The following is a 57671-nucleotide window of genomic DNA, read 5'->3' on the forward strand; positions in this document are numbered from 1 at the left end:
ACATCCAGCGTTGGGCGCGCGGGTCGGGCGGCGCACTGTTCGACACGCTGGTCGTGTTCGAGAACTATCCGGTGGACGAGTCGGTGCGTGACGCCGATCCGCGCGCGCTGGCGTTGAGCGGCATACGCAGCATCGAAGCGACCGATTTCGCGCTGACGCTCGTAATCGAAAGCGGCGCCGAACTGACGATCGACTACGGCTACGACACCGCACGCGTCGACGCGCGTCAGGTCGAGACCTGGCATCGCGCGTTTGCCTGCGCGCTCGATGCGCTGGCCCGTACGCCGGACGCGCTGCTGGGCACGCTGTCGATCGCCGACGATGCGACCCGCGATACGCTCGTGCATGCGCAGCACACCGCACATGTCTGGCCGTCCGAACAGCGGCAGCCGCTGCACCTGCAATTCGCCGACGCGGCAAGGGCGACACCCGACGCGACCGCGCTCGAATACGCGGACGCTCACGGCCGCGTGCAGCGCGCGACCTATCGCGAACTCGACGCCGCGACGTCGCGCATCGCCGCCGCACTGCGCCGGCGCGGCGTGCAGCCCGACACACCCGTCGCGCTGTGCGTCGAGCGCTCGTTCGACATGGTGATGGCGCTCGTCGGCGTGCTGAAGGCCGGCGCCGCGTACCTGCCGGTCGATCCCGACTATCCGGCCGAGCGCATTGCGTACCTGCTGCGCGACGCGCGGCCGGCCGTCGCGATCACGCAGGCGCATCTGCGCGAGCAGGTCGAGGCCGCGCTGGGCGAGGGCGCCGATACGCAATTGCTGACGGTCGCGGACTTGCTGGCCGACGAAGCGCGCGAAATCGACCACGAAGCCGCCGCGATCGACGACGCGCAGCTCGCGTACTTGATCTACACGTCCGGCTCGACCGGCAAGCCGAAGGGCGCCGGCAACACGCACGGCGCGCTCGCGAACCGAATCGCGTGGATGCAGCACGCGTACCGGCTGACGCGCGACGACGTCGTGCTGCACAAGACCCCGTTCGGCTTCGACGTGTCGGTGTGGGAATTCGTGTGGCCGCTCGCGATCGGCGCGAAGCTCGCGATCGCCGCGCCGGGCGATCACCGCGACCCGGCGCGCCTGGCCGCCGCGATCCACGCGCACGGCGTGACGGTGCTGCATTTCGTGCCGTCGATGCTGGCCGCGTTCGCCGCGCATCTCGACGATTTCTCGGCCGCCGCGCAATGCGACAGCGTGCGCCTGATCGTCGCGAGCGGGGAGGCGCTGGCGCCCGAGCTCGTCGCGAAGATGGCGCGCCTGTTGCCGAACGCGACGCTCGTGAACCTGTACGGGCCGACCGAGGCCGCGATCGACGTATCGCACTGGACCTGCGGCCCCGACGACGCGCAGGCGGTCGCGGTGCCGATCGGCCATCCGATCGCGAACCTGCAACTGCACGTGCTCGATGCCGCGTGGCAGCCGGTGCCGGCCGGCGCGACCGGCGAACTGTATCTCGCGGGCGCGGGCCTTGCACGCGGCTATCTCGGCCGTCCGGCGCTGACTGCCGAGCGGTTCGTGCCCGATCCGTTCGTGCCAGGCGCCCGCATGTACCGCACCGGCGACCTCGCACGCCGGCGCGCGGACGGCGCGCTCGACTACCTCGGCCGCGTCGACACGCAGGTGAAGCTGCGCGGCCAGCGGATCGAGCCGGGCGAGATCGAGGCGCTGCTGCGCGCGGCGCCGGGCGTCAACGATGCGGTCGTGGTCGTGCGCGACGCGCAACTGATCGGCTATGTCGCGCGCGGCGACGCGGGCCCGCTCGACCGTGCGGCGCTGCTCGGTGCGTTGCGCGCGCAACTGCCGGCGTACATGGTGCCGTCGCAGTTGATCGAGCTCGATGCATTGCCGGTCACGCCGAACGGCAAATGCGACCGCCATGCGCTGCCCGCGCCGGTGCGCGAAGCGACCGAAGCCGTCGAACTCGCGACCGATACCGAGCGCGCGCTCGCCGACATCTGGCAGCGCGTGCTGCATGTGGACGCGATCGGCCGCGACGGCGATTTCTTCCTGCTCGGCGGCCACTCGCTGCTCGCGACGCAGGCCCACGCGCAGGCGAACCTGCACTGGGGGCTCGCGCTGCCGCTGCGCACGCTGTTCGACACGCGCACGCTGGCGCGCTGCGCGGAAGCGATCGACGTGGCCTGCGCGGCACGCGGCGCGACCGATGCGGCGAGCGCGATCGACGCGCTGCTCGGCGAACTGGAAACCCAATAAGGACGACGGATGACGAAGGTTCAACCCGACTGGCTCGCGCTCGCGACGCGTTTCGCGCAACTGCCCGACGCGCAGCGTGCGGTCTTCATCGACAAGCTCGGCGCGGCCGGCATCGACTTCCGCGTGCTGCCGATCCCGCCGCGCACGCCGCGCAGCGATCGCGTGCCGGCATCGTTCGCGCAGACGCGGCTGTGGCTGCACGCGCGGCTGATCGATGCGCCGGACGCGTATCACATCACCGAGCGCCTCGCGCTGACGGGGCCGCTCGACGTGCACGCGCTGCGTCTTGCATGCGACGCGTTGATTGCGCGCCATGAGGCGCTGCGCACGACCTTCGACGAAGCGCAGGACGGCGTCGCGCAGACGATCCACGCACCGCTGCGCTGCCCGTGGCGCGAAACCGATCTCGAAGCGTTGCCGGACGCGCAGCGCGCGGCACGCGCGGAAGCCGTCGCGACGGCCGACGAAGCCGAGCCGTTCGATCTCGGCACGGCGCCGCTCGTGCGCGCGCATCTGGTGCGCTTCGACGCGACGCATCACTGGCTCGCGCTGACCGTCCATCACATCGTGTCGGACGGCTGGTCGTCGGGCGTGATGCTGTTCGAGCTTGCGGCGTTCTATCGCGCGTATGCGTCGGGCGAACCGGTGACGCTCGCGCCGCTGCCGATTCAGTACGCCGACTACGCGCTGTGGCAGCGCCGCTGGCTCGATGCCGGCGAGCGCGACCGTCAGCTCGCGTTCTGGCGCGAACGGCTCGATCCGCAGCGCGGCGTGCTGACGCTGCCCGGCGCGACCGCACGGCCGGCCCGTCGCAGTGCGCGCGGCGCGCGCCATGTGTTTTCGCTCGACGCGCGCGTCGCTGCGCGGTTGCGCGCGTTCGCGGCCGCGTCCGGCGCGACGCCGTTCGCGGTGCTGCTCGCCGCGCTCGATGCGTTGCTGGCGCGCGCGACCGGCGACGCGCGGATCTGCGTCGGCGTGCCGGCCGCGAACCGCGAGCGCGCGGAAGTCGCCGGCTTGATCGGCTTCTTCGTCAATACGCTCGCGATCGACGTCGACGTGCCCGCGCACGGCGATTTCTCGTCGCTGATCGCGCGTACGCAGCGTGCGCTCGTCGATGCGCAGATGCACCAGGACGTGCCGTTCGAGCAGGTGGTCGACGCGCTCGGCGTGCCGCGCAGCGCGAGCCACCATCCGCTGTTCCAGGTGATGGCCGCGTATGGCGAACGCCGCGCGCTGCCGCCGCTCGGCGCGGCGTCGGCCGCGCTGCTGCCGTCGGGCACGCCGTCCGCGAAATTCGACCTGACGCTGTCCGTCGAAGCGACGCCGGACGGCACGTTCGACGCCGCCTTCATCTACGCGCTCGACCTGTTCGACGCGGATGCGATCGCACGGCTGGCCGCGCGCTTCGTCACGCTGCTGACCGATGCGCTCGCGCGCCCCGATCTGCCGATCGGCGATCTCGACTGGCTGCCCGCCGACGAACGCGCGCAGCTCTTCGCGTGGAACGCGCCGGCCGGCGCGACCGCCGCCGAGCCGTTCGTACCGGTGCATGCACGCATCGCCGCCCATGCGCACGCGCGGCCCGACGCACGCGGTGTCGCCGATATCGATCGCGCGTTGACGCGCGGCGAGGTCGATGCCCGTGCCGCACGTTTGGCGCGCCATCTGGTGGCGGCCGGCGTGCGGCCCGAGATGCGCGTCGGCGTCGCGCTGCAGCGCTCGGTCGACCTGCTCGTCGCGCTGATCGCGGTGCTGAAGTCGGGCGCCGCGTTCGTGCCGCTCGATCCGGCTCATCCGCGCGAACGGCTCGCGCAGATCGTCGGCGATGCGGCCATTGCGCACGTGCTGACCGACGCCGCGAGCGCCGCGTCGCTGCCCGACTTGCCTGAATTGCGCATCTGGCGCGCGGACGAAATCGCCGCGCTCGACGAAGCCGCGCACGTCGCGCTGCCGGACGTGCTGCCCGGTCATGCGGCGTATGCGATCTACACGTCGGGCTCGACCGGCAAGCCGAAGGGCGTGATCGTCGACCACGCGTCGTTCGCGCTGCATTGCGCGGCGATCGCCGAGCGCTACGGTGCGGGCGAGCACGACGTGTTCCTGCTGTTCCAGTCGGTCAATTTCGACGGCGCGCACGAAGGCTGGTTTTCGCAATACATGTCGGGCGCCGCCGTGTCGGTGACGGCCGACGTGCTGTGGCCGCCCGCGCAGACCTGCGCGATGATGATCCGCGACGGCGTGACGATGACCTACGTGCCGCCCGGCTGCGCGGCCCAGCTCGCCGAATGGGCGCTCGTGCACGGCGCGCCGCCGACGCTGCGTTCGCTGACCGTCGGCGGCGAGGCGACGTCGCGCGAGGCGTTCGCGATGCTGCGCCGCGCGCTGCCGAACGTGCGCGTGGTCAACGGCTACGGCCCGACCGAAACGGTCATCACGCCGACGCTGTGGATGTTCCGTCCCGGCGACGATCTCGCGAAGCTCGGCGACGCCGCGTATCTGCCGATCGGTACGCTGGTCGGCGCGCGCACCGCGCACGTGCTCGATGCGCGGCTGCATCCGCTGCCGGTCGGCGTGATCGGCGAACTGTATCTGGGCGGCGAGGGCATCGGCGTCGCACGCGGCTACCTCGACCGGCCGGCGCTGACGGCCGAGCGTTTCGTGCCCGATCCGTATGGTGCGCCGGGCGCGCGGCTGTACCGGACCGGCGACCTCGTGCGGCGCCGCGCGGACGGCGTGTTCGATTTCATCGGCCGCGTCGATCATCAGGTGAAGCTGCGCGGCCTGCGCATCGAACTCGGCGAAATCGAAGCGCAGCTCGCCGCGCACGACGCGGTGCGCGAAGCCTGCGCGGTCGTGCACGGACAGGGCGCGCTCGCGCAACTCGTCGCGTATGTCGAGTTGACCGCCGAAGCGCAGGCGGCCGCGCAGCCGGTCGAAGCCGCGACGCTCGATGCGCACCTGCGCCGCACGCTGCCCGACTACATGGTGCCCGCGCAACTGATCGTGCTCGACGCGCTGCCGCGCAACGCGAACAGCAAGGTCGACCGCGCGCGGTTGCCGGCGCCGGTGCGGGTCGAACGTGCGTACGAGGCACCGCACGACGGCGACGAAGCCGCGCTCGCGGCGATCTGGTGCGACGTGCTGAACCTCGAACGCGTGGGCCGCGGCGATCACTTCTTCGACCTCGGCGGCCATTCGCTTGCAGCCGTGCGCGTCGCGACGCGCGTGGCCGAGCGGCTCGGCCGCGACGTGCCGGTGCGTGCGTTGTTCGAGGCGCCCGTGCTCGCGCCATACGCGCGGCAGGTGGCCGATGCGCCGCGCGCCGCGCATACCGGCGCCACGGCGCCGGGCGTCGCCATGGCCAAACCGGACGCGCACGGCGTGTGGCCGCTGTCGCCCGCGCAGCTCGGCCTGTGGTTCCTGTGGCGCGCGCAGCCGGACAGCGCCGCATACAACATTCCGGTCGCGCTGCGCGTGCGCGGCCCGCTCGATGTCGATGCGCTGCGCGCCGCGTTCGCGGATGCCGCCGCCGGGCATCCGGCGCTGCGCGCGCGGCTCGTCGTCCGCGACGGCGCGCTGCCGGGCCAGCGGATCGACGCAGACGTTGCCGTCGATCTGCCGGTGATCGACCTGTCGGCGCAAGCCGATGCGCTGGCTCGCGCGACCGCGCTGACCGACGCGGATGCGCTCGCCCCGTTCGACCTCGCGACCGACGCGCCGCTGTGGCGCGCCCGCGTGTTGCGGCTCGGTGCGGACGATCACGTGCTGTCGGTGACGATCCACCACATCGTGTCGGATGGCGAATCGATCGAGCTGTGGCTCGACGCGGTGCGCGCCCGCTATGTCGCCCGCGTGCAGCGCAGCGCCGTGCCGGCCGGTGAAGCCGTCGAACCGGCCGCGCCACCGCTCGTGCTGCCCGCGCCGTGCCATCCGGCGCGCGTCGCGTACTGGTGCGATGCGCTCGCCGATCTGCCGTCGCGCATATTGCCGCAGCGCACCGATGCGCCGGCCGTGCCGCAATGGCGCGCGGCCCGCATCGCATTCGAATTCGATGCGCCACTGATTCGCGCCGCGCGCGACGCCGCGTCGGCCTCGCACGCGACGCTGCCGATGCTGCTGCACGCGGCGCTCAACACCGCGCTGTTCCGCGCGACGGGCGCGGCCGACCAGCCGGTCGGCGTGCTCGCGTCGACGCGCGAACTCACGGGCGACGCGGCCCGCGCCGCGCTGGGCCTGTTCATCAACTCGGTCGTCGTGCGCACGCGGATCGCCCCGTCCGCGCGCCGTGCGGACGTGCTCGCGCAAGTGCGCGACACGGCGCTTGCCGCCTATGCGCATGCCGACGTGCCGTTCGCCGACGTCGTGGCCGCGCTGCGTGCGCCGCGCGCCGCGCAGGCCAATCCGCTGTTCCAGGTGATGTTCAACTACCTGCGCCCGACCGGCGCCGCCGCACGCGACTGGGCCGGTCTGTCGCTGGCCGGATTCGACGACGTGCGCCATCGCGTCGTGTTCACGCTGGAGCTGGACGTCGTCGAGCATCCGGATGGCCGCGTGAGCGCCGCGTTCTCGTATGCGGACGAACTGCTCGCGCGCGATTTCGTCGAGACGCTCGTCGATCTGTATCACGACGAAGTCGCGCGGTTCGCCGGCGCGTCGGAGGCGGCGCTCGGCGCACCTGATAAGCACGCAGCCGCACACGCTGCGTCCGGCGCACGCGCCGGCGCCGCGACCCAGCCCCATGCAATGTCGTCCCATGCGGCCGCCGCGCTCGCCGCGCTGTGGTCGGACACGTTCGCGACGGCCGCACCCGAGGCCGATGCAGACCTGTTCGAAGCCGGCGCGACGTCGTTCGACGTCGTGCGCTTCGTCGACGTGGCCGGTCGTGCCGGTCATGCGCTGACGGTCGCCGACGTGTTCGCGGCGCCGACGCTCGCGGCGCTCGGCGCGCGGCTCGATGCGCAAGCGGAAACGGGACAGGAGGCGCGCCATGCTGGCTGAAGTGCGCCCGGACGGATTCACGATGCTCGATACCTACCGCCTCGCGTTCGCGGACGGCCTGTTCGCCGCGCGCGACGGCGCGGAGATCCGCGTCGCGCAGGGCGACGGTATCGGCGCGCAGTTGCTGCGCGCGCAGCTCGGCGACGACGGCGCGCTGCGCCTCGTCGCCTATAACCATCGCGCGGCGCCGGCCGATCAGCGGCGGGCGCTGCTGGCCGCACTCGCCGCGGCGTTCTCGGACAGCGCGCGCCACGCGGCGATTCGGCTCGACCCGGCCGCATGGCCGGCGGTCGCGCTCGACGCGCTGCGCGCGAGCGGCGTGCTGGCCGACGGCGGCCGCTGCCTGCGCGACGGCTGGGCGCAGCAGGCCGACCTGGCGCGTCGGCGCGGCGCTGCCGTGCGCGACGCTGCCGACGATCACCGACGGCCGGCGTCATCCGCGCCGTCCGCCCGCACCGCGCGGCGACGTCTATGCGCGCGACCTGCCGGCGCTCGGCGTGCGCTTCACGCTGCGCGGCTGGCAGCCGGCGGAAGACACCGAGCGGCTCGCGCGCTGGTTCGACGAGCCGCGTGTGCGCGACGGCTGGCCCGGCGCACAGCCCGCGCCACGCGGCGCGGAAGGCGCGCAGGAAACCGATCCGCACGTGACGCGGCTGGTCGGCTGTTTCGACGACGAGCCGTTCGCGTATTTCGAAGCGTTCTGGCTGAAGGAGGACGCGCTCGCGCCGCACGTCGCGGCGCGCGACTACGACCGCGGGCTGCGGATGCTGGTCGGCGAGCCGCGCTGGCGCGGTGCGCACCGCGTGGCCGGCTGGCTGCCGTCCGTCGTGCATTACCTGTTTCTCGACGACCTGCGTACCGAAGCGGTCGGCTGTGCCGTTCCGGCCGGCCACACGCGGGTTGCCGACCATCTCGCGCGGCATGGCTTCGCGCGGCAGCGCCGTCTCGCGCTGGCCGACGCGCAGCCGCTGTGGATGCGCACGCTGCGCGAGACGTTCTTCTCCGGCCGTCACGTCTGACGGGCCGGATTCACCGATAAAGGGAGCTGAGACATGCAGAGAGAAACCGTATTCGACCTGATCGGCGTCGGCTTCGGGCCGTCGAATCTGGCGCTGGCCGTGCGCCTCGCGGAGCGCGGCGGCGCGCACACGCTCGCCCATTGCTTCATCGAGCGCCAGCCGGAGTTCGGCTGGCATCGCGGGATGCTGCTCGACGACTGCCGGATGCAGATCTCGTTTCTGAAGGATCTCGTGACGATGCGCGATCCGAAAAGCCGCTACACGTTCATCAACTACCTGTTCGAACGCGGCCGGCTGAACGAATTCATCAACCTGAAGAACTTCTATCCGACCCGTGTCGAATTCCACGACTACCTGAGCTGGGTGGCCGACGCGTTCGACGATCGCGTCCATTACAGCGAGACCGTGCTCGGGATCGAACCCGTGCGCGGCGACGGCGCGAAGATCGACGCGCTGCGCGTGCTGTCGCGCGACGCGGCCGGCCACGAGCGCCAGCGCGTCACGCGCGCGCTGTCGGTGGGCGTCGGCGGCACGCCGGCGATTCCCGATGCGTTCGCCGCGCTCGGCCGCGACCGCGTGATCCATTCGTCGACGTATCTGGCCGACATCGACCGGCTCGTCGCGTCGCCCGACGGCGAGCGCCGCCGCGTCGCGGTGATCGGCGCGGGGCAAAGCGCGGCCGAGGTGTTCATCGACCTCGCGCGCCGCTTCCCGCACGTCGACGCGAGCCTCGTGATGCGCGCGGGCGCGCTGAAGCCGGCCGACGACAGCCCGTTCGTCAACGAAATCTTCAGCCCCGAATTCACCGACGTCGTCTATGCGCAGCCGCACGACGCGCGCCGCGCGCTGCTCGAGCGCTATCGCGACACGAACTACGCGGTGGTCGACCGGCCGCTGATCGAGCAGATCTACGAAATGCTCTATCTGCAGCGCATCGACGGCACGCCGCGTCATGCGCTGCTCGCGAACAGCGCGATCGAGGCCGCGGTGCGCACCGCCGACGGCCGCATCGAGCTGACGCTGCGCGACCGGATGAGCGGCGCCACGCGCGTCGAGCGTTTCGACGCACTCGTGCTCGCGACCGGCTACCGCCGCGACACGCATTCGGCGCTGCTCGAAGGGCTCGCACCGCACCTGGGCGATGCGCTCACGCGCGGCGACGTCACGCGCGACTACCTGCTCGCGACGCCCGAGCACTTCGCGCCGCGCATCTACCTGCAAGGCTGCTGCGAAGACAGCCACGGCCTGTCCGACACGCTGCTGTCGGTACTGGCGCGCCGCGCCGACGAGATCTGCGCGTCGCTCGAGGACGGGATCGCACCCGCGCACGACGAAGGCGCGGCGCGGGCCACGCACGAAAAACGACCGAACAACGGGGTGAGCGCGGGCCGGATGGCTTTCGCTCTTTGACAAAGGCGCGGTCGGAGACCGCATGAAAAAAGTGGAGCAGAAGAAGATGGAGTGGGCAACAGGCACGCGTTTGCGTGCGATCGCAGCCGCGGCAAGCGTCGCGTTCGGTACGGCGGCGGCAGGGCACGCGTACGCGCAGACGGCGCCGGCCGTGAACGCGGGCGCCGCGGCGTCGGCCAGCAGTGCGCAAAGCGGCGCGACGACGTCAACGTCGAGCACCGCGCAGAACGGCACGCTGCCGGCGATCACCGTCAACGCGGCCTCGGCCGGCGACGGCACGGTCGGACTCGTCGCGAAGCGCAGCACGACCGGCACCAAGACCGACACGCCGCTCAACGAGATCCCGCAGACGATCAACGTCGTCACCGCGCAGCAGATCGAGATGACCGGCGCCACCGACGTGAACGCGGCGCTGCGCTACGTGCCGGGCTTCTCGTCGTACGGGTCGGACAACCGCTCCGACTGGTACGCTGCGCTGCGCGGCTTCACGCCGACCGCCTACGTGAACGGACTGCAGGTGCCGAACACGATCAACCTCGCGAGCTGGCGCGTCGACCCGTACATGATCGACAGCATCAGCGTGCTGCGCGGGCCGACCTCGGTGCTGTACGGCGCGGGCGATCCGGGCGCGATCATCGACGTGCACACCAAGCTCGCCGACGGCGAGCGCGTGCGCGAAGCCGGCGTGCAGATCGGCAACTACGCGCGCAAGCAGTTCATGATCGACGTCGGCGACAAGCTCGATCCGGACGGCAAGTATGCGTACCGGTTCGTCGGCGTCGCGCGCGACGGCAACGCCATGACGGGCCCGAACAACGACCAGCGCGTCGCGCTCGCGCCGTCGTTCCGCTGGCGCCCGGACGCGGATACGTCGCTGACGCTGTCCGCGACCTACCTGCAGGACTGGGGCGACATCTCGTCGAACTTCCTGCCCGCGCAGGGCACGGTGCTGCCGAACCCGAACGGCCAGATCAACAAGGACATCTACGAAGGCGACGGCAGCTTCAACTACTACCGCAAGAAGCAGTGGTCGGTCGGCTACCAGTTCGAGCGCAACCTGACGCCGGCCTGGACGTTCCGCCAGAATACGCGGCTGATGCACCTGTCGCTCGACAACGGCTCGGTGTTCGGCAACGGCTTCGTCGACGGCAGCACGACCGACGTGTCGCGCTGGGCCGGCGTGTTCCAGATGAACTACAGCCGCTTCGACATCGACAACAACCTCGAGGGCCGCTTCGCGACGGGCCCGCTGCAGCACACGCTGCTGCTCGGCTTCCAGTACAACCGGCAGACCGCGACCGACAGCGAGTGGCTCGCCGCCGCACCGCCGCTGAACATCTACAACCCGGTGTACCAGCCGGTCACGACGGCGGTGTTCACGCCCGACGCGACGTTCCGCACCAACACGTACACGACGCTGAACACGTTCGGCCTGTACGCGCAGGACCAGATCAAGTGGAACCGCTGGACGCTGACGCTCGGCGGCCGCGAGGACTGGGTCAACATGCGGCAGGACGACCGCGCGGCCGGCACGTCGACGAAGGCCGACGTGACGGCGTTCACGGGCCGCGTCGGCCTCACGTACCAGGGCGACTACGGGCTGTCGCCGTACGTCAGCTACGCGACGTCGTTCAATCCGCTGATCGGCGTGAACCTGGTCGGCGGCGGACTGCCGCAGCCCACGCGCGGCAAGCAGATCGAAGCCGGCCTGCGCTGGCAGCCGCCCGGCAAGAACCTGATGCTGAACGCGGCGATCTACCAGATCAACCAGACCAACGTGCTCACGTCGGCGCTGCCGAGCCAGGACCCGACCGGCACGAAGTCGGTGCAGACGGGCGAAGTGCGTTCGCGCGGGATCGAGTTGAGCGCGACCGGCAAGGTCACGCGCAACCTGTCGGTGATCGCGTCGTACGTCTATCAGGACGTGAAGAACGTGCAGGCCAACGACGTTTCGCTGAACAACTGGCCGGTCGACATTCCGCGTCCGCGCCAGATGGCGTCGCTGTGGACCGACTGGACCTGGTACACGGGGCCGCTCGCCGGCTTCGGCCTCGGCGGCGGCATTCGCTACCAGAGCGCGTCGGCCGGTGCGGCCGACAACTCGCTGACGGTATCGAGCGTCACGCTGTTCGACGCGGGCCTGCATTACGACATGCGCAACTGGCGCTTCGCGGTGAACGGGACGAACCTGTTCAACCGCCATTACATCAGCGGTTGCCAGTCGAACAACGTCTGCATCTTCGGGACCGACCGCACGGTGATCGCCACCGCGAAATACAACTGGTGACGTCGCGCGCCGCGGCTCGCCGGCCGGCCTTCGTAGCCGGGGCAGGCCGGCCGCGGCGCCTTCGTCCGCTTTTTTCCACGACGCCTCCATGCCGAAGAAAAATCTCGTCTACATCCAGTCGCTGCGCAACGGCGCGGCCGATCGCGCCGGCCAGCCGGTCGCTTATCGCGGCGGCACGCGCTACATGAAGGCGCCGCTCGAATTCCTCGTCGAGCGCCTGAACGATTCGCCGCTCGGCGAACGCTACACGCTCCAGGGCGTGATCGTCGACGACGACGAAAGCTCGCCGGCCGACCGCGCGAAAGTGGCCGATTACGGCTTCGCGCGCACGCCGGGCCGCCCGTGGATCCTGCCGGAAGGGCTGACGGTGCAGGGCCGGCCGGTCGACGAGCTGTTCTGTTCGATCCCGTCGACGTACCGGCGGCTGCCGCGCGACGCGCGCGAGCGCGTGGCCGGCAAACAGGCGTTCGAGCGCCGCCTGCTCGAGCGCCTGCTCGAACTCGACGCCGACGTCGTCGTGCTCGACGGGCTGCTCGTGATCCTCGACGAACTCGTGCGGCCGGGCGCGCGCTTTCACCGGCGCATCGCGAACATCCACCCGGGCATCACCGCCGACGATTCGCCGTACCAGCGGCGCGGCGCGTGGGCGACGCTCGACGCGCTGCACGGCGCGCGCGGCGAACGGGTCGACTGGGCCACCGGCGCGACGTCGTCCATCGAACCCGTGACGATGACGGGCGCGTCGTTCCACTACGTCGACAACGGTATCGATTCCGGCGAGGTGATCTGCGACGTGCTCGACACGCCGATCGCGCCGGACGACACGATTCTCGAACTGCGCTGGAACAACTTCCAGCGCAGCCTGTTTCCGGCGCTCGAGCGCGGGCTGCATGTGCTCGCCGATCGCCACGACGCGGGAGCATTGTGATGCAAGACACGCTGACGAAACCGGCCGGCGCCGCCGACGCCGTCGAAGGTGAAGTGGCCGCCGCACTCGACGGCGCCGCGCACGGGCAGGCGGCGGCGGTCGTCGAGCATGCGCTCGACGCATGGCGGCCCGACGACGCGCCCGACGCGCTGCTCCCGACGTTAGTGGCGCTGTTCAACACCGACACGCGGCACGACGCGGCGACGATCACGGTGCCGCTCGGCGGCGCCGATGCGGCGGCCGTGGCCTCGTACGTCGCGCGGGCGGTGCGCGAAGGCGTGATCGACGGCGCGCAGGTCGCGGGCGACGCGCTGCGGCTCACCGTGTCGCGCACGACGTTCTGGCAGAACCCGCGGCCGTGGCTGAAGGCGCCTGCGTCGGGCGGGATGCCGCTGCGCTACGCGATCACGAACGGCCACCGGCATCCGGTGCGGCCGCCGTCGCCGGCCGGCGAGATCTATGCGCGCGCGATGCCGCAGGTCGGGATGACGTTCAGCCTGCGCACCGTCGACATCGACGCGCACGCGGACCTGTTCAGCGGCTGGATGAACCTCGACCGCGTCGCGCATTTCTGGGACCAGCGCGGCACGCGCGACGAGCATGCGGCGTATCTCGCCGAACGGCTGGCCGATCCGCACATGCACCCGATGATCGGCTATTTCGACGACACGCCGTTCGGCTATTTCGAGTTCTACTGGGCGAAGGAGGACCGCCTCGCGCCGTTCTACGACGCGCACGACTACGATCGCGGGCTGCACCTGCTGATCGGCGACTCGCGGTTCCAGAGCGCCGGCAAGCTGCATGCGTGGTGGAGCGGGGTGCTGCACTACATGTTCGTCGACGAACCGCGTACGCAGCGGCTCGTCGGCGAGCCGCGCGTCGATCACGTGCGGCATATCGCGTACATGCATCGGCTCGGGTTCTACACGCTGAAGGAATTCGATTTCCCGCACAAGCGCGCGGCGCTCACGGTGATCGAGCGCGATACGTTCTTTGACACTTTCCGGTTGCCGTGACGAGGCGGGCGCGCGGCGTCGGTGCGACGGCCTGCGTAGCCTGGCGATGCGCATGCATCGGCCGTCCGGTATATGGACCGCGCGGCCTGCGTCGTGAAGAATGGATCGCTCCTCTCATCGACGACAGGCCGGCAGCATGAATCAGACATCCGCGACAACGTGGGACGCAACCGCGAATGCGCGTCCCGACAAATTGACATATGCCAGCATATGTTTAGAATGGGCGCATCGTACTCCCATGGAGTGGCTCATGCGCACTGTTTCCATTTTCAAGAACGCCCGTAACCAGGCAATCCGCATCCCGAAGGACATGGAGTTCGAGGGTGTCACGGAACTCGAGATCCGCCGCGAGGGCGACACGCTGCTGTTGCGGCCGGTACGTCCCACGTGGCTGTCGTTCGCGAACGAACCGCTGGCCGATGCCGATTTCCTGGCCGAACGCCCGGCCGTCATCGAGTCCGGTCGCTTCGACCTGTCCGGCGATGCCGACGCGCCGTCGGAGTCCAACCGGTGACCACGCTCTACATGCTCGATACGAATATCTGTTCGTTCATCATGCGCGAGCGGCCGCCCGTGGTGCTGTCGCGGTTGCAGTCGTGCGTCAACGCACAGCACCGGATCGTCGTGTCGGCCGTGACCTACGCCGAGATGCGCTTTGGCGCGGTGGGCAAGAAAGCGTCGCCGAAGCATGCGGAACTCGTGACGGCCTTCGTTTCGCGGTTGGATGGTGTGCTGTCGTGGGATTCGGCGGCAGTCGACGCTACCGCCGCGATTCGGGCGGATCTCGCCCTACGCGGCACGCCGATCGGCGCGAACGATGCGTCGATCGCCGGACATGCGATCGCGGCCGGCGCGGTGCTGGTCACGAACAACGGCCGCGAATTCAGTCGTGTCGCGGGGTTGCCCGTCGAAGACTGGGTGGCTTGACCCCGACGCGCGGCAGCGTCGTCCGCTTGCCGGGCTGCGTCACGTCACACGCGGCGGGCGGGTGGGCCGGCAAGAAAGGCGTCACGGAACGCGTCGAGATACCGGTCCGCGTCGTCGTCGAACTCACCCGGCAACAGCGCGAACGCACGTGCCAGCAGGTCCTGCCCGAGCATCGCGTACATCGTTTCGTCGGCTAGCAGCGCGTGAATGGCGTCGCGCGTATGCGGCAACGCAATCCGTTTCGCATCGCGCGCCAGCAACGCCGCCGCCGCCAGCTCCGGCTGGAAACCATGTCGTTCCACCAGATCGGGCGCGACGTCCCAGATGCGCTCGCGATTACCCGCGTCGTGAAAATGCGTGAGCAGGAACAGCAGGTCGTACGCGTCGCTGTTCTGGCGCGCGCGCCGGTCCTTCCACGCAAGCAGCTTCAGCAGCACGAGCGCCGGCAGGCTGGCCACCGGCACCACGACGCCCGCGCCGACCGACACGGGCAGTGCCGTATCGACCGCCTCCTGGAAACCCAGCACGTTCAGCACGAACTCGCCGCCGGGCGGCCACGCGATTTCCCCGGGCGGCGTTTCGAGCGGCCCGAACGGCACGAGATCGAGTTCGGTGCGAAAACCCGGCGTGCCGCTGTCGAACAGCAGCTTCTGCTGATGCTTCGGCGCGTGCGCGAATTGTCCGGTCGCGACGAGCGCATCGACGAGCTGCGCGTGAAACGGCCAGCTCACCGCGCATACGGCAACGTCGACATCCCGCGTCGCACGCACCGGACGGATGCCGTGCACGTGCCACATCAGAATGTCGCGCGCGGTCGCACCGGCCACGACGAAGGCCGCGTCGAGATGCGCGCAGGCCGCGCCGACCGCTTGCAGCAGCGCGACCGCCGCCGGCTCGAGCGGCCGGCTCGCATCGATTTCAAGCGGGCGGGTGGGCGAGGTATCGGTCATGGAGCTGCGCGGCGGCGGCAAGGTTGCGGCTGTCTCCGGACGAGACGAGATCCGCATAGATCAGAAGCGGCGGCACGAGCGGCACATCCTGCTCGCGCCAGTCGAGCGCCGGCGAGCGCGGCCAGAACGCTTCGAGGATTTCGACGTCGCCACGTTCGTCCGGACGCATGCGGCCTTGCAGCAGCAGGCGGTTCGGCACGGCGCCGTGCGTATAGACGGTGATCGTGGCGGGCTTCAGATCGTGAGTCAGCAGATCGGCCGCGGGTTCGCCGCCGAGTTGCGCATCGAAGGACGCGAAATCGAAGTCGCGCCACCAGTCTGGCGAGATCGCGGCAAACCGCCGGGCCGGCAACTTCGCGCGCAGGCGGCTCGGGTAGAGCGCGACCCACTCCTGTACGAAGCGCGGCCAGTCGGGAATCAGGCGCTCGCCGTTGCGCCGTTGCGCGACGAGGCCGCGCGCGATCAGATCGTCCATCGCAAGGTTGACCGTGCCGAGCGCGACGCCCGACGCGGCGGCAATCCCCCGATACGGCTGCGCGACGAGGCCCGACTGCGTCGCGAGTGCGAACATCACGGCGAGCCCCTTCGGCGTGGTCGCGCGTGACGCCTGACGGCGCGGCGTGCGGGCAGGTTTCGGCCGACCGGCGATCATCACGGTGGCCTCCGGCTGGATCAGGCTCGCATTGCCGGCGGTATCGAGAAACGGGATGTCGTGCTCGATCAGGCGGGCGGCCAGTTCGGCGGAAAAATAAGGCGCGACCAGCATCAGCGGCCGCTCGCCCGGCGCCGGCGTGCCGCCGCGGCGACGCAGCGCCGCGAGCGCGCCCTGCAGCGATTCGACGCCGATGCTCACGGCCGCCGGCATCTCGATAGTCTGCCCGGCGATGTCGAAGCGGATCATTGCGTCGGCGCGCGCCCGGTACGTCGCCGGCACGCGCACGGGCCGCGCAGCGAAGCGCCGGGTCGCGCGCGCGAACGCGGCACAGGCCTCATCGAGCACGTGCTGTTCCGATATCGGAAGAGGAGCGTTTGCGGGCATCACGGAGGATCGCTTGTTCACTGTTTTGTCAGCGTACACAAAAAATGTACATTCGTCAAAAAATGAACAAACGTTCCCAACCATTTGATGTAAATGGATTATTACAGATTGTTGAGCGACACCCAACGATCCCCTCCGCATGAAAATTCGAAGCTGAACACACAGTGTCGTGCGTGCCGATCGCCAGCGGCAGTCGTCCGGACGGCATAGCGCTCGCGAGGGCCACGCTTCGTCCCCTGCGTGCGCGATCCGACCGGCAATCAGTGGTTGCTGCCACGACGACTTTCTGTCTGTCCGGTTGCTGTTCAACGCACTATCCTTGCCTGCACATTCCCCACTGCACAACAGGAGACGACACCGTGACGCACAGCGTGATCCCCGCAGGCCTCGCCGACGAAATGATCGAGATCCGGCACCGCATCCATGCGCATCCCGAACTGGGTTTCGAGGAATTCGCGACGAGCGAGCTCGTCGCCGAGCAGTTGCAGTCGTGGGGCTACGCCGTGCATCGCGGGCTCGGCGGCACCGGCGTCGTCGCGCAGTTGAAAGTGGGCGATGGCGCGCAGCGCCTCGGCCTGCGCGCCGACATGGACGCGCTGCCGATCCACGAAGCGACGGGCCTGCCGTACCAGAGCACGATCGCGGGCAAGATGCACGCGTGCGGCCACGACGGTCACACGGCGATGCTGCTCGCGGCCGCGAAGCACCTCGCGCGCGAACGCCGCTTCTCGGGTACGCTGAACCTGATTTTCCAGCCGGCCGAGGAAGGGCTCGGCGGTGCGAAGAAGATGCTCGACGAAGGGCTGTTCGAGCAATTTCCGTGTGACGCGATCTTCGCGATGCACAACATGCCGGGCTTCCCGACCGGCAAGTTCGGTTTCCTGCCGGGGCCGTTCATGGCGTCGTCGGATACCGTCGTCATCGACGTGCAGGGCCGCGGCGGCCACGGCGCGGTGCCGCACCGGGCGATCGATCCGGTGGTCGTGTGCGCGCAGATCGTGCTGGCGTTGCAGACGATCGTGTCGCGCAACGTGTCGCCGCTCGACATGGCGATCATCACGGTCGGCGCGATCCACGCGGGCGACGCGCCGAACGTGATTCCCGATCGCGCGCAGATGCGCCTGTCGGTGCGCGCGCTGAAGCCCGACGTGCGCGACCTGCTCGAAACGCGCATCAAGGAGGTCGTCCATGCGCAGGCGGCCGTGTTCGGCGCGACCGCGACGATCGACTACCAGCGCCGCTATCCGGTGCTCGTGAACGATGCGGAGATGACGGCGTTCGCGCGCGGCGTCGCACGCGAATGGGGCGGCGAAGCCAATCTGATCGACGGGATGGTGCCGCTCACCGGCAGCGAGGATTTCGCGTTCCTGCTCGAGAAACGGCCGGGCTGCTATCTGATCATCGGCAACGGCGACGGGGAGGGCGGCTGCATGGTGCATAACCCCGGCTACGACTTCAACGATGCGGTGCTGCCGACTGGCGCGTCGTACTGGGTGAAGTTGGCCGAGGCGTTTCTGGTGTGATGGAGGATGCGACGCGAGGTTGGGGCCGGGCATTCACAATCCGCTCCCAGTCATGACAGACGGCATGTACCTGGCCTTGGTATATGCCCATCGTGCTCAAACGAAGTGAATCATGTCGAGAAAAGCGCCTGTTTCTCCAGACGATCACGTTGTCGAGTACGTCGACGCCGGCGGGCTGTCGGAGCGATGTTCCGATAGCGACACCATGCGAGCGAGATGGCGGCCGCCCGAATCATGCAACGCACAGGTGCGCGTGTTGCATGACGCGCTGGACGCCGGGGAGGCCTCCGGTCATCCCAAGACGTTCGACGGAGAAACCTTCCTGGCTCGCATGCGGGCGCAACGCGTTGCGGTCAAGGCCGGTCACGCCTGGTCATACGCTTCCTGTCCCGAATCCTGAAGAGCGTTGGCGTCGTACCGCCGAAGGCCGGCCGATCATGTCTCGAATGCTTCCCCACCGAACAGCGCCACGACCGCATCCGGATTCGACGGCCAGTACATGTGCATGTACGTCGCGACGATCGCACCCGCGCGATAAACGGCTTCGCCGCTGCCAGCCTCGCCATCGGGCCGGGCCGCGGTCGCGACCGGCGCCAGCGCCGTATCCAGCCGCGAATAATGAAACGTATGGCCGCGCATCGGCCCGGTGCGCGTATCGAGCTGCTGCATGCCGAGCGCCGCGAACCGGCGCTGCATCGTCGCATGCCCGGGCAGCAGGCCGAGCATCGGCGTCGTCGAGCCGTCCACGTCGGTCAGCGATTCGCACAGGTACACCATCCCCCCGCATTCCGCGACGATCGGCCGGCCGGCTGCCGCATGCGCGCGAATCGTTCGTGCGGTCAGGGCATTCCCGGCAAGCGTCGCCGCGTGCAGTTCCGGATAGCCGCCCGGCAAAAACAATGCATCGCAATCGTCGGGCACGGGTTCGTCGGCGAGCGGCGAGAAGAACCGCGGCTCGGCACCGAGCGTATCCAGCAACGCGAGATTGGCCGGATAGATGAACGAAAACGCCGCATCGCGCGCCACCGCGATCCGCTTGCCGGCCAGCGCGCGCGGCAGCGGCGCGGCCACGTCCGGTTCCGCGAACGTGACGGCAGCCGGCAACTCGACAAGCGCGGTTTGCGCGAGCACATCGGCCGCGCGCTCGAGCCGTGCATCGAGATCGTCGATATCGGCCGGCTGATGCAGCCCGAGATGCCGCTCCGGCAACGCGATGCCTGCATCGGCCGGCACGTGCCCGAGCCAGCGCAGGTCGTCGGGCAACGCCTGTTGCAGCAATTCCGCGTGCCGTGCCGAGCCGACGCGGTTCGCCAGCACGCCGTGAAACGGCACCTCGGGCCGGAACCGCGCGAGCCCGAACGCGATCGCCGCGAACGTCTGCGCCATCGCCTTCGCCGAAATCACCGCGACGACCGGCACGCCGAACGCGGCCGCGAGATCGGCGCTGCTCGGCGTGCCGTCGAATAGCCCCATCACGCCTTCGATCAGGATCAGGTCCGCGTCGTGCGCGGCGTCGGCGAGCAGCGCGCGGCAACCGGCCTCGCCGACCATCCCGAGATCGAGCGCATGCACGGGTGCGCCGCTCGCGCGTTCGAGCAGCATCGGATCGAGAAAATCCGGCCCGGTCTTGAACACGCGCACGCGACGGCCGAGCCGGCGGTGCAACCGCGCGAGGCCGGCCGTCACCGACGTCTTGCCCTGTCCGGACGCGGGCGCGCTGACGAACAGCGCGGGGCAGGCCGGCATGCTCAGAACTCCACGCCGCGCTGCGCCTTCACGCCTTGCTCCTTGTACGGATGCTTGACGAGCCGCATTTCGGTGACGAGATCGGCCGCATCGATCAGCGCATCGGGCGCGTGCCGCCCGGTGACGACGACGTGCACCGACTCCGGACGCGCCGTGAGCGTCGCGAGCACTTCGTCGAGCGGCAGGTATTCGTACTTCAGCACGGTGTTCAGCTCGTCGAGGATCACCATCCGGTAATCGCCGCTTTCGATCATCCGGCGCGCCTCGTCCCAGCCCTTGCGCGCGGTCGCGATGTCGGCGTCGCGGTTTTGCGTGTTCCACGTATAGCCGTCGCCCATCGTCACGAAATCGCACTCCGCGACCGCGCCGAGGAAGTCGCGCTCGGACGTATGCAGCGCGCCCTTGATGAACTGCACGACACCGAGCCGCATCCCGTGGCCGAGCACGCGCACGGCCATCCCGAACGCGGCCGTGCTCTTGCCCTTGCCGTTGCCGGTGTGGACGATCAGCAGGCCCTTTTCCTGGGTGGCGGCGGCCTGTTTCTTTTCATGGCCGGCGCGGCGGCGTTCGGCCATCCGCTGATGGGATTCGGAATCGGTCTTCATCGGGAGTCGTCCTGTCGAAAGCGAAACAATGGGTTCAAAGCGGGCCGGCGAGCGCGACCGTCACGCCGTCCCGGATGGATTTGGGGCCGAGCAGCCGGCCGTGCGGCGCGGCGAGCTGCGCGCACGGCTCGGCTACGCCCGCGATGCCGAAGCGGGTGAGCGCGGCGCCGGACGGACCGCTCGTGGCCAGTTCCGGGCGGCTCGCGAGTTGCGCCGCGTCGAACGCGACGAGCGGCCAGCCGCGGCGCGCGCACAGCGTGCGCAGCGCACGGGCGCGCGCCTTGTCGGCGAGCGTCGCGACGAGCGCCGGTTCGGCGGCCGGGTAGCACGCGAGCGCGGCGCGGATCGCGGCATCGAGTTGCGCGGCCGTGACGCCCGCGCGGAAACCGACACCGAGCGCGACGCGCATCATGCGTGGCCGCCGAGCGCCGCACGCACCGCCGGATCGTCGGCGAGCGCCGCGACGCGGCCGATCACGACGATCGCCGGCGAGCCGATACCGGTTTCCGCGATGCGATCGACGAGCGTATCGAGCGTCGCGACGACGTGGCGCTGTTCGGGGCGCGTCGCGTTCTCGATCGCCGCGCACGGCGTGTCGGCTGGCAGCCCGCCGTCGCGCAACGCCGCGGCAATCGCGTCGAGCCGGCGGATGCCCATGTAGACCACGATCGTCATGCGGGTGGCCGCGAGTGCGCGCCAGTCGGGCTCGTCGGCCCCCGCGCCGTGGCCCGTGACGAAGATCACGCCTTGCGCGTCGCCGCGGTGCGTGACCGGGATGCCGAGCGCGGCCGGCGCGGCGATGCCCGCGGTGATCCCGTTGACGACTTCCACCGGACAACCCGCCGCACCGAGCGCGATCAGCTCCTCGCCGCCGCGGCCGAACACGAACGGATCGCCGCCCTTGAGCCGCGCGACGCTGCGGCCCGCGCGCAGGTGCGCGAGCATCGCGGCCACGATCGCCGCCTGCGGCGTCGACGCATGGCCGCCACGCTTGCCGACGTGCTCGATCAGCGCATCGGCGCGCGCATGGCGCAGCACCTCGGGGTTCACGAGATCGTCGACGAGCAGCACGTCGGCCGCGCCGATCGCGCGCACGGCCCTGAGCGTCAGCAGGTCGGCGTCGCCGGGGCCGGCGCCGATCAGCCACGCGCGGCTCATCGCGCGCGGCACGGCGCGCACCGTGTCGAAACAGTGGAACAGGGAAGGCGGGCGGCGCATCGGCGGCCGGCGGGCAGGCAGTGCATGTCGGATCGGGCGAAACCCGCGCGAACGCGGGTGAAATGCGCACCCCATCCGTTCCCCGCGGATCGGGCGTTCGGCGAGCATCGCGCTCGCCCCTTGCGTCGGCCGGTATCCGGGCTGGCCGCTTGCCAGGCCGCAGCCTTCCCGCCCGTCGAAGGGCAGTGGCATCGCGGGCGGCCTGGGCGCACGCGCGGGAAAGCGCGTTGCGCGGGCGGCGTACCGTTGCGGGGACAGCACAGGCCGGGCGGATGTCCGCCTCCTGTTTCCCGTTTAACTGCATGCGCGGAATGCGCATGCGAGCACCGAACGCGGCGCATACGATAGCACAGCGTGCGTCGGGCGCGAGGCCGGCGAACCGCGCCCGCATCCGTCCGGGACTCAATCCGGGGAAGAGGCATTGCGTACCCGCAATATTGGTGTGCAATCATCTGGTCGACATCGTAAGCAAGGCGCCGGCTTCGGGCTGCCAGTCGCACGAAGCTGACGAGACCCATACCAAAATCGGCTCGCTCTGCCGGACCTGCAGGGCGATGGCCACTACATCGCGAAGTGCCGCGCCTATGGCGAACGTACGCAGATGGACAACCTCCAGTGGGGCCGGTTATGCACTCGCGATCGGCATGCTGGTCGTTTCGGCAGGACTGGCGCTGAAAGCCTGGCCGCTTGTTACGAAGACCGTGCTGGCGCAATCGGTTGCGGGGCTGGGGGCGCAAGTCGTGCAGCAGATCGACCTTGTGTTCGATTCGGCGGCCAGGACGCTTGCCGACGTGGATGCCTCCCCGTACGCGGACTGCTCGCCGCGAGACCTGCGCCTGTTGCGATCGGCTTCCGTGCAGTCGAAGTACGTCAAGGACGTCGGACGCCTGTCGGGCACCGATCTGCTTTGCACGACGATGCTGGGCATGCTGCCCAGGCCCTTTTCTCCGAAGCGGCAGCCATTCCGGCTGACCGACGCGATGTCGGCCTTCTGGACCGTGCCGTTGTTGTCGAGCCCCGACACGCTTGGGCTCGTGGTCGCGGGAAGGAGGGCGAACCTGCTGATGGATCTGGACGCGTTCAGGGTACTGCCGCCGTCAGGTCTGCACTACGTGATCGGGCTCAAAGGCCACCCAACCGCGCTCGTCATCGGGCTCGACGCGCGCGGCGTCCCGGCGTACGTCGATGCCAGCCAGGTGCCGGGGTTTCGGGACGGCAAATCATTCTGCTCGGCCCGCGTGCCGGTGTGCACGATCGTCGTCGTGACACCGCAAGCACTGGCAAACGCCAGTCGGCACGCCGCCTGGCTGCTGGGGATCGCCGGTGGCGCGGCGGGCTGCTGTCTGGGGCTCGGGGCGCTGATGCTGCACCGACGGTGGACGGCGCTTCCCGCGCAGATACGTCGAGCGCTGGCAAACGGGCAATTTGTCCTGCGCTATCAGCCGATCGTCGCGCTGGGCGCATCATCGCGGATCGTCTCCGCCGAGGCGCTGATCCGCTGGATCGACGGGCCAGCCGCACCCGACGTATTCATTGCCGACGCCGAACGCGCCGGCATGATCGCCGACGTCACGGCCTTCGTCGTGCGCACGGTCCTGCGGGAGATGCGCCTGCTGTTCGACAGCGAGCCGGACTTTCGCGTGACCATCAACGTCAGCGCTGACGAACTGCGGGACGGCAGCCTGATGGCGACGCTGGACCGTTGCTGGCCGGCCGGATTGTCGCGCAAGCATGTCGGCTTCGAACTGACCGAGCGGTCGACCGTGGAACTGCCGGAAATTGTGCCGGCGCTTCGGCAATTGCGCGATCTCGGGCATCCCGTCTACATGGACGATTTCGGCACGGGCTACTCCAGCCTGAGCCTGTTGCAGCATCTTCCGATCGACTACATCAAGGTCGACCGTTCGCTTCTGCCAGCCGCGCCGCAGCATGACGGCACCTCGATCATTCCGGAGATCCTCGCGATTGCCCGTCGGCTCGGGGTCGGCGTGGTCTTTGAGGGCGTCGAGACCCGTGAGCAGGCGCAGATGCTCGACATCCCGGGGCTGTCGATCGGCGCGCAGGGCTGGTATTTCGGGCGTCCCGATACAGTGCAAGCGCTGCAGGAAGCGATCGCGGAGCAGTCGCCGCGAACCGGCTGAGCATCCGGACCGAAACGCCGGTCGCGACGACCGCTCGTCTTGACGCCGTCCCCCGCGGGCCGGCTGCGCGGGGCGTCGGCGCGGCCCGCGCGGTCAGAACTTGTACGCCGCCGTCAGCGTGAACGTGCGTGGCGCACCGGGCATGATCTGCGCGAGGCCCGTCGCATTCGCGTAATAGTCGCGATCGGTCAGGTTGACGGCCGCCAGCGTGACCTCGAAGTCGCGCGTGCGATAGCCGGCCTTGCCGTCCCAGCGAACGTAGGCGGGTAGTTCGAGCAGGTTGTCGCGATCGGCGTAACGCGCACCTTCGTACACCAGCCCGAGTTCGGCGAAAAATCCGCGCAGCGGCGCATGGCTGACGAACAGGCTGCCGTTCGCCCCGGACACGCCCGCCGACCGCTTGCCCGCGTACTTCGGCTCGGCGTCGACCACCCGCGCGTGTTGCCAGCCGATGCCGCCGCGGACGAACCAGTCGCCCGTGAGCCGGCCGGCGACGCCCAGTTCCAGGCCGCGATTGCGTTCGAGGCCGGTGAGGTCGAAAAAGCCCGGCCGCACCGGGTCGGCGACGCGGCGGTTGTACAGATCGAGCTGAAACAGTGCGAGGGTCGTGGTGAGCGCGCCGCCGCGCCAGTCGCTTTTCACGCCGATCTCGTATTGGCGGTTGTATTGCGGGCCGAGATCGTTGGCGTTGCCGCGCGCGTCCGGCGTGATGCCGATCAGGTCGCCGCCGACCGGCGCGAAGCTCTTGCTGTACGACGCATACACGCTGTGCGCGCGGACCGGCGACCACACGACGCCGAGCCGCGGGCTCCATGCCGTCGTCGTGCGCCGCGAATGCAGATCGTTCAGCACGTTGGTCGAATCGACGTCGAAACGTTCGCCGCGCAGGCCGCCGAGCAACTTCCACGCTCGACCGAGGTCGATGCGGTCCTGCGCGAAGATCGCGTAGTCGCTCACGCGATGGCGGTTCATCGCATACGGGCGCGGCGCCGAACCGGCCAGAGCGAAACGATCCGGTCCGCTGATCGGGACCGGCGTCGCGTCGGCCTGCCAGAGCGTCGGGCTGCGTTTCTGCCAGCCGTATTCGATGCCGAACAGCAGATGATGCAGCGCCGGTCCGGTCGCGACCTTGCCGCCCAGTTCGACGCCGGTCTGCACGTTGAGATGCGTCATGTCCTGCAGGTAGCGCGCCCGTTGCACGCGCCGGTAGTCGCGCGGCTTCGTGACGTAGCTTTGCGTGACGTAGGTATTGTCGAAGGTGCTGCGCAAATCCAGCACGCCCAGCGTATGACGCAGTTCCCAGTCGCCGCCGAGCGCGTGCGTGAAGACCGAGCGCCAGTTCATGTTCTGGTCGCGGATGGTGTCGCGTCCCGCCGCGCCGAAGAAGGTCGCGCGCCGCTCGGACGGCAGTGAGTACGCAACGGGTTTGCCGGCCGCGTCGAGCGCGGCGACCGGCGCCGGGATGCCGCGATCTGGCACGCGTCGGTACGCGTCGTATTCGAACTGCAGCAGCCAGCTGCGCCGCGCGTCCCGCCATTTGATCGACGGCGCGATGGTCTGGCGCGTGCCGTCGACGTGGTCGCGGAAGCTGCCGGCGTGTTCGCGTCCGGCATTGAGCCGCACGCTCCATGCGCTCGACAGCATCCGGTTGAGATCGACCGATGCGCCGAGCCGTCCATCACTGCCGGTCGCCGCCGACAGATGGCCGAAGTTTTCCGGCAACGGCTGCTTGGTGATCCGGTTGATGACGCCGCCGCCGCTGCCGCGCCCGTACAGCGCCGCCGCCGGCCCCTTCAGCACTTCGACGCGTTCGATGTTGCCGAGACTGCGCACGTATTGCGCATCGTCGCGCATGCCGTCGAGCAACAGGTCGCCCGCGGCGGAAAAGCCGCGAATGCGGAACGAATCGAAGCGCGTATCCGACGTATTGGACACGCCCGGCACGCCGGCCAGCGCGTCGGCCAGCGTGCGGCCGCCGTAGGACAGCGTTTCGTCGACTGCGACGCTGTCGATGGTTTGCGGGACGTCGCGCGGATCGCTCGCGGTGCGGGTTGCCGTGCTCACGCTTTCGGCGCGCGGATCGTTCGGATGACGGCGGCTGCGCACCTCGAGCGCGGGCAGTTCGTCGTCGAACTCGGCCGCCGGCGCAGGGAAGGAGGCCACGCCGGCGAGCGAGCACAGCGACAGGGCCAGCACAGGAAAGCGCCGCCCGGATATCTGTCGTTTCGACATGAAAATTTAAGGATGACTGAGTGATTGCCTCACATTGCCGTTGCGCGGTTGCTGGTGTTGTTGTGGGGTGAATTTTATCTCGATCGGTTGAAAACGACAATCATTCGCGTTCGCCGAGGGCCGCTCGCCTTGACGCTCCCGGCCCCGCCGCCTACACTCGCACGCGTTTTGGTGCTCGCGCGCGCCGCTCCGGCACGCGCAGTTAAACGGGAAACAGGGAGCCTGCCTGCACCGCAGTCGAGCCAACCTGTGCTGCCCCCGCAACGGTAAGCGAACGCGTCGCGCGAGAAGCGCCACGCAGCGCCGCTTCGCCGCATGCCATGCGCATGCGGACGACCGCCACTGGATGCCGCGCATCCGGGAAGGCGAAGCGGCGTGTTCGTCAGCCCGGATACCGGCCTAAACGTTGGGGTTCAGCGCCGCGGGGAGGCGGCGCATCGTCCACGGCCGCAGCCGTGTTGGCATTCACGATGTCGACCGTTCGCAAGGAAGCACCATGTCCGATTCGTTGTTCCGCCCGCCGTGCGACTGTCCGCGCGGATCACGCGGCGAGCTTCCCGCGCACCGCCCGCTGAATGGCCGCGCCGCCCCCGACGCGACGATCCCGTCCTGATTCCCTCTTCGACACCGGACCTACCATGACCCTACGCAAGCTGCCCGTCACGATCGTCACGGGCTTTCTCGGCAGCGGCAAGACGACGCTGATGCGCCATATCCTGCAGCACGCCGAAGGCCGCCGCATCGCGGTGATCGTCAACGAATTCGGCGAGCTCGGCATCGACGGCGAAATCCTCAAGGGCTGCGGCATCGGCTGCGACGATGCCGACGGCGCGCAGGGCGAAGCGCCGGGCCAGCTGTACGAACTCGCGAACGGCTGCCTGTGCTGCACCGTGCAGGAAGAGTTCTATCCGGTGATGGAAGCACTCGTCGAGCGCCGCGCGGACATCGACCACGTGCTGATCGAGACGTCGGGCCTCGCGCTGCCGAAGCCGCTCGTGCAGGCGTTCAACTGGCCGACGATCCGCAACAGCTTCACGGTCGACGCGGTCGTGACCGTCGTCGACGGGCCGGCCGCCGCGAGTGGCCAGTTCGCGGAAAACCCGCAGGCCGTCGACGCGCAGCGCCGCGCCGATCCGAACCTCGACCACGAATCGCCGCTGCACGAACTGTTCGCCGATCAACTGTCGTCGGCCGATCTCGTGATCGTGAACAAGGCCGACCTCGTCGGCGACGCCGAGTTCGCGCAGATCGAAACCGCGATCCGCGAAGAAATCCCGCCGCAGGTGAAGATCGTGCGTGCGACGCGCGGCGAGCTCGATCTCGCGATGCTGCTCGGCCTCGAATCGGCGTCGGAGGACACGATCCATCTGCGGCACGACCATCACGGCTCGGCCGACGACGGCGATCACGATCATCATCACGACGATTTCGATTCGGTGGTGGTGTCGGGCGACGCCGGCACGCGCGAAGCGACGATCGCCGCATTGCAGCGGGTGGTCGAAGCGCACACGATCTATCGCGCGAAAGGTTTCGCCGCGCTGCCCGGCGCGCCGATGCGGCTCGTGATCCAGGGCGTCGGCCGCCGCTTCGACAGCTATTTCGACCGCCGCTGGCAGGACGGCGAAACGCGCGCGAGCCGCTTCGTGCTGATCGGCGAGGATCTCGACGCGGCCGCGCTGCAACGCGCGTTCGACGCCGCGTGCGCGGCCGAGCCGCAGCAGGCGTAACGCACGATGCATCTGTTGCGCACCACGCCGGGCGGCTTCGTCGACGATACGCAGGGCGTCGTCCGGATCGACCAGCAGCCGGCCGACATCGTGATCCTGAGTTCGGCCGACACGACGCTGTCGCTGCTCGCGAGCGTCGTGCCGCACTTGCCGGCCGGGTTCCCGAGCGTGCGGCTCGCGAACGTCACGTTCCTGCGGCAGCCTGCGTCGGTCGATTTCTATGTCGACGACGTGCTGCGTCACGCGAAGACGGTCGTGATCGATCATCTCGGCGGCGAAGCGTACTGGCCGTACGGGATCGAGCAGGCCGTGTCGCTCGCGTCGAAGCGCGGGCAGCAGCTCGCGATGTTCTCGGGCGACCTGCAGGAGGACCCGAACCTCGTCGCGAAGAGCACGGTCGAGGCCGAGCTGTGCCGGCTGTGGTGGCGCTATCTGCGCGAAGGCGGCGTGCACAACGCCGACGCGCTGCTGCGCAGTATCGCGTTTCACACGCTCGGGTTCGGCGACGAGCCCGAACCGCCGCGCCCGCTGCCGGCCGCCGCGCTGTATCACCCGGCGCGCGACCGTGCGAGCGTCGACGACTGGCGGCCGCGCTGGACGCCGGGCGCGCCGGTCGTCGCGATCCTGTTCTATCGCGCGCACTGGCAGGCCGCGAACACGGCCGTGTTCGACGCGCTGGCCGATGCGTTGATCGACGAAGGATTGAATCCGCTGCCGATCGCGGTGACGTCGCTGAAGGACGCGGTGAGCCGCGAGGTCATCACGCAGCTGTGCGACACGCATGGCGTCGCGCTCGTGCTCAACACCACCGCGTTCGCGGCCGGCGCGATCGACAGCGCCGAGCCCGACGTGCTGGCCGGCGACGCGCCGGTGCTGCAGGTGATTCTGTCCGGCGGCAATCGCGACGCGTGGGTGGCCGACAACCAGGGGCTGCACGCCCGCGACATCGCGATGCATGTCGCGCTGCCCGAAGTCGATGGGCGCATCGTCACGCGCGCGGTGAGCTTCAAGGGGCTCGCGTATCGTTGCCCGCACACTGAAGTCGACGTCGTGCGCTACCAGCCGGATGCGGAGCGGATCGCGTTCGTCGCGGCGCTTGCGCGCGGCTGGTGCCGGCTGCGCACGCTGGATAACGCCGACAAGCGCATCGCGCTGATTCTCGCGAACTATCCGCAAAGCGAAGGGCGGATCGGCAACGGCGTCGGGCTCGACACGCCGGCATCCGCGCTGCGCGTGCTCGCGGCGCTGCGCGATGCGGGCTACACGGTGGCCGATCTGCCGTCTGACGGTGATGCGCTGATCGCGCAACTCACCGAAGGCGTGACCAACGATCCCGCCTTGCGCACGCTGCGTCCCGCGTTTCAGAGTTACGCGCTGGCCGACTACGTCGCGCGCTTCGCGCGACTGCCGGCGGCCGTGCGCGACGCGCTGAACGAACGCTGGGGGCCGCCCGAAGCGGACCCGACGCTGCGGCAGCAGCGCTTCACGATCGCCGGCTGGCGCGCGGGCAACGTGTTCGTCGGCATCCAGCCGTCGCGCTCGCGCGACGACAACGACTACGCGAGCTACCACGATGCGGATCTCGTGCCGCCGCACGCGTATCTCGCGTTCTATTTCTGGCTGCGCGATGCGTATCGCGTCGACGCGGTCATCCATCTCGGCAAGCACGGCAACCTCGAATGGCTGCCGGGCAAGAGCGTCGCGCTGTCCGACGCATGCTGGCCCGACCTGACGCTCGGGCCGCTGCCGCATCTGTATCCGTTCATCGTCAACGATCCGGGCGAGGGCAGCCAGGCGAAGCGCCGCGCGCAGGCGGTGATCGTCGATCACCTGATGCCGCCGCTCACGCGCGCGGAAAACTACGGCCCGCTGCAGGATCTCGAACGGCAGGTCGACGAATACTATGAAGCGCTGATGGTCGATGCGCGACGCGCGAAGCTGCTGCGCAAGACGATCCTCGCGACGATCGCCGAGCATCGTCTGCATGACGAACTGAGCGTGTCGCCGCCGCGCGATGCGGGCGACGAGGATGCGCTGCTCACGCGCGTCGATGCATGGCTGTGCGAATTGAAGGAAGCGCAGATCCGCGACGGGCTGCACGTGTTCGGCGCGTCGCCGGTCGAGCGCCAGCGGCGCGACACGCTGCTCGCATTGGCACGTTTTCCGGTCGGTGACGGCAAGGGCGAACGGGCTGGCCTGATCGGCGCGCTCGCGCACGATCTCGCGCTTGGCAGCGATTTCGACCCGCTTTCGGCCGACTGGGCCGCACCGTGGACCGGGCCGCGGCCGGCCGTGCTGCAAACGCTCGACGCGTCGCCGTGGCGGCATGCGGGCGATACGCGCGAACGGCTCGAACGGCTGGCGCAGCATTGGCTCAACGTCGTGTGCGGAACCGCTTCGGAGGATCCCGGCCTCGACATGCCGCCGCCCGGCGAATGGCCGCATACGCTCGCGGTGCTCGAACGCGTGCGTTCGACGCTGTTGCCTGCGCTCGACGCGTGCGGCGGCGAGGAAATGCGGCAGTTGCTGCGCGGGCTCGACGGCCGCTTCGTGCCGCCGGGGCCGAGCGGTTCGCCGTCGCGCGGCCGTCCCGACGTGCTGCCCACGGGCCGCAATTTCTACTCGGTCGACACGCGCGCGGTGCCGACGCAGGCCGCGTGGTCGCTCGGGCTGAAATCCGCGCAGCAACTGATCGAACGCCATCTGCAGGATCACGGCGACTATCCGCGCGCGATCGGACTGTCGGTCTGGGGAACGGCCACGATGCGCACCGGCGGCGACGACATCGCGCAGGCGTTCGCGCTGCTCGGCGTGCGACCGAAATGGGCGCACGGCAGCCACCGCGTGACCGACTTCGAGATTTTGCCGATCGAGATATTCGACCGGCCGCGCATCGACGTGACGCTGCGCGTGTCCGGTTTCTTCCGCGATGCATTCCCGAACCTGATGCATCTGTTCGACGCGGCCGTGCAGGCGGTTGCCGCACTCGACGAGCCCGAGGAACTGAACCCGATCCGCGCGCGCATCGAGCGCGAACGCGAGAAGTGGGTCGCGCAGGGCATGGCGCCCGACGAAGCGCGCCGCCGCGCCGGCTGGCGCGTGTTCGGCGCGCGGCCGGGCAGCTACGGCGCGGGCCTGCAGGACCTGATCGACCAGCGGCGCTGGCAGACCGACGCCGATCTCGCGGATGCCTACCGTCGATGGGGCGGCCATGCATACGCGCAGAACAGTGCGGGCGACGCCGCGCCCGACGTGTTCGGCGAGCGGCTCGCGACGATCGACGTCGTCGTGCAGAACCAGGACAGCCGCGAGCACGACATTCTCGATTCGAACGACTACTACCAGTTCCAGGGTGGAATGACGGCGGCGGTGCGGCACCTGTCCGGGCAGCAGCCGAGTATCTATCACGGCGACCATGCGAACCCGGTCGCGCCGAAGATGCGCACGCTGCGCGAGGAAATCGCGCGCGTGATCCGCTCGCGCGTCGTCAACCCGAAATGGCTCGACGGCGTGAAGCGTCACGGCTACAAGGGTGCGGCCGAACTCGCCGCGACCGTCGATTACCTGTACGGCTATGACGCGACCGCGCGCGTGCTGTCCGATCACCAGTACGCGCTCGTCGCCGACGCGTACCTGTTCGACGACGCCACCCGCGCGTTTCTCGAACGGCACAACCCGAACGCGCTGCACGGCATCTGCGAGCGCTTCGTCGAAGCGATGCAGCGCGGGCTGTGGCAGCAGCCGGGCCCTTATCGCGAGCGGATCGAGGCGATCTGGCTCGCCAGCGAACAACGTCAGGAAGGAGGACGGCGATGATCGATCCGACGACGCACCGCGCCCGCGCGGTTTTTCCGTTTGCGGCGCTCGTCGCGCAGGACGCGTTGCAGCAGGCGCTGCTGCTCGCCGCGATCGACCCGTCGCTCGGCGGCGTGCTCGTCAGCGGCCCGCGCGGCACCGCGAAATCGACCGCGGCGCGCGGCCTCGCGGAGCTGCTGCCGGAAGGGCAGTTCGTCACGCTGCCGCTGTCGGCGAGCGACGAGCAGGTGACGGGCACGCTCGATCTCGCGCACGCGCTGGCCGAAAACGGCGTGCGTTTCCGGCCGGGCCTGCTGGCTCGCGCGCATCGGGGCGTGTTGTATGTCGACGAAGTGAACCTGCTCGCCGACGGGCTCGTCGATACGCTGCTCGACGTCGCCGCGAGCGGCGTGAACATCGTCGAGCGCGATGGCGTGTCGCACGCGCACGACGCGCGCTTCGTGCTGGTCGGCACGATGAATCCCGAGGAGGGCGAGCTGCGTCCGCAACTGCTCGACCGCTTCGGGCTGATGGTCGAGCTGGAGAACTGCTTCGACGCCGCCCAGCGCGAGCGGATCGTGAAGGCGCGTCTTGCGTTCGATCTCGATCCGGAGGCGTTTCGCGCGCGTCACGCGGCGGCCCAGCGGGCACTCGCGGACCGGATTGATGCGGCGCGTGCGCGACTGGCGACGCTGGATTTCGATGATGCGGTCCATGCGCGCGTCAGCGCGCTGTGCATCGACGCGGCCGTCGACGGGTTGCGCGCCGATCTCGTGATGCTGCGCGCCGCGCGTGCGCTGGCCGCGCTGGAGCAGGCCGACGCGGTGACGGTGTCGCATGTGGCGCGCGTGGCCGAAGCCGTGCTGCGGCATCGGCGCCATGCGGGGCCGCCGCCGTCGCAGCAAGGTGGTGAGCACGACGATCGTTTGCGCTCGGATACACCACGGCAGCCCGACAAGCGACACGGCGGCACCGACGACACAGAGGCCGACGCGTCCGCATCGCAGGGCGACTGGGGCTACCTGCCGCCCGAACCGACCGGGCTGCGCGACGTGAAAAGCGTGGTGCCGCTGCCGCTAAAAAAACGCTGAGCCATCGAGCCGGCGCCGCCGCGAACGCGATTCGCGGTCCTCGATGGCAGACAGGCGCCGCCGCGCGCGTGCCGGGCACGGCGCGCGCCGGCACGGCCGTCGCGTGGCCGGCGACGCTCGCCGCGAAACGTGGCGGCCCGCTGCATCGCGATCATCTGCGCTACGGGAAACGCGCGGGCACGCCGCACGCGCTACATTGCTTCGTGCTCGACTGTTCGGCGTCGATGTTGTCGCATGAGCGGCTCGCGCTCGCGAAGGGGCTGATCGTCGCGTATTTCGATCAGGCTGCGCGCGCACGCGTCGAAACCGCGTTGATCTGCTTCGGCGGCAACGGCGCCGCGCGGCGCTTCGGCCCGGCCGTACCGCGCTGGTGGAACGCGCGCTGGCTCGAGCCGGTCGACGGCGGCGGCGGCACGCCGCTCGCGGACGGTATCGCGACCGCCGCGCAGTTGCTTGCCCGCGCCGCTCGCCGCGAGCCCGGCAAGCAGCGCTGGCTGTGGGTGCTGTCCGACGGCCGCACGCGCGAGATGCCGGCCAGACCCGCGGCGGCCGATCACGTCGTGTTCGTCGACTTCGACGATGCGGCCGTGCGAATCGGGCAGGGCGCGCGGCTCGCCGCGGCGTGGGGCGCGCGATGGATGACGGTCGACGCGCTTCGCACGGATCTCGCCGGCTGATGGCCGGTCGGCGGTGCGCTATGATCGGCGTTTGCGCTTCTGCCCACTGGACACTCCCGCCATGCAAGTACTGGTCGATGCCGACGCATGTCCCGCCGTCATCAAGGACATGCTGTTTCGCGCCGCGCGTCGCGCCGAAATCCACGTGACGCTGGTCGCGAACCAGTTTCTGCGTACGCCGCCGTCGCCGTTCATCAAGGCCGTGCAGGTGCCGGCCGGCTTCGACGTGGCCGACGCGCGCATCGTCGAGCTGGCGGAACCCGGCGACCTCGTGATCACCGCCGACATCCCGCTGGCCGCCGCCGTGCTCGACAAGGGCGCGCACGCGCTCGACCCGCGCGGCAACTGGTTCAGCCGCGAGAACATCGAGGAGCGCCTGTCGACGCGCGCGATGATGGACCAGTTGCGCAGCGCGGGCATCGACACCGGCGGGCCGGCGCCGTTCGGCGCGCGCGACGGCAAGACGTTCGCGTCGCAGTTCGACCGGTTCCTCGCGCGGCACGGCAAGCCGTAACGGCATGCGTTTGCGCCCGTCTGCGCCCGGCCGGGATGCAGGTTCGCGCCGACGCTGCTATCGTGTGGCGCGAACCCTCAGCACAGGAGCGCACGCGTGTCACCGACCCAACTTCTCGTTCCGACCTACACCCAGATGCTGCGCGCCCAGTCAGCGTGGCTCGACAAGGCCGTCGCCCACCGGCAGGCCGCCGGTGACGAACCCGACGCGGCGATGACGCTGAGGCTCGCGCCCGACATGTGTCCGCTCGCCGCGCAGGTGCGCTTCTCGTGTTTCCAGGCGATGGAGCCGGTGCACCGGCTGCGCGGCGAACCGCTGCCGGCGGCATTGCTCGCGTTGCGCGAGGCGGGCTGGAATGCCGATGCGCAACCCGGCTCGCCGGCCGATGCGCAGGCGCTCATCGCCGGCACGCTCGCCTTTCTCGGCGAACTCGCACCGGATGCGCTCGATGGCGGCGCAGCGCTGCCGATCTCGCTCGAGATGCCGAACGGGATCGCGTTCGACATGACCGGCGAACAGTACGCGCGCGACTGGGCGCTGCCGCAGTTCTACTTTCACGCGATCGCCGCGTACGCGATCCTGCGCCATCACGGCGTCGAACTCGGCAAGGCCGATTACGTGCCGCACATGCTCGCCTACGTGCGGCCGGGCACGATTCCGCAGGGTTGAGCCGGCCTCCGGGCGGCCGCGAAGCGACATGGCACGTGCTCTGTTCCTCTGCAGCCGCAACCGGCTGCGCAGCCCGACGGCCGAAGCGGTGTTCGCCGCGTGGCCGGGCGTCGAAACCGACTCCGCGGGCCTCGCGCCCGACGCGGACGTGCGGCTGTCCGCCGAGCAGCTCGATTGGGCGGACATCGTGTTCGTGATGGAGCGCGCGCACAAAGCGCGACTGTCGGCGCAATTCGGTGCGCATCTGAAGCACCGGAAGATCGTCTGCCTCGATATCCCCGACCGCTACGCGTTCATGCAGCCCGAACTCGTCGCGCTGCTCGAACGCAAGGCTGGCCCATTCCTGCGCGCGTAATCGCCGCGAGCCGTGCCCAAGCCTGAGCCGGCATCGACCTTAGCGAAGCGGTTCGCTCACGAATGCAGAAAACAGTCGAGCCGCAGCAGCTCGATGATCTTGCGTGTCGGCACGCTCGCTCGCAGCGTGTCGAGCCGGTCGACCGCGAACCACTTGCAGTGGGCGATCTCGTTGCTCGCGCGCGGCATCAGGTGCGCCGGCACGTCGGCCACGAACACGTGATGCAACTTCGTCAGCCCGCCGAACTGCACCGCGTAGTCGAGCGCGAGTCCCTCGAGCCGGGTTTCCTCCGCGAGTTCCCGCCGCGCGGCTTCGAGCGGCGTCTCGCCGCGCCGGATCGTGCCGCCCGGCAGCGACCAGCGCGCCGTGGTGCGCGCGACCAGCAGCACGCTGCTGCGCTGGCGGCACACGATCGTGGCGCGTTCCTTGATGACGGCGAGGGTATCCGGCCCGGTGCTCATGTTCTGGCAAGACAGGTGCTGAATCGTGGAGAGAAGTGCACGCCGGCTGCCGTCGTCCGACAGCAGGCGGCGACGGCATGCAAGCCGCCGCGCCGATGATACCGGCCGTTCGTGACAGTTCCGTGCACCGCGGTCGCACGGCGGAATGGACGAAAGCTCACGCGTGCGTGTAGATCCCGCTGCGCGTCGGCTTCGTGTGGCGCGAATGGCGGCGCTTGTGAACCGCACGCCGGTGATGGGGCGACGGCGCGGTCACGTGCCGACGTGCGGGCGCGGGCCGGGCCGCCGGCGCGGCGGCATGCGGCGCGGCGCCCGGCATCCCGGTTTGCCCTTCGCCGAAATGGAAAGTCTGGTTCTGCGCATGCGCGACGCCCAGCGTCGACGCCAGCACGAGGGCCGCCAGCCACAATCGTTTCATGGAGATTCCGTCTCGTGTCGTTCGGGATGAACGTGGTCCGTCAGCTTAGCGAACGGCGGGGCGTCACCGCAACCGGCCTGCGTTCGGCGTCGTTCCCGCTTGCGCGCGACGACGCGATCCGCGCGGCAGCCGGGTCCCTCCGGGCTTGACAACATAATTCTCCGGTGTGAATATAAATTCACGTACAAGAATTATTCGTCGAATCCGGAGAAGCCGCGCGCAAGCGCCCGGCCACCGGAACCGGCAGTCCGATCGACCGGAACCAGGAGCGAGACGCATGGCGGAACACGAGCAGCAGGGCGCGCTGGCGGGATTGCGCATCATCGATCTGTCGCGGGTGCTGGGCGGCCCGTACGCGACCCAGATCCTCGCCGACCACGGCGCGGAGGTGATCAAGGTCGAGCCGCCGTCCGGCGACGAGACGCGCACGTGGGGCCCGCCGTTCGACGGCGACACCGCGTCGTATTTCCTCGGCGTGAACCGCAACAAGCTCGGCATCGCGCTCGACCTGACGCAGCCGGCCGATCGCGAGCGGCTGCTCGGGCTGCTCGAACGCGCGGACGCGCTGGTCGAGAATTTCAAGATCGGCACGATGGAGCGCTGGGGGCTCGGGTTCGACGCGCTGCAGGCGCGGTTTCCGCGCCTCGTGTATTGCCGCGTGTCGGGTTTCGGCGCGGACGGCCCGCTCGGCGGGCTGCCGGGCTACGACGCGGCCGTGCAGGCGCTGGCCGGGCTGATGAGCGTCAACGGCGAAGCCGGCGGTGCCCCGCTGCGCGTCGGCGTGCCGATCGTCGATCTCGTCACGGGGCTGAACGCGGCGCTCGGCGTGCTGATGGCGCTGCGCGAGCGCGATGCGAGCGGGCGCGGCCAGTTCGTCGAATCGACGCTGTTCGACTGCGCGCTGTCGATCCTCCATCCGCATACGCCGAATTTCTTTCATTCGGGCAACGCGCCCGTGCGCACCGGCAACGCGCATCCGAACATCACGCCGTACGACAGCTTTCCGACGGCGGGCGCCGACATCTTCCTGGCGGTCGGCAACAACGGGCAGTTCGCCGCGCTGTGCGACGTGCTCGGCACGCGCGACTGGCTCGACGATCCGCGTTTCGCGGACAACCGCGCGCGCAGCCAGCACCGCGCCGCGCTGCGCACGCTGCTCGAAACGGCGCTGGCCGCGCACGACGGCGCGACGCTCGCCGAGCACCTGATGCGCCGCGGCGTGCCGTGCGCGCCCGTGCTCGGGCTCGACGCGGCGCTCGACCATCCGCATGTCGCGCACCGGCAGATGAAGGTCGAGCTGGGCCGGCACCGCGGCATCGCGTCGCCGATCAAGCTCGGCCGCACGCCGGCCACGTACCGGCGGCCGCCGCCCGCGCTGAACGAACATGCGGCGCAGGTGTTTGAGGACGACAACGGCAACGACGACCACCGCCGCACCTGACCGGCATCGCGGCGTCGGCCGTGCCGCACAGCGGCGCACGGCCGCGCGCCGCGCACACCCACATTCGGACATCACGTCGGCCCGCGCATCGACACGCCCGTCGATGCGCGCCGGCTGAAGAGGAGACGCATCATGCTCGCATGGATCGGCGCGGTCGCCATCGTCGCGCTGTTCGGCCTGATCATCACGAAGCGGCTGTCGCCGCTCGTCGCGCTGATCGTCGTGCCGGTGGCCGCGTCGCTCGCGGCCGGTTTCGGACTGCAGACCGGCAAGTTCGTCGTGCACGGCGTACAGAACATCGGCCCGATCGCCGGGATGTTCGTTTTTGCGATTCTATTTTTCGGAATCCTCACTGATGCGGGGATGCTGGACCCGATCATCGCGGGCGTGCTGCGCGTGATCGGCTGCCATCCGCCGCGCATCGTGATGGGCTCGGCGCTGCTCGCGCTGCTGATCCATCTCGACGGCTCGGGCGCGGTCACGTTTCTCGTCACGCTGCCCGCGATGATGCCGCTCTATACGCGGCTCGGGATGGATCGCCGTATCCTCGCGTGCGTCGCGTCGATGGCGGCCGGCGTCAACTTCCTGCCGTGGGTCGGCCCGATGCTGCGCGCGTCGGCCGCGCTGCACATTCCCGGTTCGGCGATCTTCACGCCGATGATCCCGGTGCAGATCGTCGGGCTCGTGTTCGTGTTCGGCACCGCGTACGTGCTCGGCGTGCGCGAGGCGAAACGGCTCGGGCTCGACCGCGCCGGCGCGGCCGCGCTCGCGATCGCGCCGCGCGAGCTGACCGACGCCGAACGCGCGTTGCGCCGCCCGGGACGCTTCGGGATCAACGTCGCGCTCACGCTCGTCGTGCTCGGCACGCTGGTGTCGGGCATCGTCGACCCGATGGTGATGTTCATGCTCGGCACGGTCGCCGCGCTGGTGATCAACTATCCGGACGTCCAGGCACAGCGCGAGCGGATCGACGCGCATGCGAAGGCCGCACTGATGATGGCGAGCGTGCTGCTCGCGGCCGGCGCGTTCACCGGCATCATGTCCGGCACAGGGATGCTGAAGGCGATGGCCGAGGTCGTCGTCGCGCACGTGCCCGTCGAGCATGCGCGCCACATGCCGTTCGTGCTCGGGCTGCTGTCGATGCCGCTCAGCCTGCTGTTCGATCCCGACTCGTTCTACTTCGGTGTGCTGCCGGTGCTCGCGGAGAGCGGCAAGCTGCTCGGCGTGCCGCCGATCCAGATGGCGCAGGCCGCATTGCTCGGCCAGATGACGACGGGCTTTCCGGTGAGCCCGCTCACGCCCGCGACGTTCCTGATCGTCGGCCTGACCGGCGTCGAGCTCGCCGAGCACCAGAAATTCACGATTCCGTTCCTGTTCGCCGCCACCGTGCTGATGGTCTTCGCCGCGGTCGCGACGGGCCTGTTTCCATTGTGAGCGGCGCGGCCGTTCACGCTTTCCGGGAGAGCAGTCCATGCAGTTCGACCTGACCGACGACCAGCGCGCGATCGAAAGCGCGATCGAGAAAATCTGCGAACGCTTCGGCGACGACTACTGGCTCGAACGCGATCGCGCCGGCGGGTTTCCCGCCGATTTCCACGCGGCGCTCGCCGACGCCGGCTGGCTCGGCATCGCGATGGACCCGGCCTACGGCGGCGCCGGGCTCGGGATGACAGAGGCGGCGCTGATGATGCGCACGATCAGCGCGTCGGGCGCGGGGCTGTCCGGCGCGTCGGCCGTCCACATGAACATCTTCGGGCTGAACCCGGTGCAGGTGTTCGGCAACGACGCGCAGAAGGCGCGCTTCCTGCCGCCGCTGATCGCCGGCCACGACAAGGCGTGTTTTGCAGTAACGGAACCCGATGCGGGGCTCGACACCACGCACCTGAGCACGCAGGCGCGCCGCGACGGCGATCACTACGTGCTGAGCGGACGCAAGATCTGGATCTCGACTGCGCAGGTCGCGAACAAGATGCTGATCATCGCGCGCACGACGCCGCTCGACCAGGTCGCGAAGCCGACCGACGGGCTGAGCCTGTTCTATACCGACCTCGACCGTTCGCATGTCGAAGTGCGCGAGATCGAGAAGATGGGCCGCAAGGCGGTCGATTCGAACATGCTGTTCATCGACAACCTGCGCGTGTCGCGCGACGACCTGATCGGCCACGAAGGCGACGGCTTCCGCTATCTGCTGCACGGGCTGAACCCCGAACGGATCCTGATCGCGGCCGAGGCGATCGGCCTCGGGCAGGCCGCGCTGCGCCGCGCGACGCAGTATGCGTGCGAGCGCGTCGTGTTCGGCCGGCCGATCGGGCAGAACCAGTCGATCCAGCATCCGCTCGCGCAGGCGTGGATGCAGCTCGAGGCCGCGTGGCTGATGGTGATGAAGGCCGCGACGCGCTACGACGCGGGCCAGTCGTGCGGCGCGGAGGCGAACGCGGCCAAATACCTCGGCGCGGAAGCCGCGTTCCACGCGTGCCAGACGGCGATCGCGACGCACGGCGGGATGGGGTACGCGAAGGAATATCACGTCGAGCGCTATCTGCGCGAGTGTATGATTCCGAGGCTCGCGCCCGTGAGTCCGCAACTGATCCTGTGCTACATCGCGGAGAAGGTGCTCGGGCTGCCGAAGTCATACTGACCGTAGCGACCCGGCGGCCCGCCCGGCGCGCGGTTTCCCGTTCCGAATCAAGCGCTCGTCATGGACGTCAAACTCGTTGCCCGCACGCTCGACCTGTTCGAGCTGTTCGCCGCCGAACGGCGGCCGCTGCCGCTCACCGAACTCGCGCGCCTGCTCAATGTGCCGGCGTCGAGTTGCCTCGCGATGGCGCGCACGCTCGTGAGCCGCGGCTATCTGTACGAAGTGCGCAAGCGCGGCGGCTACTATCCGACGCGACGCCTGCAGACGGTCGCCGCCGCGATCGACGCGACCGATCCGGTCGTCGACATCGTGCATCCGCACCTCGTCGCGCTGCGCGACGCGAGCCGCGAAACGGCGGTGCTCGGCAAGATCCAGGGTGCGTCGGTCACGTATCTCGACGTCGTCGAATCGGAACAGGCGATCCGCTATACGCGTCAGCCGGGCGAGCTGCGGCCGCTGCATGCGAACTCGATCGGCAAGGCGATTTTCGCGGAACTCGCGAGCGATGCGCAGCAGGCGCTCGGCGCGCAACTGCCGTTCGAACGCTTTACCGACGCGACGGTGGCCGACCTCCCGGCGCTCGTCGCGCAGACCGCGCGGTTTCGCGAACTCGGCTGGGCCGAGAATTTCGGCGAGAGCGCGCCGGAGCTATCGGCGATCGCGGTCGCGCTGACGCTCGACGGCGACTGGTACGGGCTGTCGGTCGTCGGGCCGACCGAGCGGATCCGCCAGCATCGCGACACGCATGCGGCGCTGCTCGTCGACGCGAAGGCGCGGCTGCAGGCCGAGCACGCGCGCGGGTAGGGCAGCGGCGCGCGACGGCGCGGGCAACGGGCCGTCGCCGGCGTGCGGTCCCGCCACGCCGGAAGCGGCCCGCCGCACGTCACGCGCGGGTGTGTCGCACCGTCACGACTTCACCCACACGCCGCCCGCGCTCGGGTTGTCGCCCTGCGTCCACCATTTCGCGCAATACTTCGCGCCCTGATACGTCACGCACGTGCCGCCCTGATACGCGGTCGTCGCCGACCACGCGGGCGTGCCGCCGCTTATCGGCTTCCACACGGCCGCCTGGCCCGGCACGTCGCCCTGCGTCCACCACTGCGCCTGATACGTGGTGCCCTGGTAGGTGACCGTCGCGCCGGCCGTATAGACCTGGCCGGCCGCCCACGGTGCGCCCGGCTGCGGCGTGCCGCCGTCCGAGCCGCCGCCGTAGTTCGGATCCTGCGTGACGCCCGCGCCCCACTTGCCGTCGAGCTTCTTGAAGATCGTCGCGAATGCGTACGGCTGCTGCGCGACGCCGGAGCAGGTCGGCGACGCATACGTGCCGCCCGACGGGCACGCCTGATCGCGGCCGACCGACCAGTTGCCGAAGAAACCGTAGCCGTTCGCGACGGCCGCGTTCAGCACGGTCTGCGCATTCGCGAGCGTGAAGGTTTCGCCCTGCACGTCGTTGACGCCGATCATCGGCGTGACGCCGACCATCTGCCACAGCTGCGCGTTGGTCTTCGGCTGGCCGGCCGACTTGAACGCGGTGTCGAGCTGCGAATAGAGCGCCTGCGCGGCGCTGATCGCGGCGGCGCCCATGTCGATGTTCGCGGGGCCGTAATCCATCGCCATCACGTTGACCGCGTCGAACGTGGTCTTGTTCGCGATGGCCGCGTTGACGACGTTCACGCCGTCCTGCGTGAGCCCGGTCGGCATCGTCGGCAGCGTCAGCGTCACGTGCAGCGGCTTGCCCTTCGCCGCATAGTCGGCTTGCAACTGCGCGACCGCCTGGAAGTTGCGCGTGACCGCCGCCGTGTCCTGCTGCGACGCGCCCTCGATGTCGAAGTCGATATGCGTGAGGCCGTACGTGTCGATCACCGTCTGGTACGCGGTCTTCAGCGCGGGAACCGTCGAGCACGCCTGCATCAGCGGCGTGCCGTTCGCGCCGCCGAACGACACGGCGACTTCGCCGCCTTTCGCGCGGTAGCTCGTGATCGACGTGGACAGCGCGGTCAGCAGCCCGCCGCTCGCGCCGTTGCCGATCGGCTGCACGCCGCCCCACGACGGCACGCAGCCGTTGCCCGCGACCACGAATGCGAGCGTGAACTGCTGAATGCCCTGGCGCACGCCGATCTGATCGACCAACGGCGTTGGATAAAGCGTCACGTCGACATACGGCGCATAGACGCCGGCACCGTGCGACACGCTCGCCATCGCGAGCAGACAACCCGCGGCAAACCCACGCGGAATGAAACGCGGCAACACATTGTTGTTCATTCTGTGTTCTCCAAGTGGAAGAGGGATACGCTGGCCTGCGTATCGTCGCCGGGGGGCAACGCACGTGTCCCGCCGGCGGCGTGCCTATCTTGGAGGATTCGCGTCGAATAGGAAACTTAGGTGTTCTTCTTTTTGTTATTCGATTTCCGATACGTAACGAACTTGCCGATTCGGTCGAATATCGAAACGCGCGGAGGGCACTTTTTCCGATCGATCGCGCGCCGCCGCGCGGATGGACCGGTTCCAGCGAACAGGCATGCCGATCAACGGCTCGCTCGCATGCGCATTCACATTCGTGCGAACCCCGCCGGGATGCGGTATGCGCAACCCGGCGGGCGCAGCGGCGTTCAACGATACCAGCGCGGCGTATAGACCCATTCGCGTGCGTTGCCGATCGCGAAACGCCGCGTCGTCGACGAGCCGACGATCACCATCGTGCGCATGTCGACCTGGTCGCCGCGCAGCGCGCCGAGGGTCGTGGTCGAAAGCGTCGCGCCCGGCCGGCCGATGTCGCGGCCGAGCACGACCACCGTGTCGGCCGCGCGATGCACGCGCACGATATCGAGCGCACGGTCGAGCTGCCACGGCCGCGCGCGCGAGATCGGGTTGTAGAACGCCATCACGAGATCGGCTTGCGCCGCATGCCGCAGGCGCGTCTCGATCACGTCCCACGGCTTCAGGTTGTCCGACAGCGAGATCGCGCAGAAATCGTGGCCGAGCGGTGCGCCGGCCTGCGCGGCCGTCGCGAGCGACGCCGAGATGCCGGGCTCCACGCGCAGGTCGACCGCGGCCCATTGCGGGTCTCGGGCTTCATCGAGCGCTTCGAGCACGGCCGCGGCCATCGCGAATACGCCGGGGTCGCCCGACGACACGACCGCGACGCGCCGGCCCTCGGCCGCCAGTTCGAACGCATGGCGCGCACGCTGCATTTCCTCGCGATTGTCGGTGCCGTGCACGCGCTGGTCGGCCCGAAACGGGCCGGCCATGTTCACGTAGGTGGTATAGCCGAGGATGTCGGTCGCATCCGCGAGCGCCGCGCGTGCGGCCGGCGTGAGCCAGGCGGCGCCGCCCGGGCCGAGGCCGAGCACCGTCAGGCGGCCGCGTGCGCGGCCGAGCGTGGCCGGATCGACCGGGTGCGATGCGATCGCGCACGCGAGGCCGTTCGATTCTTCACGTAGCGTGTGGGCGACGCGTAATGCGCGGCCGAGCAGCGTGGTGGCGTCGGCGGGCGCGTCGCGGTCACTATCGCTATCGACGAAACGCAGCGGCACGTCGAGCGTGTTCGCCGCTTCTTCCAGCGCGGGTTCGCCGATCGCCGATGCGGGCGCGACGAGGGCCGCGAGCGCCAGCCGCGCGAGGCCCTGTGCGTCGAGCAGGGCTTCGATGCGCGCAGCAAGCGCTTCGCCGGCATGCGCGGCATTCGCGGCGACGCCGACCACCACGCTGCGCGGATGAATCACGAGTTCGTCGCGCGCGCCGCGCCACGCATCGGGCGTCACGCGAATCGCGTGCGCGGCTGCGGCATCGCGCGGCAGCGCGACGTCGTCGAGCCACGGCGCGGCGCCGTCGATGCGCATCGACGCGCCCGCGAGCAGGTCGGACACGAAGCGCTTGCCCTGCGCGAGATCGGCGAGCGCATAGCCTTCCGGCGGATTGAGCACGCACGCGCCGAAGCGTAGTTCGCCACTCGTCGTGATCGCCGGCGCGACGCCGACGCATTCGGCGATTTCGCGCGCGATCACGTTGACGCCGGTCAGCCCCCCGAGCAGCGGCACGACGGCCGAGCCGTCCTCCGCGACCGCGAGCACCGGCGGCTCGACGCCCTTGTCGGCGAGCGCGGGCGCGAGGCAGCGGATCACGATGCCGGCCGCGCACAGCGCGACGATCGGCAAGCCGCGCGCATAGAGTTCGCGCAGGTGAGGGCCGAGTTCGTCGAACGGCACGTCGGCGTCGACGCGCGACGCGAGACCGTGCACGAGGGCATCTGGATAACGCGCCTGGATACGTCGCGCGGTATCGAGCGCGCCCGCGCCGAGGATCACGATCGCGGGCGGCGTCGTCATCCTTGCCATTTTTCCCCCGGCACGACGAGCAGCGAGAAATACGGCGACGCCATCGGATCGACTTCGTCGAGCGGCACGATGCGCTGGTTCGCCATCGTCGCGCGCTCGACGTAGAGCGCGCGCTTCGCGAGCCCGAGTTCGTCGAGCACGCGCCGCACCTTGTCGAAATTGCGGCCGAGCTTCATCACGACGGCCGCGTCGGCCCGCGCGAGCCGCTCGCGCAGTTCGTGCTCGGGCAGCACGCCCGACAGCACCGACAGGCTCTGGTTGCGATAGACGAGCGGCTGGCCGAGCACGGCCGTGCCGCCGAGCATCGCGCACACGCCCGGGATCACCTCGGTGTCGTAGCGCGGCGCGAGACGGTCGTGCAGGTACATGTACGAGCCGTAGAAGAACGGGTCGCCTTCGCAGATCACCGCGACGTCGCGGCCTGCATCGAGGTGCGCGGCGACGATCTCGGCCGCGGTGTCGTAGAAATCTGCGATCACCGTCTCGTAGCACAGCGGCGGCGGCAGCGCCTCGGTCGTCACCGGATAGACGAGGGGCAGTTGCGTCTGTCCGTCGAGCAGGTGCGCTTCGACGATGCCGTACGCGTTGCCTTTCTTGCCCTTCGCGACGAAATACGCGACCACGGGCGCCGCCTGCAGCACGCGTAGCGCCTTGATCGTCATCAGTTCCGGATCGCCGGGGCCGACCCCGACCCCGAACAGCCGTCCGCGCGCGCGCGTCATTCGACCTCCGTCGCGAGCGCATTCACCGCGGCGGCGGCCATCGCGCTGCCGCCGCGCCGGCCGAGCAGCGTGACGTACGGCACGCCGCGGCTGTCGGCGTCGAGCGCCGCCTTCGATTCGGCCGCGCCGATGAAGCCGACCGGGAAACCGACGATCAGCGCGGGGCGCGGCGCGCCGGCGTCGATCATGTCGAGCAGGTGGAACAGCGCGGTCGGCGCATTGCCGATCACGACGACGCTGCCCGCGAGATGCGGACGCCACAGTTCGAGCGCGGCGGCCGAGCGCGTGTTGCCGAGGCGTTGCGCGAGATCGGGCACCTGCGGCTCGCCGAGCGTGCAGATCACGCGGTTGGCCGCGGGCAGCCGCGCGCGCGTGATGCCTTCGGCGACCATCCTCGCGTCGCACAGGATCGGTGCGCCGGCCGCGAGCGCGGTGCGGCCGGCCGTGCCGGCGCCAGCGGAAAAACGCAGGTCGTACACGACGTCGACCATCCCGCTCGCATGGATTACGCGTACCGCGAGTTTCTCGAGATCGGGCGGCACCTGCGACAGGTCGGCCTCGGCGCGGATCGTCGCGAACGACTGACGGTAGATTTCCTGCCCGTCGCGAATGTAGTCAAGCATCGGTGGTGTCCTGGCTGTGCCGCGCGTCCATGAGGCGGATCGCGGCCTGGTCAATCGTCAGACGGCGCGCGAGCAGGGCGCCGAGGCCCGCGGCCGCGTCGCGCCGATAAAGGTCGTAGCGTTCGGGCGCCACCGCGACGAGCGTATGCACGGCAGCGTGCGGCAGCGCGCAGTGGCGTTCGCAACCGGTCAGATGCACGTCGAGCGGATGGCCGACGCGCGCAGCAAGCACGCGCGCGTCGTGTTTCGTGTCGGCGTGCGCTTTCGCGCAGCCCGCGCTGCCGGTGCAGGCGACGAGCGTCGCCAGCGGGTCGGACGCCGCGCACACGAGGCCGAGCGACGCGAGTGCTTCGCGCGTCGCGGCCGCGTGTTGGTTCGATACGCCGTGCATGAACACGCCTTGCCACGGCGTCATCGACAGCGTGCCGTCGCCGTCGGCTTCGGCCAGCGCGGCGAGCCGCTCCAGTTGCGCCGCGTCAAGCCGCCCGAGCGCGAATTGCGCGCCGATGCTGCAGCGTGCCGCGTCGCGCGACGGGTATGCGCCGAAACGCAACGCGGCGTCCGCGGGCGTGCGCCGCCAGCCGGCGAGCGTCGGATCGGCCGCGAGCGGGAACGGCAGATAGTGTTGCGCGCGCTCGAGCAGCGTGCGTTCGCCGCACATCGACAGCAACGCGCGCATCCGCGTGACGTCGGCCGGCGCGAGATCGAGGAACGCGAGCAGCAGTGCGCGGACCAGTGCGACGCCCTGATCGATCGACACGTCGACCGACGCGGGCCGGTCGTCGTGCGCAACCGGAGGGCAGCCGGCCAGCCCCGCCGCGAGACGTACCGCGCCGTCGCCGCGACGCCACGCGGCGAGCCAGACGTCGTGCGGATGATCGAGCGCCGCGACCGCTTCGCCGCCGTCGAGCTGGATCGAGAATTTCGGCGACAGTTCGCCGCGGCGCGGCTCGCTCGCGAGCATGTCGAGCAGCGGCATGGCGAGCGCCCGGCTATCGACGAGCGCGGCCGGGTCGTGCCCGGCGAGCGGGCTCAGCATCACGTTGCGAACGTCGTCGCTCGCCGCGAGCGCGGCCGCATCGATGGCGGTGTTGCCGGCGCTTGTGCGCGGGCCGAGCCCTGCTTCGAGCAGCGCGCGCGCGAGCGCATCGGACGCACCGTCGCGAATGCCGCGCAACTGGAGATTCGCGCGATTGGTCGCATCGATCTCGCCGGAGCCGTGCAGGCGCGCGGCGGCGGCGATCGCACGCGCCTGGCGCGTGTCGAGCCGGCCGCCCGGCAGCTTGATCCGGCACAGCCCGCCGTCGGCGGCCGCGACCACGCGCACGAGCCCCGGGCAAGCCGACGGGCGCACGATGGGCGACGCAGGAATCGAATCGGGGGCGGAATTCAACGGGATACCGGAACAGTGTGGCGCCACGGCCAACGCATCGGTACACCCCGCCCGACGCCGACTGGCACGCACGCACTTTCTGGCCGGCAGGTCTCCTGGCTGACAGGTCGGCGCCGCCTCCCGGCCTTCCCGGTGAAACCAGTGGCATGAGGGGGAGATCGGCTCGCTGTCTACAGTTGCGGGGGCAGCCACAGCGGCGCGCGGTGCGCCCTGTGTTCCCTCTTCGGCCCCGAAGGGCACCGGCGAACGAACGGCCGTAGGATACCCGATTTCGGCCGCGATTCGCGACCGGCCGGCCGTTCGAGGCCGGCGAAGCGGGCAACGGTCGGGCGCGGGCGAGCCGGCAGATGAAACGCCGGGTGGAACACGGTACCATGCCGTTTTTTGCAACGCGGACGGCGGCACCGGCGCTTTCACGGCCGCGCGGCGACACGATGGAATCGAACGATGGGGAAGGGTGCATGACGGCGTGGCTGACGGTAGTGGGCATCGGCGACGACGGTTACGCGGGGCTCGGACGCCACGCGCGGCGCGCGCTGCTCGATGCGACGCACGTGGTCGGCGCGAAACGGCATCTCGACATGCTGCCCGCGCGGCTGCGCGCCGCGCGCGAAGCATGGCCATCGCCGTTCGACCTGTCGGGGCTGCTCGCGCGCCGCGGCGCGCCCGTGTGCGTGCTCGCAAGCGGCGACCCGATGCTGTTCGGCGTCGGCGCGACGCTCGCCCGCGCGCTTTCCCCCGACGAATGGCGCGTGCTGCCCGCGCCGTCGTCGCTGTCGCTCGCGGCCGCGCGGCTCGGCTGGGCGCTGCAGGACGTCGGCGCGGTCTCGCTCGTCGGGCGTCCGCTCGCGACGCTGGGCCGCCACCTGCTGCCGGGCCGGCGGCTGTTCGTGCTGAGCGCCGACGGCCGTACGCCGGCCGCGGTCGCGGCCGAACTCGTCGCCCGCGGCTTCGGGCCGACGCGCATCAGCGTGTTCGAACATCTGGGCGGCCCGCTCGAACGGCGGATCGACGGCCTCGCGCACGACTGGAACATCGACGAAACCGCCGCACTCAATCTCGTCGCGCTCGACTGCCGGGCGGGCCCCGACGCGCCGCGCCGCGCGCTCACGCCCGGCCTGCCCGACGACGCGTACCGCCACGACGGCCAGCTCACCAAGCGCGACCTGCGCGCGATGACGCTCGGGCGCCTCGCGCCCGCGGCCGGCGAACTGCTGTGGGACGTCGGCGCCGGCAGCGGCTCGATCGGCATCGAATGGATGCGCGCGCATCCATCCTGCCAGGCGATCGCGATCGAAGCGCATGCGGAGCGGCAGCGCTTCATCGAACACAACCGCGATACGCTCGGCGTGCCGGGCCTGCAACTCGTCGCGGGCCGTGCGCCCGATGCGCTCGCGGGGCTCGCCGCGCCCGACGCGATCTTCATCGGCGGCGGCGCGACGGCGCCCGGCGTGCTCGACGCGTGCTGGGCGTCGCTGAAACCCGGCGGACGGCTGGTCGCGAACGCGGTCACGCTGCAAGGCGAGATGGCGCTCGCCGCGTGGCGCGATGCGCACGGCGGCACGCTCACGCGCGTGTCGCTCGCGCACGCCGAACCGCTCGGCCGCTTCGACACGTGGCGGCAGCCGCTGCCGGTCACGCTGTACGACGGGCGCAAGCCCGACGCGACAGACGCGACAGACGCGGCCGACGCGGCCGACGCGGCAGGTTCGTCGAATAGGGCGAACCCGTCGAACCCAGCGGACGCGTGATGCGCGACGAAACCCCCGAACAGCCCGCGCCGCTGCGCTTCGGCTACACGACCGGCAGCTGCGCGACCGCGACGTCGCTCGCGGCCGCGCGGCTGCTGCTCGCGGGTCACGCGGACGACGCGGTCGAGATCGTGCTGCCGAAGGGACAGCGCGTGATGATGCGGCTCGAATTCTGCCGCGTCACGGCCGACGGCGCCGAAGCCGGCACGATCAAGGATGCCGGCGACGATCCGGACGTCACGCACGGCGCGCTGATCTTCGCGCGCGTCGCGCTGGCCGCGGCGCCCGGCGTGCGCTTTCATGCGGGGCCGGGCGTCGGCACGGTCACGCGCGCGGGGCTCACGCTGCCGGTCGGCGAACCGGCGATCAACCCGGTGCCGCGCCAGATGATGACCACGCACCTCGAAGCGCTCGCCGCTGAACACGGCTACACGGGCGGTTTCGACGTGACGATCGGCGTCGAAGGCGGCGAGGCGCTCGCGCTGAAGACGATGAACCCGCGCCTGGGCATCGTCGGCGGGCTGTCGATCCTCGGCACGACCGGCATCGTGCGGCCGTTTTCGTGCTCGGCCTATATCGCATCGATTCATCAGGGCATCGACGTCGCGCGGGCGAACGGCATCGCGCACATCGCCGCCTGCACGGGCAACGCGAGCGAGGATGCGATGCGCGCGCACTACCATCTGCCCGACATGGCGCTGATCGAGATGGGCGATTTCGCGGGCGCGGTGCTCAAGCACCTGCGGCGCGCGCCGGTCGCGCGCCTGTCGATGTGCGGCGGCTTCGGCAAGCTCAGCAAGCTCGCGGCCGGCCATCTCGACCTGCACAGCCGCCATTCGAGCATCGATCTGCCGCTGCTTGCGCAGTGGGCGGCGCAAGCCGGCGCGAGCGATGCGCTGCAGGCCGCGATGCGCGCCGCGAACACGAGCCAGGAAGCGTTGAAACTCGCGCAGGCCGACGGCGTGCCGCTCGGCGATCTCGTCTGCGCGCACGCGCTGCGGGTGGCGCGCGACATCGTGCCGCCGTCGGTCGCGGTCGAAATGTTCGCGATCGACCGACAGGGCCGCTTCGTCGGGGAGGCGCGATGAGCCCGCGCATCCTGCTGCTCGGGGGCACCGGCGATGCGCTGAAAATCGCGCGCGCGCTCGGCCCGCATCATGTCTATAGTCTCGCCGGCCTCGGCAAGACGCCCGACGATTTGCGCTGCGACGTGCGCGTCGGCGGTTTCGGCGGCGCAGCCGGGCTGACCGCGTATCTTCGCGACGCCGGCATCGGCCTCGTAATCGACGCGACCCATCCGTATGCCGCGCAAATCAGCGCGAACGCCGCGGCGGCGACGCGCGACGCGGGCGTGCCGCTATGGGCGCTGCGCCGCGCGCCGTGGACGCCGCAACGGGGCGACGACTGGCGGATGGTCGACGACTGGGCCGGCATCGAGGCCGCGCTCGCGCCGTTCAGGCGTCCGCTGTTCACGCTCGGCCGCGAGCCGCTCGCGCATCTCGACGCGATCCCGCCGCACCAGTTCTGGCTCGTGCGCTGCCTCGATGCGCACCCCGGCAACGCCCGCGCGCAGGTCATCGCCGCGCGCGGGCCGTTCACGCCCGACGGCGAGCGCGCGCTGTTCGCGCTGGCCGGCATCGACGTCGTCGTCAGCAAGAACAGTGGCGGCGCGGCCACCGAGGCCAAGCTCGACGTCGCGCGCGAACGCAGGCTGCCGGTCGTGATGCTGCGTCGGCCGCCGCTGCCCGATGCCGACCGCGCATTCGACTCGGTCACGGCGCTCATCGACGCACTCGATCCGGCCGCGCGCGCCTGACGCGACGCAGCGGTCATCCTATGAATTGACGGAGAATTTTCGATGACGGTGTACTTCATCGGCGCGGGCCCCGGCGACCCGGAGCTGATCACGGTGAAGGGCCAGCGCCTCGTGCGCATGTGCCCGGTGATCCTGTATGCGGGTTCGCTCGTGCCGGCCGCCGTGCTCGACGGTCATTGCGCGGAGCAGGTCGTCAACACGGCCGAGCTCGACCTCGATGCGATCGTCGCGCTGCTCGCCGCCGCGCACGCGAAAGGGCAGGACGTCGCGCGCGTGCATTCCGGCGACCCGTCGCTGTACGGCGCGATCGGCGAACAGATCCGCCGCCTGAAAGCGCTCGGGATTCCGTACGAAATCGTGCCGGGCGTGACGGCCACGGCTGCGTGCGCGGCGACGCTCGGTGTCGAGCTGACGCTGCCCGGCGTGGCGCAGACGGTGATCCTCACGCGCTTCGCGGGCAAGACGACGATGCCGGAAGGCGAAGCGCTCGGCGCGCTCGCCGCGCATCGCGCGACGCTCGCGATCCATCTCGGCGTGCGCCATCTCGCGCGTATCGTCGACGAAGTGCTGCCGCATTACGGCGCCGATTGCCCGGTGGCGGTGATCTATCGCGCGAGCTGGCCCGACGAGGAACGCGTGACGGGCACACTGGCCGACATCGTCGGCAAGGTGCAGGGCACGCAGATCGAGCGCACCGCGCTGATCCTGATCGGGCGCGTGCTCGACGCCGAAGGGTTCGCGGATTCGACGCTGTACGCGAGCGGGGGCTGAACGCACCTGCGCCCGCGCCGCTGGCCCGCGGCGTCGCTCAGGCCCGCGCCATGCGTCGCACCCGCTTCGGCGCAAACCCCGCCGCCAGCGCGAACAGCGCGACACAGAGGCACGCCATCGCGATCCACGCGGGCGTCAGGTCCGCAAGATGCTGGCGCACCAGGCCGGCCGCGAACGGAAACAAGCCTGCGACCAGGTAGCCGACGCCCTGCACGAACCCCGTCAGCGACGCGGCATCGGCCGGCGTCGCCGCATGGTCAACCGTGACGATCAACGACAGCGGAAACAGCGCGCCGATCCCCGCGCCGAGCAGCAGCGCGGCCGGCAACGCGAGCGCGTCGGGCGCGGCCAGCATCACCAGCAAGCCGACGAACAGCGACGCGATCGCCGCATGCAGCGCGGGCCGGCGATCGGGCAGGCTGTCGATCGTCGCGGAAATCGTCAGGCCCGCGACGACTTCCGCGAGCGTCACGCCACCGAGCAGGCTGCCGGCCGCGGTCGGCGACCAGCCGAGCCGCATGTAGTACGGCGGCAGCCACGCGAGCACGAGCGTGTAAGCGCCCGTCGCGATGCCGAAGAACAGCGCGAGCCGCCATGCGCGCGGCGAACGCGACGGCCGTGCATTCGATACCGACGCCGGCCCGCCGGCCAGCGCGTCGCCACCGCGGCTGGCCAGCGGCCACGCCAGTGCGGCGAGCGCCGCCGGCAGCGCCCAGCCCGCGAGCGCGGCGAGCCAGCCGCAGCGCGCCGCGGCGAACGGCGCGACGACGCTCGCGAGCACCGCGCCGCCCATGATCGACGTCGAATAGACGCCCATCGCGCCACCGATGCGTGTCGCGAAATGCGCCTTCACGAAGCCGGGCAACAACGCCTGCACCATCGCGATCCCGACGCCCGCGCAGCACGCGCTCGCGAGCAGCAGCCATGCGTGCTGCGCACCGACTCGCGACGCGCAGGCCAGCCCGATCAACGCGACGCCGAGCCACACGCCGCCCGCGATCCCGGTGATGCGCTGCAGCCGCCGCGCGCTCAGCGCGCCGAGGCCCATCAGCAGGATCGGGATCGTCGTCAGCAGGCTGGCCGCGCCGTCGCCAATACCCGTCGCGCGCTGGATCATGTCGAGCAACGGGCCGACCGCGGCGAGCGCCGGCCGCAGGTTCAGCCCGACGAGCACGATCGCGGCGAGCCGCCATCCGGGGGAAGTGAAGCGATTCATTGCAAGGCCCTCGATATCGGTGCGCGGCTGTCAGCGAGACGCCGCGCGCTTTTCCGGTAAAGTATCTCGACATCAAGATATATGGCCAGTTATCTTGACGTCAAGATAACTGGTGAGCCGAGGAGGGTTAATGGATCGAGCCGAGCATGCGCTCGCGCAATGGCGCGCCGAGCGTCCGGATATCGACGCAACGTCGATGGTGGTGATGGGGCGGCTGCAGGAAGCCGCGCTCGTGATCGCGCGGGACCGTCTCAATCCGCTGTTCGCGCGCTACGGCATGCAGCCGGGCGAATTCGACGTGCTCGCGACGCTGCGGCGCAGTGGCGCGCCGTTCGCGCTGACGCCGACCGCGCTGTACGACGCGCTGATGATGTCGTCGGGCGGGATGACCGCGCGCATCGACCGGCTGCAGAAGGCGGGGTGGGTCGAGCGTCGGCCGAACCCGGCCGACGGGCGCGGCACGCTCGTCGCGCTGACGGATGCGGGGCGGGCGCTGATCGATGAGGCGGTTGTTGCGCACATCGATAACCAGCGCGAGGTGCTGGCCGCGTTGTCGGCGGCGGAACAGGCGCAGTTGTCGGAACTGCTGGGGAAGTTGCTGGCGGGGCTGGAAGGTGGGGCGCCGGAAGGGGAGGAAGGGACGTCGCGTTGAAGAATGCGTGATGGAAACGTACGCGGCGGGCAAAAAAGTTCTTCGTGAATTTTCGTGGGCGTCGCTTGCCGACCCGAAGCGGACCTGGACGTCTTGGCAAAACGGACGTTTACCGTGGAATGAGCGGGACCGTGACCTGGGTGTAAATCTGCGTGGCCGAAATGCATCATGGGGGCGTCAAAAGCCCTGTGGTTGTCTGGATTTCCAACCTGTCATCGGCGGGGCCGTCATCAAGAAAACATCGTGCGGCGGGCTCTCCGATCTAATGAACTCGGCTGCCCTTTGATTATTTCGTTCCGCAGCGCTCAGATCAATAGGAGGATCAGCACCATCCCAAATGCAATCGACCCTCGCTTCGAATCCAGGAAAATGCCATATGCCGCCTTCGATTCGAGCGACAACCAAGCCGTGTTGGGCCGCCCGCTCACAAACTGCAATTGCCGCGTCGGTAGAAAGCTTCATCACGATGCTTCCATCGAGGGAAAAAAAGTCATCCGACGAATCGTAGACGCGAGAACGATCGATGTTCATAGGGTGGTTTCAATACAATCCGACTGTGAGAAGTTCATTTTCGATTGTTCTTCACGATTGCGGACGACGCCAATGGGCCGCTTTGCGCAACGGTTGTCGACTAGTCCGCTCCTGGCCGAAGACCGACAGTCTTCCCAGCGTTCCCCGAAAATTCGCGATGACCCAAAAAAACCCTCCGCACAATGCGGCGGGCGTCGCAGGTCGCAGGGCGCGGGCCGCACGTGGTGCGCCCGCGTAACCGATCAACCCCGCGCCGGAATATTAAGCCCCCGCGCGACAGCCGGACGAGCAACAAACGCATCAAGCACCCGCTTGACGTTCCGGAATTCGCTGAACCCGACCAGATCGCCCGCCTCATAGAAACCGACCAGGTTGCGCACCCACGGGAAGATCGCGATATCGGCGATCGTGTACGTATCGCCCATCACCCACTGGCGGTTCGCGAGATGGGCGTCGAGCACGCCGAGCAGGCGCTTCGACTCGTCGACGTAGCGCTGACGCGGTCGCTTGTCCTCGTAATCGCGCCCGGCGAACTTGTGGAAGAAGCCGACCTGGCCGAACATCGGCCCGATGCCGCCCATCTGGAACATCACCCACTGGATCGTCTCGTAGCGGCCCGCGAGATCCTTCGGGATCAGCTGGCCCGTCTTGTCCGCGAGATAGATCAGGATCGCGCCCGATTCGAACAGCGGCAGCGGCTGGCCGTCCGGGCCGTTCGGATCGATGATCGCCGGGATCTTGTTGTTCGGGTTCAGCGACAGGAATTCGGGCGACAACTGGTCGTTCGTGTCGAAGCGCACGAGGTGCGGCTCGTACGGCAGGCCGGTTTCCTCGAGCATGATCGACACCTTGACGCCGTTCGGCGTCGGCAGCGAGTAGAGCTGGAGACGGTCGGGATGCTGGGCCGGCCACTTTTGCGTGATCGGGAAGGCGGACAGATCGGGCATGAAGGTTCGCTCGTCGAAGTGAATGATCCGCGCTCCGCCCGTGCCGTCGCGCTCGCGCACGGTTCACGGCTCGGCGGCGGAGCGGAGCGCGCCGAAAGCGCCCACTGTAGCCGATCCGGGAAATCGATGCAGGGGTCGGTCGGCCGCCGGTTGTTCGACACGGTAGCCGTGGCCGGCGTCGTTCACAGTGCCGCAAGACACGGCGAGCAACGCGTGTCCGTCGGCCGCCGGACCGCATACGGCTCGATGCCCGCCGCCTCCCCCGAGATACGACGTCCTAACACACCGTGCCAGGCGACGGCACAACCGCCCACAAAATCAACCACCGCGCAATTCGTCAACGAACGGAAGCTTTTTGTCAGGGAAAGTCCCGCCCCGCATCCCGTGGTTTTTTGTTGACCGACATCGTATAACGCCGTCATGATTTCCTGACAAGAAAGGTCCCATCCACCGACCGAAGTGAGGAGACATGAACACCACCCCGATCGCTCGCCGTGTCCGCCGGATCGCACTCGCCCTGGGCTTCGCTCTGTCGGCCGCAGGAGCCGTTGCCGCCCCCGTATCGCTGAACATCGTCGACGTCGCAGGCAACCTGCAGCTCACGCAGAAGGCCATCGAGGCGTTCAAGGAGAAGAACCCGACCCTCGTCGCGAACGTCACGTTCACAAACGCACCCGCGCCGCAGTTGCCGGGCAAGATCAAGGCGATGCAGGCGGCGGGGCGCTCCGACATCGACCTCGTGCTGACGGGCACCGACGCGCTGGCCGCCGGCATCGAACAGAACCTGTGGCAGAAGCTCCTGCCCGACAACGCAGCCGCGCTCCCCGGCGTGCTCGACAAGTACGCGCCCGGCCCGCGCAAGATGCAGGATCTGGCGCAGGGCTTCGGCCTCGAAGTCACCTACATGCCGGCTGGCCCGTTGCTCGAATACAACCCGGCGAAGGTCTCCGACCCGCCGAAGACGCCCGACCAGTTGCTCGCATGGTGCAAGGCGCACCCGAACAAGCTGATCTATGCGCGCCCGGCGAACTCGGGCCCCGGCCGTACGTTCCTGATGGGGCTGCCGTACGTGCTCGGCGACAAGAATCCGCAGGACCCGATCAACGGTTGGGACAAGACCTGGGCATTCCTAAAACAGTTGAACGACTGCGTGCCGTATTACCCGGGCGGAACGTCGGCGGTGATGAAGGAGCTCGGCGAGGGCACGCGCGACATGACCGTGACCGTCACCGGCTGGGATCTCAACCCGCGCGCGCTCGGCATCGTACCGGCCGAATTCAAAGTCCAGGCGTTCGACAACATGACGTGGGTCAACGACGCGCACTACATGGTGATCCCGAAGGGCGTGCCGAAGGAAAAGCTCGACGTGCTGTTCAAGCTGATGAATTTCCTGCTCGAGCCGGCGCAGCAGGCGACGACCTACGACGACGGCTACTTCTATCCGGGCCCGGCGGTGAAGGGCGTGACGCTCGAGATGGCGCCCGCGCACAGCCAGGAAGTGATCAGGAAATTCGGCCGTCCCGAATACGCGAAGCTGCTCGCCGATCGTCCGCACGTGCAGCCGCTCAGCGCGCAGGCGATGGTCGCCGCGTTCCAGAAGTGGGATCGCGAGATCGGTTCGCAGAAATCGAAATAACGCATGAACCCGCGGGGCGCGGGCGCCCGCGTCGATGGAGTTCGCGTACATGAAGCACAGTTTCGAACGGTTGCGGCTCGACGGCGTGTGCCGCAGTTTCACCAATGCACAAGGCGCGCAGGTTGCCGCGCTGAACGGCCTCGACCTCGAGATCCGGCGCGGCGAATTCATCGCGCTGCTCGGCCCGTCCGGCTGCGGCAAATCGACCGCGCTGAACTGCATCGCCGGGCTGCAGCCGCTCACGCGCGGCGGCATCTGGCTCGACGACACGCGCATCGACGTGCTGCCGCCCGAGCGTCGCGGCTTCGGGATGGTGTTCCAGAACTACGCGTTGTTTCCGCACATGTCGGTGCTCGACAACGTCGGCTTCGGCCTCAAGATGCGCGGCGTGGCGAAGCAGGAAACGCGGCGGCGCGCGCAGCAGGCGCTCGAGCTCGTGCAGCTCGTCGGTCACGAAGGCAAGCTGCCCGGGCAACTGTCGGGCGGCCAGCAGCAGCGCGTCGCGATCGCGCGGGCGATCGTGATCGAGCCGCCGCTCGTGCTGATGGACGAGCCGTTGTCGAACCTCGACACCAAACTGCGCATCGAGATGCGCGCCGAGATCCGCCGCATCCACACGCAGCTCGAACGCGCGACGATCTACGTGACGCACGACCAGGACGAGGCGCTGTCGATGGCCGACCGCATCGTCGTGATGAAGGAGGGCGTCGTGCAGCAGGTCGCGTCGCCGAAGGACGTCTACACGCGTCCGCACAACCTGCACGTCGCGCGCTTCATGGGCTATCGCAACGTGCTGCCGTTCACGCTCGAAGGGATGGCCGGCGACTGCGTTCGGGTGACAGCCGGTGGCGTGCGCCTCCTCGGCGTGCCGATGGCCGGCTTCGACGCGAAGGACGTCGTGATCGCGCTGCGCCCCGACGACATCGAACGCGCGCAAGCGGGTGCCGACAATGCGTTCGACGCGACCGTCGAGACGGTCGAATACGGCGGCCGCGACTCGCTGATCCGCGCGCTCACGCCGTTCGGCCCAATCTGGGCGCGCGTGGCCGGCGAGTTCGCGCAAGGCGAGGCGCTGCGGCTGCGCGTGGCGCCGGCGCGCGCGCTCGTCTATGCGGGAGACGTGCAATGAACGGGCTGCGCCAATCGGCATGCGCGGGGGTACCTCGCCCGGAGGCCGCATGAGCACGCTCGCGACCGGCGGCACGCCGCGCGATGCGAAGGCGTGGCTC

Annotated in this window: 47 protein-coding genes, 1 pseudogene and 3 riboswitches (2 of these 51 only partly in view); of the genes and pseudogenes, 31 read left to right on the plus strand and 17 right to left on the minus strand. The window is 69.6% G+C overall.

Features of this window, described 5'->3' with window-relative positions; all coding sequences use genetic code 11:
- From JYG37_RS10260 to JYG37_RS10300, 9 genes and pseudogenes are all read left to right on the plus strand, one after another.
- Positions 1-2225, plus strand: the end of a protein-coding gene (locus JYG37_RS10260; RefSeq protein WP_213346075.1) for a non-ribosomal peptide synthetase. It extends 7498 nt beyond the left edge of the window; the window shows 2225 of its 9723 coding nt (coding positions 7499-9723); its start codon lies off the left edge, out of view; its stop codon occupies positions 2223-2225.
- Positions 2226-2234: 9 nt separating this feature from the next.
- Complete coding sequence (locus tag JYG37_RS10265) at positions 2235-7223, plus strand: non-ribosomal peptide synthetase (RefSeq protein ID WP_213346076.1); 4989 nt, start codon at positions 2235-2237, stop codon at positions 7221-7223.
- Positions 7213-8242 (plus strand): annotated as a pseudogene (locus tag JYG37_RS35060) (GNAT family N-acetyltransferase). The gene JYG37_RS10265 and the pseudogene JYG37_RS35060 overlap by 11 nt, the downstream one beginning before the upstream one ends.
- A gap of 33 nt (positions 8243-8275) precedes the next feature.
- Complete coding sequence (locus JYG37_RS10275; RefSeq protein WP_124556438.1) at positions 8276-9652, plus strand: lysine N(6)-hydroxylase/L-ornithine N(5)-oxygenase family protein; 1377 nt, start codon at positions 8276-8278, stop codon at positions 9650-9652.
- Positions 9653-9698: 46 nt separating this feature from the next.
- On the plus strand, positions 9699-11939 hold the full coding sequence (locus tag JYG37_RS10280; RefSeq protein ID WP_332374522.1) for a TonB-dependent siderophore receptor: 2241 nt from the start codon (positions 9699-9701) through the stop codon (positions 11937-11939).
- Positions 11940-12027: 88 nt separating this feature from the next.
- Positions 12028-12867: a formyltransferase family protein gene (locus JYG37_RS10285; protein WP_089488427.1), complete on the plus strand. Its 840-nt coding sequence runs from the start codon at positions 12028-12030 to the stop codon at positions 12865-12867.
- Entirely contained in the window at positions 12867-13883 is a 1017-nt protein-coding gene (locus JYG37_RS10290; RefSeq protein WP_089488428.1) for a GNAT family N-acetyltransferase, read from the plus strand. Before JYG37_RS10285 ends, JYG37_RS10290 begins: the two co-directional genes overlap by 1 nt.
- A 250-nt stretch (positions 13884-14133) precedes the next feature.
- Positions 14134-14397, plus strand: a complete 264-nt coding sequence (gene vapB, locus JYG37_RS10295; protein WP_050012619.1) for a type II toxin-antitoxin system VapB family antitoxin — start codon at positions 14134-14136, stop codon at positions 14395-14397.
- Positions 14394-14810, plus strand: a complete 417-nt coding sequence (locus tag JYG37_RS10300) for a PIN domain-containing protein (RefSeq protein ID WP_089488429.1) — start codon at positions 14394-14396, stop codon at positions 14808-14810. The genes vapB and JYG37_RS10300 overlap by 4 nt, the downstream gene beginning before the upstream one ends.
- Before the next feature lie 44 nt (positions 14811-14854).
- On the opposite strand, the gene JYG37_RS10305 is transcribed toward JYG37_RS10300, so the two are convergent.
- Both JYG37_RS10305 and JYG37_RS10310 read right to left on the minus strand, forming a co-directional pair.
- A complete protein-coding gene (locus tag JYG37_RS10305; protein ID WP_050012620.1) occupies positions 14855-15760 on the minus strand; it encodes a nucleotidyl transferase AbiEii/AbiGii toxin family protein in 906 nt (301 codons plus the stop codon).
- Positions 15729-16799, minus strand: a complete 1071-nt coding sequence (locus JYG37_RS10310; RefSeq protein WP_124652857.1) for a type IV toxin-antitoxin system AbiEi family antitoxin — start codon at positions 16797-16799, stop codon at positions 15729-15731. The genes JYG37_RS10305 and JYG37_RS10310 overlap by 32 nt, the downstream gene beginning before the upstream one ends.
- Before the next feature lie 359 nt (positions 16800-17158).
- Between JYG37_RS10310 and JYG37_RS10315 the strand changes: the two genes are divergently transcribed.
- Both JYG37_RS10315 and JYG37_RS10320 read left to right on the plus strand, forming a co-directional pair.
- Positions 17159-18322 carry a M20 aminoacylase family protein gene (locus JYG37_RS10315; protein ID WP_050012622.1) on the plus strand — a complete coding sequence of 388 codons (1164 nt, stop codon included), beginning with the start codon at positions 17159-17161 and terminating at the stop codon, positions 18320-18322.
- Between the two features lie 112 nt (positions 18323-18434).
- Complete coding sequence (locus JYG37_RS10320; protein WP_080334191.1) at positions 18435-18722, plus strand: type II toxin-antitoxin system ParD family antitoxin; 288 nt, start codon at positions 18435-18437, stop codon at positions 18720-18722.
- A 35-nt stretch (positions 18723-18757) separates the two neighbouring features.
- On the opposite strand, the gene JYG37_RS10325 is transcribed toward JYG37_RS10320, so the two are convergent.
- The 4 genes from JYG37_RS10325 to cobA are packed head-to-tail and all read right to left on the minus strand — an operon-like array spanning position 18758 to position 21891.
- Positions 18758-20068, minus strand: coding sequence for a cobyrinic acid a,c-diamide synthase CobB (locus JYG37_RS10325; RefSeq protein WP_050012623.1), 1311 nt, complete (start codon positions 20066-20068; stop codon positions 18758-18760).
- 2 nt (positions 20069-20070) lie between these two features.
- A complete protein-coding gene (gene cobO / locus JYG37_RS10330) occupies positions 20071-20673 on the minus strand; it encodes a cob(I)yrinic acid a,c-diamide adenosyltransferase (protein WP_050012624.1) in 603 nt (200 codons plus the stop codon).
- 34 nt (positions 20674-20707) lie between these two features.
- Positions 20708-21085, minus strand: a complete 378-nt coding sequence (locus JYG37_RS10335; RefSeq protein WP_213345374.1) for a cobalamin biosynthesis protein — start codon at positions 21083-21085, stop codon at positions 20708-20710.
- Positions 21082-21891: a uroporphyrinogen-III C-methyltransferase gene (cobA, locus tag JYG37_RS10340; protein WP_235356174.1), complete on the minus strand. Its 810-nt coding sequence runs from the start codon at positions 21889-21891 to the stop codon at positions 21082-21084. The genes JYG37_RS10335 and cobA overlap by 4 nt, the downstream gene beginning before the upstream one ends.
- A gap of 110 nt (positions 21892-22001) precedes the next feature.
- Positions 22002-22238, minus strand: a riboswitch (cobalamin riboswitch).
- 297 nt (positions 22239-22535) lie between these two features.
- On the opposite strand from cobA, the gene JYG37_RS10345 reads away from it, so the two are divergent.
- Entirely contained in the window at positions 22536-24032 is a 1497-nt protein-coding gene (locus tag JYG37_RS10345; protein ID WP_176015671.1) for an EAL domain-containing protein, read from the plus strand.
- 93 nt (positions 24033-24125) lie between these two features.
- Here the strand turns inward: JYG37_RS10345 and JYG37_RS10350 are convergent, their stop codons facing one another.
- The gene (locus JYG37_RS10350; protein ID WP_089488433.1) at positions 24126-26264 is read right to left on the minus strand and encodes a TonB-dependent receptor; all 2139 of its coding nucleotides are present in this window, start codon (positions 26262-26264) and stop codon (positions 24126-24128) included.
- A gap of 152 nt (positions 26265-26416) precedes the next feature.
- Positions 26417-26681: riboswitch (cobalamin riboswitch) on the plus strand.
- 221 nt (positions 26682-26902) lie between these two features.
- Between JYG37_RS10350 and cobW the strand changes: the two genes are divergently transcribed.
- The 7 genes from cobW (at position 26903) to JYG37_RS10385 (ending at position 35092) form a co-directional block, all read left to right on the plus strand.
- A complete protein-coding gene (gene cobW, locus JYG37_RS10355) occupies positions 26903-27991 on the plus strand; it encodes a cobalamin biosynthesis protein CobW (RefSeq protein WP_050012628.1) in 1089 nt (362 codons plus the stop codon).
- 6 nt (positions 27992-27997) lie between these two features.
- Positions 27998-31807, plus strand: a complete 3810-nt coding sequence (cobN, locus tag JYG37_RS10360) for a cobaltochelatase subunit CobN (protein WP_050012629.1) — start codon at positions 27998-28000, stop codon at positions 31805-31807.
- Positions 31804-32877 (plus strand): magnesium chelatase ATPase subunit I, encoded by a 1074-nt coding sequence (locus JYG37_RS10365; RefSeq protein ID WP_213345375.1) that lies wholly within the window; start codon positions 31804-31806, stop codon positions 32875-32877. Before cobN ends, JYG37_RS10365 begins: the two co-directional genes overlap by 4 nt.
- A 68-nt stretch (positions 32878-32945) precedes the next feature.
- On the plus strand, positions 32946-33554 hold the full coding sequence (locus tag JYG37_RS10370) for a vWA domain-containing protein (protein ID WP_050012631.1): 609 nt from the start codon (positions 32946-32948) through the stop codon (positions 33552-33554).
- 61 nt (positions 33555-33615) lie between these two features.
- Positions 33616-34068 carry a YaiI/YqxD family protein gene (locus JYG37_RS10375; RefSeq protein ID WP_089488434.1) on the plus strand — a complete coding sequence of 151 codons (453 nt, stop codon included), beginning with the start codon at positions 33616-33618 and terminating at the stop codon, positions 34066-34068.
- Positions 34069-34164: 96 nt separating this feature from the next.
- A complete protein-coding gene (locus tag JYG37_RS10380) occupies positions 34165-34737 on the plus strand; it encodes a DUF1993 domain-containing protein (RefSeq protein ID WP_213345376.1) in 573 nt (190 codons plus the stop codon).
- Between the two features lie 28 nt (positions 34738-34765).
- Positions 34766-35092, plus strand: coding sequence for a low molecular weight protein tyrosine phosphatase family protein (locus JYG37_RS10385; protein WP_050012634.1), 327 nt, complete (start codon positions 34766-34768; stop codon positions 35090-35092).
- Positions 35093-35148: 56 nt separating this feature from the next.
- On the opposite strand, the gene JYG37_RS10390 is transcribed toward JYG37_RS10385, so the two are convergent.
- Complete coding sequence (locus JYG37_RS10390; RefSeq protein ID WP_050012635.1) at positions 35149-35553, minus strand: NUDIX hydrolase; 405 nt, start codon at positions 35551-35553, stop codon at positions 35149-35151.
- Positions 35554-35710: 157 nt separating this feature from the next.
- Positions 35711-35971, minus strand: a complete 261-nt coding sequence (locus JYG37_RS10395; protein WP_050012636.1) for a hypothetical protein — start codon at positions 35969-35971, stop codon at positions 35711-35713.
- 277 nt (positions 35972-36248) lie between these two features.
- On the opposite strand from JYG37_RS10395, the gene JYG37_RS10400 reads away from it, so the two are divergent.
- From JYG37_RS10400 to JYG37_RS10415, 4 genes are all read left to right on the plus strand, one after another.
- A complete protein-coding gene (locus tag JYG37_RS10400; RefSeq protein ID WP_089488435.1) occupies positions 36249-37412 on the plus strand; it encodes a CaiB/BaiF CoA transferase family protein in 1164 nt (387 codons plus the stop codon).
- 132 nt (positions 37413-37544) lie between these two features.
- Entirely contained in the window at positions 37545-38846 is a 1302-nt protein-coding gene (locus JYG37_RS10405) for a CitMHS family transporter (protein ID WP_124593113.1), read from the plus strand.
- 37 nt (positions 38847-38883) lie between these two features.
- Positions 38884-40050 (plus strand): acyl-CoA dehydrogenase family protein, encoded by a 1167-nt coding sequence (locus JYG37_RS10410; protein ID WP_050012639.1) that lies wholly within the window; start codon positions 38884-38886, stop codon positions 40048-40050.
- 60 nt (positions 40051-40110) lie between these two features.
- The gene (locus tag JYG37_RS10415) at positions 40111-40854 is read left to right on the plus strand and encodes an IclR family transcriptional regulator (RefSeq protein ID WP_050012640.1); all 744 of its coding nucleotides are present in this window, start codon (positions 40111-40113) and stop codon (positions 40852-40854) included.
- Positions 40855-40956: 102 nt separating this feature from the next.
- Here the strand turns inward: JYG37_RS10415 and JYG37_RS10420 are convergent, their stop codons facing one another.
- The 5 genes from JYG37_RS10420 to cobG form a co-directional block, all read right to left on the minus strand.
- Positions 40957-42312 (minus strand): chitinase, encoded by a 1356-nt coding sequence (locus tag JYG37_RS10420; RefSeq protein WP_213345377.1) that lies wholly within the window; start codon positions 42310-42312, stop codon positions 40957-40959.
- A gap of 347 nt (positions 42313-42659) precedes the next feature.
- Positions 42660-44375: a precorrin-3B C(17)-methyltransferase gene (gene cobJ / locus JYG37_RS10425; RefSeq protein ID WP_213345378.1), complete on the minus strand. Its 1716-nt coding sequence runs from the start codon at positions 44373-44375 to the stop codon at positions 42660-42662.
- Positions 44372-45106 (minus strand): precorrin-2 C(20)-methyltransferase, encoded by a 735-nt coding sequence (locus JYG37_RS10430; RefSeq protein ID WP_050012643.1) that lies wholly within the window; start codon positions 45104-45106, stop codon positions 44372-44374. The genes cobJ and JYG37_RS10430 overlap by 4 nt, the downstream gene beginning before the upstream one ends.
- Positions 45103-45729 carry a precorrin-8X methylmutase gene (locus JYG37_RS10435; RefSeq protein ID WP_124593110.1) on the minus strand — a complete coding sequence of 209 codons (627 nt, stop codon included), beginning with the start codon at positions 45727-45729 and terminating at the stop codon, positions 45103-45105. The genes JYG37_RS10430 and JYG37_RS10435 overlap by 4 nt, the downstream gene beginning before the upstream one ends.
- Positions 45722-47083 carry a precorrin-3B synthase gene (cobG, locus tag JYG37_RS10440; protein WP_283813221.1) on the minus strand — a complete coding sequence of 454 codons (1362 nt, stop codon included), beginning with the start codon at positions 47081-47083 and terminating at the stop codon, positions 45722-45724. Before cobG ends, JYG37_RS10435 begins: the two co-directional genes overlap by 8 nt.
- Before the next feature lie 107 nt (positions 47084-47190).
- A riboswitch (cobalamin riboswitch) is annotated at positions 47191-47381 on the minus strand.
- A gap of 202 nt (positions 47382-47583) precedes the next feature.
- Between cobG and cbiE the strand changes: the two genes are divergently transcribed.
- From cbiE to cobM, 4 genes are read left to right on the plus strand one after another with little or no spacing between them, the layout of a single operon-like run.
- On the plus strand, positions 47584-48873 hold the full coding sequence (gene cbiE / locus JYG37_RS10445; protein ID WP_213346095.1) for a precorrin-6y C5,15-methyltransferase (decarboxylating) subunit CbiE: 1290 nt from the start codon (positions 47584-47586) through the stop codon (positions 48871-48873).
- On the plus strand, positions 48873-49961 hold the full coding sequence (locus tag JYG37_RS10450; RefSeq protein ID WP_050012647.1) for a cobalt-precorrin-5B (C(1))-methyltransferase: 1089 nt from the start codon (positions 48873-48875) through the stop codon (positions 49959-49961). Before cbiE ends, JYG37_RS10450 begins: the two co-directional genes overlap by 1 nt.
- Entirely contained in the window at positions 49958-50689 is a 732-nt protein-coding gene (locus tag JYG37_RS10455; protein ID WP_213345380.1) for a cobalt-precorrin-6A reductase, read from the plus strand. Before JYG37_RS10450 ends, JYG37_RS10455 begins: the two co-directional genes overlap by 4 nt.
- Positions 50690-50731: 42 nt before the next feature.
- Positions 50732-51460: a precorrin-4 C(11)-methyltransferase gene (cobM, locus tag JYG37_RS10460; protein ID WP_050012649.1), complete on the plus strand. Its 729-nt coding sequence runs from the start codon at positions 50732-50734 to the stop codon at positions 51458-51460.
- A 37-nt stretch (positions 51461-51497) separates the two neighbouring features.
- On the opposite strand, the gene JYG37_RS10465 is transcribed toward cobM, so the two are convergent.
- Entirely contained in the window at positions 51498-52676 is a 1179-nt protein-coding gene (locus JYG37_RS10465) for an MFS transporter (RefSeq protein WP_213345381.1), read from the minus strand.
- Positions 52677-52806: 130 nt separating this feature from the next.
- Between JYG37_RS10465 and JYG37_RS10470 the strand changes: the two genes are divergently transcribed.
- Positions 52807-53328 (plus strand): MarR family winged helix-turn-helix transcriptional regulator, encoded by a 522-nt coding sequence (locus JYG37_RS10470; protein ID WP_124637937.1) that lies wholly within the window; start codon positions 52807-52809, stop codon positions 53326-53328.
- Between the two features lie 177 nt (positions 53329-53505).
- Here the strand turns inward: JYG37_RS10470 and JYG37_RS10475 are convergent, their stop codons facing one another.
- Positions 53506-53859: a colicin immunity protein gene (locus tag JYG37_RS10475; protein WP_080334192.1), complete on the minus strand. Its 354-nt coding sequence runs from the start codon at positions 53857-53859 to the stop codon at positions 53506-53508.
- Between the two features lie 242 nt (positions 53860-54101).
- Positions 54102-54806 carry a glutathione S-transferase N-terminal domain-containing protein gene (locus JYG37_RS10480; protein WP_050012694.1) on the minus strand — a complete coding sequence of 235 codons (705 nt, stop codon included), beginning with the start codon at positions 54804-54806 and terminating at the stop codon, positions 54102-54104.
- Between the two features lie 469 nt (positions 54807-55275).
- Between JYG37_RS10480 and JYG37_RS10485 the strand changes: the two genes are divergently transcribed.
- The 3 genes in view from JYG37_RS10485 to JYG37_RS10495 are tightly spaced (at most 49 nt apart) and all read left to right on the plus strand, a layout consistent with a single transcriptional unit that may run on beyond the window.
- Positions 55276-56442: an ABC transporter substrate-binding protein gene (locus JYG37_RS10485; protein ID WP_124630381.1), complete on the plus strand. Its 1167-nt coding sequence runs from the start codon at positions 55276-55278 to the stop codon at positions 56440-56442.
- A 49-nt stretch (positions 56443-56491) separates the two neighbouring features.
- Positions 56492-57571: an ABC transporter ATP-binding protein gene (locus JYG37_RS10490; protein ID WP_213345382.1), complete on the plus strand. Its 1080-nt coding sequence runs from the start codon at positions 56492-56494 to the stop codon at positions 57569-57571.
- Positions 57572-57620: 49 nt separating this feature from the next.
- Positions 57621-57671 carry the start of an ABC transporter permease gene (locus JYG37_RS10495; RefSeq protein ID WP_050012653.1) on the plus strand. It continues 822 nt past the right edge of the window, so 51 of the gene's 873 nt are visible here — the first part of the coding sequence; its start codon is at positions 57621-57623; its stop codon lies off the right edge, out of view.

Origin of the sequence: Burkholderia sp. LAS2 (assembly GCF_018417615.1) — a bacterium.
GTDB classification, from domain to species: Bacteria; Pseudomonadota; Gammaproteobacteria; order Burkholderiales; family Burkholderiaceae; genus Burkholderia; species Burkholderia sola.

Excerpts from the sequence above, each read along its gene's own strand:
- JYG37_RS10265 (WP_213346076.1), top strand. The coding sequence starts at position 2,235 with ATGACGAAGGTTCAACCCGACTGGCTCGCGCTCGCGACGCGTTTCGCG.
- JYG37_RS10275 (WP_124556438.1), top strand. The coding sequence starts at position 8,276 with ATGCAGAGAGAAACCGTATTCGACCTGATCGGCGTCGGCTTCGGGCCG.
- JYG37_RS10280 (WP_332374522.1), top strand. The coding sequence starts at position 9,699 with ATGGAGTGGGCAACAGGCACGCGTTTGCGTGCGATCGCAGCCGCGGCA.
- JYG37_RS10285 (WP_089488427.1), top strand. The coding sequence starts at position 12,028 with ATGCCGAAGAAAAATCTCGTCTACATCCAGTCGCTGCGCAACGGCGCG.
- JYG37_RS10290 (WP_089488428.1), top strand. The coding sequence starts at position 12,867 with ATGCAAGACACGCTGACGAAACCGGCCGGCGCCGCCGACGCCGTCGAA.
- vapB (WP_050012619.1), top strand. The coding sequence starts at position 14,134 with ATGCGCACTGTTTCCATTTTCAAGAACGCCCGTAACCAGGCAATCCGC.
- JYG37_RS10305 (WP_050012620.1), bottom strand. The coding sequence starts at position 15,760 with ATGACCGATACCTCGCCCACCCGCCCGCTTGAAATCGATGCGAGCCGG.
- JYG37_RS10310 (WP_124652857.1), bottom strand. The coding sequence starts at position 16,799 with ATGCCCGCAAACGCTCCTCTTCCGATATCGGAACAGCACGTGCTCGAT.
- JYG37_RS10320 (WP_080334191.1), top strand. The coding sequence starts at position 18,435 with ATGTCGAGAAAAGCGCCTGTTTCTCCAGACGATCACGTTGTCGAGTAC.
- JYG37_RS10325 (WP_050012623.1), bottom strand. The coding sequence starts at position 20,068 with ATGCCGGCCTGCCCCGCGCTGTTCGTCAGCGCGCCCGCGTCCGGACAG.
- cobO (WP_050012624.1), bottom strand. The coding sequence starts at position 20,673 with ATGAAGACCGATTCCGAATCCCATCAGCGGATGGCCGAACGCCGCCGC.
- JYG37_RS10335 (WP_213345374.1), bottom strand. The coding sequence starts at position 21,085 with ATGATGCGCGTCGCGCTCGGTGTCGGTTTCCGCGCGGGCGTCACGGCC.
- cobA (WP_235356174.1), bottom strand. The coding sequence starts at position 21,891 with ATGCGCCGCCCGCCTTCCCTGTTCCACTGTTTCGACACGGTGCGCGCC.
- JYG37_RS10345 (WP_176015671.1), top strand. The coding sequence starts at position 22,536 with ATGCTGGTCGTTTCGGCAGGACTGGCGCTGAAAGCCTGGCCGCTTGTT.
- JYG37_RS10350 (WP_089488433.1), bottom strand. The coding sequence starts at position 26,264 with ATGTCGAAACGACAGATATCCGGGCGGCGCTTTCCTGTGCTGGCCCTG.
- cobW (WP_050012628.1), top strand. The coding sequence starts at position 26,903 with ATGACCCTACGCAAGCTGCCCGTCACGATCGTCACGGGCTTTCTCGGC.
- cobN (WP_050012629.1), top strand. The coding sequence starts at position 27,998 with ATGCATCTGTTGCGCACCACGCCGGGCGGCTTCGTCGACGATACGCAG.
- JYG37_RS10365 (WP_213345375.1), top strand. The coding sequence starts at position 31,804 with ATGATCGATCCGACGACGCACCGCGCCCGCGCGGTTTTTCCGTTTGCG.
- JYG37_RS10375 (WP_089488434.1), top strand. The coding sequence starts at position 33,616 with ATGCAAGTACTGGTCGATGCCGACGCATGTCCCGCCGTCATCAAGGAC.
- JYG37_RS10385 (WP_050012634.1), top strand. The coding sequence starts at position 34,766 with ATGGCACGTGCTCTGTTCCTCTGCAGCCGCAACCGGCTGCGCAGCCCG.
- JYG37_RS10390 (WP_050012635.1), bottom strand. The coding sequence starts at position 35,553 with ATGAGCACCGGGCCGGATACCCTCGCCGTCATCAAGGAACGCGCCACG.
- JYG37_RS10395 (WP_050012636.1), bottom strand. The coding sequence starts at position 35,971 with ATGAAACGATTGTGGCTGGCGGCCCTCGTGCTGGCGTCGACGCTGGGC.
- JYG37_RS10400 (WP_089488435.1), top strand. The coding sequence starts at position 36,249 with ATGGCGGAACACGAGCAGCAGGGCGCGCTGGCGGGATTGCGCATCATC.
- JYG37_RS10405 (WP_124593113.1), top strand. The coding sequence starts at position 37,545 with ATGCTCGCATGGATCGGCGCGGTCGCCATCGTCGCGCTGTTCGGCCTG.
- JYG37_RS10410 (WP_050012639.1), top strand. The coding sequence starts at position 38,884 with ATGCAGTTCGACCTGACCGACGACCAGCGCGCGATCGAAAGCGCGATC.
- JYG37_RS10415 (WP_050012640.1), top strand. The coding sequence starts at position 40,111 with ATGGACGTCAAACTCGTTGCCCGCACGCTCGACCTGTTCGAGCTGTTC.
- JYG37_RS10420 (WP_213345377.1), bottom strand. The coding sequence starts at position 42,312 with ATGAACAACAATGTGTTGCCGCGTTTCATTCCGCGTGGGTTTGCCGCG.
- cobJ (WP_213345378.1), bottom strand. The coding sequence starts at position 44,375 with ATGACGACGCCGCCCGCGATCGTGATCCTCGGCGCGGGCGCGCTCGAT.
- JYG37_RS10430 (WP_050012643.1), bottom strand. The coding sequence starts at position 45,106 with ATGACGCGCGCGCGCGGACGGCTGTTCGGGGTCGGGGTCGGCCCCGGC.
- JYG37_RS10435 (WP_124593110.1), bottom strand. The coding sequence starts at position 45,729 with ATGCTTGACTACATTCGCGACGGGCAGGAAATCTACCGTCAGTCGTTC.
- cbiE (WP_213346095.1), top strand. The coding sequence starts at position 47,584 with ATGACGGCGTGGCTGACGGTAGTGGGCATCGGCGACGACGGTTACGCG.
- JYG37_RS10450 (WP_050012647.1), top strand. The coding sequence starts at position 48,873 with ATGCGCGACGAAACCCCCGAACAGCCCGCGCCGCTGCGCTTCGGCTAC.
- JYG37_RS10455 (WP_213345380.1), top strand. The coding sequence starts at position 49,958 with ATGAGCCCGCGCATCCTGCTGCTCGGGGGCACCGGCGATGCGCTGAAA.
- cobM (WP_050012649.1), top strand. The coding sequence starts at position 50,732 with ATGACGGTGTACTTCATCGGCGCGGGCCCCGGCGACCCGGAGCTGATC.
- JYG37_RS10465 (WP_213345381.1), bottom strand. The coding sequence starts at position 52,676 with ATGAATCGCTTCACTTCCCCCGGATGGCGGCTCGCCGCGATCGTGCTC.
- JYG37_RS10470 (WP_124637937.1), top strand. The coding sequence starts at position 52,807 with ATGGATCGAGCCGAGCATGCGCTCGCGCAATGGCGCGCCGAGCGTCCG.
- JYG37_RS10475 (WP_080334192.1), bottom strand. The coding sequence starts at position 53,859 with ATGAACATCGATCGTTCTCGCGTCTACGATTCGTCGGATGACTTTTTT.
- JYG37_RS10480 (WP_050012694.1), bottom strand. The coding sequence starts at position 54,806 with ATGCCCGATCTGTCCGCCTTCCCGATCACGCAAAAGTGGCCGGCCCAG.
- JYG37_RS10485 (WP_124630381.1), top strand. The coding sequence starts at position 55,276 with ATGAACACCACCCCGATCGCTCGCCGTGTCCGCCGGATCGCACTCGCC.
- JYG37_RS10490 (WP_213345382.1), top strand. The coding sequence starts at position 56,492 with ATGAAGCACAGTTTCGAACGGTTGCGGCTCGACGGCGTGTGCCGCAGT.